Source organism: Butyricimonas sp. RTP31003st1_G1_RTP31003_210430 (assembly GCF_040920905.1).
Taxonomy (GTDB): Bacteria; Bacteroidota; Bacteroidia; order Bacteroidales; family Marinifilaceae; genus Butyricimonas; species Butyricimonas paravirosa.
The window spans coordinates 1-48,480 of record NZ_JBCOSQ010000036.1 but is presented as its reverse complement, the minus strand read 5'-3'; the positions used below and the strand labels follow the sequence as shown (position 1 = coordinate 48,480).

Annotated in this window: 33 protein-coding genes and 3 tRNA genes; 15 read left to right on the top strand and 21 right to left on the bottom strand. The window is 44.5% G+C overall.

The window, feature by feature from the left end:
* The coding region (locus tag AB5542_RS12300) for a DEAD/DEAH box helicase (protein ID WP_368243096.1) at positions 1–614 on the bottom strand (614 nt) is incomplete at its 3' end.
* 235 nt (positions 615–849) lie between these two features.
* Here AB5542_RS12300 and AB5542_RS12295 point away from each other — a divergent pair.
* Both AB5542_RS12295 and AB5542_RS12290 read left to right on the top strand, forming a co-directional pair.
* Positions 850–1,098 (top strand): DNA-binding protein, encoded by a 249-nt coding sequence (locus AB5542_RS12295; RefSeq protein ID WP_087422692.1) that lies wholly within the window; start codon positions 850–852, stop codon positions 1,096–1,098.
* Between the two features lie 149 nt (positions 1,099–1,247).
* On the top strand, positions 1,248–2,426 hold the full coding sequence (locus tag AB5542_RS12290) for a class I SAM-dependent rRNA methyltransferase (protein WP_087422693.1): 1,179 nt from the start codon (positions 1,248–1,250) through the stop codon (positions 2,424–2,426).
* Between the two features lie 34 nt (positions 2,427–2,460).
* On the opposite strand, the gene AB5542_RS12285 is transcribed toward AB5542_RS12290, so the two are convergent.
* Genes AB5542_RS12285 through AB5542_RS12275 form a run of 3 tightly spaced genes read right to left on the bottom strand, consistent with a single transcriptional unit; the run spans position 2,461 to position 6,348 of the window.
* Entirely contained in the window at positions 2,461–3,855 is a 1,395-nt protein-coding gene (locus tag AB5542_RS12285; protein ID WP_279040705.1) for a TlpA family protein disulfide reductase, read from the bottom strand.
* A gap of 19 nt (positions 3,856–3,874) precedes the next feature.
* On the bottom strand, positions 3,875–4,954 hold the full coding sequence (locus AB5542_RS12280) for a TlpA family protein disulfide reductase (protein ID WP_279040707.1): 1,080 nt from the start codon (positions 4,952–4,954) through the stop codon (positions 3,875–3,877).
* A gap of 29 nt (positions 4,955–4,983) precedes the next feature.
* Positions 4,984–6,348 carry a TlpA family protein disulfide reductase gene (locus AB5542_RS12275; RefSeq protein ID WP_279040709.1) on the bottom strand — a complete coding sequence of 455 codons (1,365 nt, stop codon included), beginning with the start codon at positions 6,346–6,348 and terminating at the stop codon, positions 4,984–4,986.
* A gap of 168 nt (positions 6,349–6,516) precedes the next feature.
* Here AB5542_RS12275 and AB5542_RS12270 point away from each other — a divergent pair, with 168 nt between their 5' ends.
* The 7 genes from AB5542_RS12270 to AB5542_RS12240 all read left to right on the top strand — a co-directional run bounded on the left by AB5542_RS12270 (position 6,517) and on the right by AB5542_RS12240 (position 19,404).
* Positions 6,517–7,092, top strand: coding sequence for an RNA polymerase sigma factor (locus AB5542_RS12270; RefSeq protein ID WP_087422697.1), 576 nt, complete (start codon positions 6,517–6,519; stop codon positions 7,090–7,092).
* A gap of 379 nt (positions 7,093–7,471) precedes the next feature.
* Positions 7,472–8,605, top strand: coding sequence for a FecR family protein (locus AB5542_RS12265; RefSeq protein ID WP_087422698.1), 1,134 nt, complete (start codon positions 7,472–7,474; stop codon positions 8,603–8,605).
* A gap of 120 nt (positions 8,606–8,725) precedes the next feature.
* Positions 8,726–12,370: a SusC/RagA family TonB-linked outer membrane protein gene (locus AB5542_RS12260; protein WP_279040712.1), complete on the top strand. Its 3,645-nt coding sequence runs from the start codon at positions 8,726–8,728 to the stop codon at positions 12,368–12,370.
* 75 nt (positions 12,371–12,445) lie between these two features.
* On the top strand, positions 12,446–13,477 hold the full coding sequence (locus AB5542_RS12255; RefSeq protein WP_279040714.1) for a hypothetical protein: 1,032 nt from the start codon (positions 12,446–12,448) through the stop codon (positions 13,475–13,477).
* Positions 13,478–13,494: 17 nt separating this feature from the next.
* On the top strand, positions 13,495–16,929 hold the full coding sequence (locus AB5542_RS12250) for a SusC/RagA family TonB-linked outer membrane protein (protein WP_279040715.1): 3,435 nt from the start codon (positions 13,495–13,497) through the stop codon (positions 16,927–16,929).
* A gap of 19 nt (positions 16,930–16,948) precedes the next feature.
* Positions 16,949–18,448 carry a RagB/SusD family nutrient uptake outer membrane protein gene (locus AB5542_RS12245; protein WP_118302031.1) on the top strand — a complete coding sequence of 500 codons (1,500 nt, stop codon included), beginning with the start codon at positions 16,949–16,951 and terminating at the stop codon, positions 18,446–18,448.
* Positions 18,449–18,459: 11 nt separating this feature from the next.
* Positions 18,460–19,404 carry a hypothetical protein gene (locus AB5542_RS12240; protein ID WP_118302030.1) on the top strand — a complete coding sequence of 315 codons (945 nt, stop codon included), beginning with the start codon at positions 18,460–18,462 and terminating at the stop codon, positions 19,402–19,404.
* 58 nt (positions 19,405–19,462) lie between these two features.
* Here the strand turns inward: AB5542_RS12240 and glmM are convergent, their stop codons facing one another.
* A complete protein-coding gene (gene glmM, locus AB5542_RS12235; protein WP_118302029.1) occupies positions 19,463–20,845 on the bottom strand; it encodes a phosphoglucosamine mutase in 1,383 nt (460 codons plus the stop codon).
* A gap of 131 nt (positions 20,846–20,976) precedes the next feature.
* Complete coding sequence (gene gcvH / locus AB5542_RS12230) at positions 20,977–21,351, bottom strand: glycine cleavage system protein GcvH (protein ID WP_087422705.1); 375 nt, start codon at positions 21,349–21,351, stop codon at positions 20,977–20,979.
* 299 nt (positions 21,352–21,650) lie between these two features.
* On the opposite strand from gcvH, the gene AB5542_RS12225 reads away from it, so the two are divergent.
* Both AB5542_RS12225 and AB5542_RS12220 read left to right on the top strand, forming a co-directional pair.
* A tRNA-Asp gene (locus tag AB5542_RS12225) sits at positions 21,651–21,724 on the top strand.
* 19 nt (positions 21,725–21,743) lie between these two features.
* Positions 21,744–21,820 (top strand) — tRNA-Asp (locus tag AB5542_RS12220).
* 168 nt (positions 21,821–21,988) lie between these two features.
* On the opposite strand, the gene AB5542_RS12215 is transcribed toward AB5542_RS12220, so the two are convergent.
* Positions 21,989–22,062, bottom strand: a tRNA-Asp gene (locus tag AB5542_RS12215).
* A gap of 167 nt (positions 22,063–22,229) precedes the next feature.
* On the opposite strand from AB5542_RS12215, the gene AB5542_RS12210 reads away from it, so the two are divergent.
* Both AB5542_RS12210 and AB5542_RS12205 read left to right on the top strand, forming a co-directional pair.
* A complete protein-coding gene (locus AB5542_RS12210) occupies positions 22,230–24,014 on the top strand; it encodes a MutS-related protein (RefSeq protein WP_279039194.1) in 1,785 nt (594 codons plus the stop codon).
* Between the two features lie 61 nt (positions 24,015–24,075).
* On the top strand, positions 24,076–24,774 hold the full coding sequence (locus tag AB5542_RS12205) for a hypothetical protein (RefSeq protein WP_270543636.1): 699 nt from the start codon (positions 24,076–24,078) through the stop codon (positions 24,772–24,774).
* 111 nt (positions 24,775–24,885) lie between these two features.
* Here AB5542_RS12205 and AB5542_RS12200 read toward each other — a convergent pair whose 3' ends face one another.
* The 4 genes from AB5542_RS12200 to AB5542_RS12185 all read right to left on the bottom strand — a co-directional run bounded on the left by AB5542_RS12200 (position 24,886) and on the right by AB5542_RS12185 (position 29,960).
* Positions 24,886–25,467, bottom strand: a complete 582-nt coding sequence (locus AB5542_RS12200) for a hypothetical protein (protein ID WP_279039191.1) — start codon at positions 25,465–25,467, stop codon at positions 24,886–24,888.
* A 494-nt stretch (positions 25,468–25,961) separates the two neighbouring features.
* Complete coding sequence (locus AB5542_RS12195) at positions 25,962–27,467, bottom strand: glutamine synthetase family protein (RefSeq protein ID WP_279039189.1); 1,506 nt, start codon at positions 27,465–27,467, stop codon at positions 25,962–25,964.
* A 189-nt stretch (positions 27,468–27,656) separates the two neighbouring features.
* Positions 27,657–28,751, bottom strand: coding sequence for an ROK family protein (locus tag AB5542_RS12190; protein WP_189021511.1), 1,095 nt, complete (start codon positions 28,749–28,751; stop codon positions 27,657–27,659).
* Positions 28,752–28,802: 51 nt separating this feature from the next.
* Positions 28,803–29,960 carry an MFS transporter gene (locus tag AB5542_RS12185; RefSeq protein ID WP_279039185.1) on the bottom strand — a complete coding sequence of 386 codons (1,158 nt, stop codon included), beginning with the start codon at positions 29,958–29,960 and terminating at the stop codon, positions 28,803–28,805.
* A gap of 404 nt (positions 29,961–30,364) precedes the next feature.
* Here AB5542_RS12185 and AB5542_RS12180 point away from each other — a divergent pair, with 404 nt between their 5' ends.
* The gene (locus tag AB5542_RS12180) at positions 30,365–31,690 is read left to right on the top strand and encodes an MATE family efflux transporter (RefSeq protein ID WP_087422219.1); all 1,326 of its coding nucleotides are present in this window, start codon (positions 30,365–30,367) and stop codon (positions 31,688–31,690) included.
* A gap of 2 nt (positions 31,691–31,692) precedes the next feature.
* Here AB5542_RS12180 and AB5542_RS12175 read toward each other — a convergent pair whose 3' ends face one another.
* From AB5542_RS12175 to AB5542_RS12165, 3 genes are read right to left on the bottom strand one after another with little or no spacing between them, the layout of a single operon-like run.
* Positions 31,693–33,906 (bottom strand): beta-N-acetylglucosaminidase, encoded by a 2,214-nt coding sequence (locus tag AB5542_RS12175; protein WP_279039183.1) that lies wholly within the window; start codon positions 33,904–33,906, stop codon positions 31,693–31,695.
* 19 nt (positions 33,907–33,925) lie between these two features.
* Positions 33,926–34,381 carry a GNAT family N-acetyltransferase gene (locus AB5542_RS12170; RefSeq protein ID WP_279039180.1) on the bottom strand — a complete coding sequence of 152 codons (456 nt, stop codon included), beginning with the start codon at positions 34,379–34,381 and terminating at the stop codon, positions 33,926–33,928.
* Entirely contained in the window at positions 34,378–37,011 is a 2,634-nt protein-coding gene (locus AB5542_RS12165; RefSeq protein ID WP_279039177.1) for a transglutaminase-like domain-containing protein, read from the bottom strand. Before AB5542_RS12165 ends, AB5542_RS12170 begins: the two co-directional genes overlap by 4 nt.
* Before the next feature lie 54 nt (positions 37,012–37,065).
* Between AB5542_RS12165 and AB5542_RS12160 the strand changes: the two genes are divergently transcribed.
* A complete protein-coding gene (locus AB5542_RS12160) occupies positions 37,066–37,644 on the top strand; it encodes a Crp/Fnr family transcriptional regulator (protein WP_270543645.1) in 579 nt (192 codons plus the stop codon).
* On the opposite strand, the gene AB5542_RS12155 is transcribed toward AB5542_RS12160, so the two are convergent.
* The 7 genes from AB5542_RS12155 to AB5542_RS12125 all read right to left on the bottom strand — a co-directional run.
* Complete coding sequence (locus tag AB5542_RS12155) at positions 37,615–39,003, bottom strand: MATE family efflux transporter (protein ID WP_279039174.1); 1,389 nt, start codon at positions 39,001–39,003, stop codon at positions 37,615–37,617. The genes AB5542_RS12160 and AB5542_RS12155 overlap by 30 nt on opposite strands.
* A 599-nt stretch (positions 39,004–39,602) precedes the next feature.
* Entirely contained in the window at positions 39,603–41,036 is a 1,434-nt protein-coding gene (locus tag AB5542_RS12150; RefSeq protein ID WP_279039171.1) for a hypothetical protein, read from the bottom strand.
* Positions 41,037–41,197: 161 nt separating this feature from the next.
* The gene (locus tag AB5542_RS12145; RefSeq protein WP_279039169.1) at positions 41,198–43,342 is read right to left on the bottom strand and encodes an endo-beta-N-acetylglucosaminidase; all 2,145 of its coding nucleotides are present in this window, start codon (positions 43,340–43,342) and stop codon (positions 41,198–41,200) included.
* A 305-nt stretch (positions 43,343–43,647) separates the two neighbouring features.
* The gene (locus AB5542_RS12140; RefSeq protein WP_288215235.1) at positions 43,648–44,745 is read right to left on the bottom strand and encodes a TlpA disulfide reductase family protein; all 1,098 of its coding nucleotides are present in this window, start codon (positions 44,743–44,745) and stop codon (positions 43,648–43,650) included.
* On the bottom strand, positions 44,742–46,328 hold the full coding sequence (locus tag AB5542_RS12135; RefSeq protein ID WP_279039165.1) for a PKD-like family lipoprotein: 1,587 nt from the start codon (positions 46,326–46,328) through the stop codon (positions 44,742–44,744). The genes AB5542_RS12140 and AB5542_RS12135 overlap by 4 nt, the downstream gene beginning before the upstream one ends.
* 33 nt (positions 46,329–46,361) lie before the next feature.
* Positions 46,362–47,123 carry a DUF4843 domain-containing protein gene (locus AB5542_RS12130; protein ID WP_270543650.1) on the bottom strand — a complete coding sequence of 254 codons (762 nt, stop codon included), beginning with the start codon at positions 47,121–47,123 and terminating at the stop codon, positions 46,362–46,364.
* A 14-nt stretch (positions 47,124–47,137) separates the two neighbouring features.
* The coding region (locus AB5542_RS12125) for a RagB/SusD family nutrient uptake outer membrane protein (RefSeq protein WP_368243094.1) at positions 47,138–48,480 on the bottom strand (1,343 nt) is incomplete at its 5' end.

Genomic DNA, 48,480 nt, shown 5'->3' with positions numbered 1-48,480 from the left:
ACTTCCACCCGTACCGGATCATTCAGGAAATCATGCGACAGACTCTCCACGGCCTCCGAGAAAGTAGCGGAAAACAACATCGTCTGATGTTTCTCCGGTAACACCTCGAAAATTCCTTTCAATTGCGGAAGGAAACCCAAATCCATCAACCGATCGGCCTCGTCGACCACGACCGTCTTGATCATTTTCGTACGGATGATACCGTTATAATATATATCCATGAAACGCCCCGGCGTAGCCACGAGCAAGTCCACTCCTTCGAACACCCGATCCTGTTGTGTCCGGATATTCGTTCCCCCGTACACACCCACGCAACGAATGTCCATGAACTCCGTCAACAATTCAACGCTCTCACACACCTGCACCACCAATTCCCGCGTGGGAACAATCACCAATGCCCGCGGAACCAATCCCTGCGCGTAATGCAGTTTCATCAACATCGGGATCAGGTAAGCCAGCGTCTTTCCCGTACCGGTCTGGGCGATACCGATCAAATCCTTCCCGGAACGACTGATTGAAAATACTTCTTCCTGAATAGGAGTCGGGTTCTCGAAACCAGCCTCTTCCAACGCCATCAAAATTTGCTTACTTACATTTAAATCCTGAAATCCCATACATGTTACGTTTTTAAACTATACGGTTACAAAGGTACAAAAAGTAGTGTCTCGCACGAAATAAATTTATTTATAAAATAAATTGCATCTAAATACCTAAAATAAACCTCTAACACTCAACATAATACCAAGAAACACTTTTATAACAAAAATGTAAACGATAAACTTTTCATTTGCTTTTGTCAAAATATATTTCTAAATTTATTGCACATAAAACCTCTAAAATTACTACGTTATGACTTATACTATTACTTTTAACGAGCTGAGAAAAATCAAAGACATGCTACCTCACGGAAGTATGCAGAGAATTGCAGAAGACTTGGGTATCAGTACAGACACCGTACGTAACTACTTCGGAGCCGATAATTATGACAACGGGGGATCGAGCGCCGGAATACATGTTGAACAAGGCCCTGACGGCGGACTTGTCGTTCTGGATGACACGGCCATTCTGGACAAGGCAAAGGAACTTTTGAACGTGTAGCAAAAAGATTTTAACACCGGGAAACAGCAAAATAGCATTCCCGGTATTTTTTTACCGCTTTTTTATCTACTTTTGCCCCGTCAAGTCACAGATAAACTTGTAACTTGTCAACCTGTAACCAGTAACGTTGCATCGCGACACGAATAATTATGAGCAAAATAGTTCTAAAAGCCGGTAAAGAAAGATCTTTATACAGACTGCACCCGTGGGTTTTCTCGGGAGCAATAGCCAAAATCAAAGGGGACGTACAGGAAGGTGACGTCGTTCAAGTGTATAACAGTGACGACGAATATCTCGCCACGGGCCACTACCAGATCGGGAGTATCGCCGTGCGTGTACTCACGTTCAAGGAAGAAGAAATTGACTATAATTTCTGGGTGGAGCGCATCCGACAGGCCTATCTGACACGTGTAGCCATCGGTTTGGCGACCAACCCGAACAACAACGTGTACCGCCTCGTTCACGGGGAAGGTGACGATCTTTCCGGACTTGTTATTGACTATTACGCGGGGGTTGCCGTCGTGCAATTCCATTCCGTGGGAATGTATAAAGCTCGGGAAGAGATCACGAAAGCCCTGTTGGAAGTCATGGGGGATAAACTCATTGCCATATACGACAAGTCGGAAGGAACCCTTCCTTTTAAGGCAGGACTTAACCCTAAGAATGACTACCTGTACGGTCACACCGACAACTTCACGGCCATCGAAAACGGGTTAAAATTCAACGTGGACTGGCTGGAAGGTCAAAAGACCGGATTCTTTGTCGATCAACGGGAAAACCGACGTTTACTGGAACAATATGCCCACGACAAGAACGTTCTCAATATGTTCTGTTACACGGGTGGTTTTTCATTCTACGCCATGCGAGGTGGGGCAAAACTCGTGCATTCGGTGGATGCCTCCGCCAGAGCAATCGAGTTAACCAACCAGAATGTGGAGCTCAACTTCCCCGGTGATACCCGTCACGAGGCTTTCGTGGAAGATGCTTTCAAATTCCTTGATAAATCACACAACAAATATGACTTGATCATCCTTGATCCCCCTGCATTCGCTAAACACCAGAACGTACTGGACAATGCCATTCAAGGATACAAAAAACTGAACCGTAAGGGAATCGAGGTTGTAAAACCCGGTGGATTAATCTTCACCTTCTCCTGTTCACAGGTTATGACGAAGGACCTCTTCCGCCAAACGGTCTTCACCGCGGCAGCCAACACGGGTAGGAAAGTCAAAATCCTGCACCAACTCACGCAGCCAGCCGATCACCCGATCAGCATCTATCACCCGGAAGGAGAATATTTAAAAGGATTAGTATTGTACGTGGAATAAATAACGGAGTGCCTTCACAGGCACTCCGTTATTTCTACTTCCCTAACACACTTTCCAACGTTTTGATCACCCGGTCTATATTATTTGCTCCACTAACACTCAACACAATATTTCCCTCCGGATCTACCACCACCATCTGCGGTAATCCTGTCACAGACTCAAATTGAGACGGGTCTTCCAAACTAGCCTCTTTTGCCAAGATATTATTCCACGCCATTCCTTCCTCTTCCAACGCTTTCAACCATTTTGCCCGATCCGCATCTTTGGAAACCCCCAAAATATCAAACTTCCCGGTAGCATGATACTTTTCGTACAACTTCTTTATTGTCGGCAACAATCCCCTACAAGGCCCACACCACGAAGCCCAAAAATCAAGTAACACGTACTTTCCCCGGTAATCTGCCAAACTCACCTTCCTACCTTCCGATGTTTTCGAAGAAAAATTCCCCATCACCTTTCCCGCTCTCGTCATGTACATTCTTTCCATACGCTCAGAAAACTTATTCAATGCGGTATCCCGCTTCATTTGCTCGTCCAGTTCCATATGCAACCCAATGCAATAATCGAAGTCAGAGACACTTCCCGCATAATCAATCAACTTCTCCCGGGTCATGCCCTCTCCCAACCGATTACATACCGTGTTATAAAACTCCTGGTTCATAATCCGGTACACCTCGTTCATCAATCGTCCTCCTTTCTCTTCACCCGAATCTAACGAGTTAATCTGTTCCCGCCACACGTACGGGTAATAATAAAAATAATACACGTAATCCGGGGTATACATTTTCGTGTACAAATCCAACTCTTCCATCAACCTGCCTGAAAATTTCCCTTCCTTTTCCAAGTTCTGCACGATCATTCTCTTCAGCATCAACGGCATATTTGCTTTCACCAACACTTCCTCCAAACGCCCTTTTTCCATCATACGGTTCACCACGTCCATGTATGCAGAATCCCGGTTCATCTTTAATCGCTCCAACTGTTGATTCACCTCCCTCATCAAAGTAGCATCCTTATCCAACCATGCCTTCATGTAATCACTTGTCATCTCCAATTTACCCCTCGTGTATTCCCGGCTGACATTCTCCAGTTCATAAAAATACGTACCAGCAATATCACCTTCTACCTTAATATTCAAAGGATCTGTATTCAACACGGTCACCGTAACATGATCTTTATCCCCGACAAAAAACCACGACGAATACCCCAACTCGGTTGCCAAGCGAAACACTTTCGGAGCATGATGTACCTCGTACACGGCTTTCCCCGCTTTAAAATGTAAAGGAATCACCTTATCCCAGACAAACTGATGCTGTTCCGACAACCATACCGGTTCTTCTCCCTCATGGAGAATTTCAATTTTTTGTCCTCTCGCCGCCATCGTACAGATCAGTAACCCCCACAGCAGACTATATTTCAATATATTCATAGCACTCATCGTTAATCAATTACTTATTTATACTTTCGATCGCCACCTTGTAAATATCCTCTCCCCGCAACTCTTTCGCCACGATCCGACCTTGCGGATCGAGTAACAGGATGAAAGGAATCGCATCCCGACTAAATATCTCGTGCAGCACCCCTTTCGTATCCCGTAAATTCACGAAATGTTCCATCTGTTTCTCCTTCACGGCATTTCGCCAGTCGGACTCCTTCCTGTCCGTGGAAACCGAGACAACCTCCAATCCCTTATCATGCAACAAATCATAAGCTTTATGCACGTTTGGCATCTCCCCGATACAAGGGCCACACCATGATGCCCAAAAATCCAACAACACATATTTTCCCCGGAAAGAACTAATCGCTACTTCTTCCCCGTTCAAAGAAGGTAGTGAGAAATCAGGAATCACCTGCCCCTCGGCCGTTTTTATCACCGACTCCCGGTAGGCCACCAAATCCTTGTACAAGGGATGTCCCACCAGTTCCGGAGCATCAAACAAATGTAAAGCCTCTCCCAGCTGATCCATCGAAAAACGTTTTCTCGCACTATTCAAAATCATCAACATCACTTTCGAATTCGGGAACTTTACCAGCATATCCATAATCACGTCATTTTTAAACGTATCATTATTCACGTACCGCAAAGGAATCAACGTCAACCGTTCCATCCCCTGATAATAATCCAGAATAGCCGATTCACGTCCCCCCTCCACGATCATATACTTCTTTGTAAGTTTATACCCGGAAGGATTAAAGAAATTAGGCTCCTCGTGTAATAAAACATTATAGGCAAACACTTCCGTGGAATCCAGCATGAAAAACTTCGACACCGCCTTCTCCTTAACACCCACACCCACGTACTCCGGTCCCGTGTATTTCCCGGTAAAACAAACCTGCTGACGGTCATCCAATATAGCGGAATCCCCTTTTTCAAATTCCAATGCCTGCTCATTAAAGCGATACAGGTAAACCGTGTCTCCCGGTAAACTTCCGTTTCCATAGATAGAAACAGTTAAACGATAGGTAGGATCGGAACATCCCGTAAACAGACATCCCAAACACCCTAATAAAAATATAATAAGTTTCATGAAAAATCAATTAAAAATATATTTACACTTTATCTCACCGGAACCTCTTTCAAAATCCGGTATATCAACCCATAAGAAACGCCGGGTAAACCGTTCCACACCAGTTCTCCGGCAGGATTTATAATAGCAAAATGCGGTATTCCACTGATACACAACATCTCGTTCAACTCGCTTTTCTTACCTGTCAGTCGCAACTGTACCCCCTTCATCTCTTTCTCCCGCACCATTTTTACCCATTTTTCCCGATCGGCCAACTTATCCACGGACAAGGACACGAATTCTATATTTCGCCCTTGCAAGCGTTTTTCCATCTCTGCCAAAAAAGGTATTTCATTACAACACGGCCCGCACCAGGTGGCCCACACATCCAGTAAAATCCACGCCCCCTTGAAAGAAGACAAATCCACCCGCACCCCGTTCACGGTCTCTCCCGACAACGAGGGATACAAATTCTCCGGCACCAATTTCCGATCCTTCCGGTCAGCATCCTGCTTAATCAATTTTTCCCGTAACACACCGGCATAACGAGGAGCCAATCGTTCCACGCATTTATCAAAATCACCCCGACCATCCGGCCGCACCCAATAAAGAATATTATCCAAATTCGTGTAAGCTATTTTATCCCTCACCGCTCCTTTCGGAAAATACTTTGCCAACTTCACCTCGTTCTCGTATATCCGGTCCCCCTTTCCCTGTAATTTACCGGGATCCTCGATCCGTAAATAATCCACGTACACTTCAACCATCCGCCAGTAGGAAGGAGAATAAACCACCCGGTCATCTTTCGCATCCGGGATCACTTCGGCAAACCGGGCCAGAACCTCTCCGGGAAACTCTTGGAAAGTTGTCTTTGAAGACTTAATACCATTTTCTTCCAACAAACGGTAGTATTTAAACTCCGTCCGCATCACCTTCTCGAAATTCTTCCGATCGGCCGGATATTCTTTCAAATAAGTAGCCAACCAAACATTCATAGAATCACAAACTCTTTCCAAATTCAACCCTTCGTACTCCTTGGGTAACATTTGCGGGATTAACCGGGCATACTTCAATCGCTGTTTCAACAAATCCGCTTTCCGTAACCAGTTATTCCGGGCCGCACACACACTTCCGTCATCCTTCAATTCCAGCTCGTTGTTTTCATGTAAAACGACTTCCAATGAATCCCCGGCCTCAAGAAATAAGAAACACTCCTCGTTAGACCATAACCTTTTTCCATACATATTCTCACCCTCCAAGGTAATCCAACGGGTTTCACCTTTTTTCAAATCATAACGCTCGTCCCCGAACAAAACAAAAGCCTCCCGCTCCGCCACCAGTTTTATTTTCACCGGTTGCCCGAAACACAGCAAGGCCATGTTCAAACATACAATACAAAACAATACTTTCTTCATAAAAAAATCAATTTGGTTTTAAGGTTGATTTATTCAATCATATCGTAAAAACAATTTACCCAGTGAAAGTGTCTAAAACAATCAAAAAATAATAAATCTACCCCTAACCACATTTTTTCAATAACAATTCATACAAGATCGACTAAAAATCTATAAGTTTGCAGTGGTATGAAATCATCTGAAACAGACATAACATTCTTAAACAAACTGAACGCCCGTGATCACGAGGCATTCAAACAACTATTCCGGGAATATTTTCAGGATATTGCCTACTATTCCAGCAAAATTCTGAAAGACACGGATGTTGCCGAAGATGTCGCCCAAGACGTGTTCATCCGGTTATGGGAAAAAGAGAATTATTTCGAGAATTATCTTGCACTAAAATCCTACCTTTACCTCTCTGCCCGTAACGGTTGCCTGAACTACATCAAGCATCATAACATCGTACTCGAACACGCTCAAAATCTCGTCCAAGAAGAAACCGACGAGCAGACATGGGACACGATTGTCGAGAGTGAAATTATCAGTTTATTATCAGACTACATCCGCCACCTTCCGGGCGAGTGTGCCAAAATCATGGAACTCGTGATGCAAGGTTACAACAGCACCGAGATTTCCACCCTGACCGGAGCCTCTTCCAGTACGGTCAGATCACAAAAACAACGGGGTATATCGCTATTGAAAAAAATGGTTTCCCCGGAACTATATACGCTACTCGTACTTTTCCTACAACAAAATAATTAACCCCAATTCAACACGTATCCCTTGTACTAGGGAACATTTGGAGATAAACTAACCTATTTAATTTCAATTACAAACCCGTAGAAATAGGATTACCCAAACTACCGTACCATAGTTGTATGTTACATTTGCTTAAACTCTCTTAAAATGGCGGCGATATGCGGGCGACAAGGCGGCAATAAGGCGGCGACAGCGCCTAACAACCACCCAACAGTCACTCAACAAGCACCCCACACGCCAGTGTATCCCAAACATTGCCTCTATTTATCCCAAACCTCCGACACACGTCCGGATGAAACAAAAACACGAAAAAATAAAAAAATATCATTTTTCTTTAGACACTTTCCCGACATGAGTTGTTTTAATAACAAAATCAACAGAGATGAAAAAAGTCGAAGATAAAATAAAAAAAGCCCGAAGGATCGCCCGACAAATAGAACAGGCGCTATCGGATGGGAACTGGGAACAAGTGGCTCCCGATTCTCCCCGGCTCCGAGAGGAAGTGGGGATACCCGCACGGCTACATGAAAATATAAAACGACACGATAGTTTCGACACGGAAAAAGCATTGAACAAATTCATCACCGCCACCCGTCCCACACGACGGTTACCGGTGTTCTACAAATACGCGGCAGCTGTGGCTTGCCTCATGATACTGGGTGTAGGTTACTATTTTTACCAAAATGCCGGAACAAGAGACACTCCATCCCGATTGCTGGCACAAAGCGCCTATCTCGTACTCGATGACGGCAAACAGGTTGAATTAAATCAGCAAATACAAATGGACTATAACGGTCTGAGAATCATCAACACAGATGAAGGAAAAGTTTCATTTCAACATGAGAAAGAATTCCTTTCCTCAACTCCCAACAAACTGGTCGTTCCGGAAGGCACAGAGTACTCGCTCCAGCTAAGTGACGGAACAAATGTCCATCTGAACGCAGGTAGCACGCTGGTCTTCCCGTCCGTATTCGAGAAAAACGCCCGAGTCGTTGAACTCTCCGGGGAAGGTTATTTTGATGTGACACATTCCGACATCCCCTTTATTGTAAAAAGTAAATCAATGGATGTCAGAGTACTTGGAACCACATTTAACATGACAGCTTATCCCGAAGATCCCGTGGTGTCTACCACCTTGTTGACCGGGAAAGTTGCCGTCACCTGTCATTCACAAACAGACACAACCACACACACAACCGTGCTGACACCCGGACTACAAGCCCGTTTCCAACCACGGGAAGGTGTGTTACAAATAGATTCCGTTGACGTGGAAGAGCAAACAGCTTGGCGAAGAGGTGAATTTACATTCGAGGATGTCAATCTAGGCAGCATCATGACCATTATCGGGAGAAGTTTCGCCCTAAACGTTACCTTCGATGACCCGGAATTACAAGATATAAAATGCTTTATCTCTATTCAACGCGACAAAGGATATGAAGACATTTTGAAAATTATTCACATGGCCACGGGTGTTAAGTTCAAAAAGGACGGAAACGAAATCCGGGTATATAAATAAATTGAGGAATGTTGACACCATCCCTCAATTATAACAGATTAAAATATTAACCAATAAATTAACCTTAAAACCATTACAAAGCTATGAAATAATTTAGTGTTTTCCTAATAAACGATGGTGATGGGTGCTAGAAAATTCATTCTCTTGACAATTTTTGTGGTCCTGTTAGGGACTTCAAGGGAAGCATGGGCTCAAAAAATCAGCATTCACATGAATAACGCCACGCTGGAAGAGGTGTTGAAAAAGATCAAGAAAAAGACCAAATATGACATGATGTACCAGATGAAAGATGTAAAAGAAATCGACAGCCGCCAATCCGTTCATTTTGACGAAACGGAATTGCAGGAAGTCCTGGCCTTCTGCCTGCAAGGACTCCCGTTAGATTTCCACATCTATAATCAAACCATCATTATCACGAAAAAAAACACGGTTCCCCTTCCCGCGATGCGCACCATAAAAGGAGTCATCCGAGACGAAGACGGAATCATACTCCCCTCGGCCACCATTCTAGTAAAAGGAAGTAGCCGAGGTACCATTTCAGACAAAAACGGACAATTCTCAATCCGGATTCCGGAAGGAGAAAACACGATACTCATCACGAGTTACGTGGGAAAAAAGACCTGCTACACCCCGATCACACAAGATAATTCATACACAATTACCCTACTGACGGATGTTTCAGAGGTAGAAGATGTCATCGTGAACGGTTACCAAGTCATCGCCAAAAACGAAATGACCGGGGCGACTTCCACGGTCAACGCCAAAGACATTCGCACTCCGGGAGCAACCTCCTTGGAGGCCGCCTTCCAAGGAGCATTGAACGGATTGGAAATCATGATCCCTTCCGGAAACATCGGGTCCACGGGACGCATGAAAGTGAGGGGAACCTCAACGATTATCGGTAACCCGGAACCACTGATCGTAGTGGACGGAATCATCCGGGAAAACATCTGGCCTTTTGACCGGAATACACTTTACGACCTGTTAAATGAGAACGATCTCAGCAACTCGGCACGTTCCAGCATCATGGGCAACAACTTGTCGGGAATAAACGTGGATGACATTGCCAGCATCACACTGTTAAAGGATGTTTCTGCCACGGCCATCTACGGGATCCGGGCCTCCAACGGGGTGATTGTCATCACCACGAAACAAGGCCATTCCACTCGACCGGGCGTGAGATTCCGAAGTGACATCACGTTTAGCCCGGTACCCACATATCACAATGCCAAGGTAATGAACTCGGCACAACGGGTCGAATTGTCAAAAGAAATGATCGAGGCAGGCATCCCCATACCCAGTTTCCCGGAAGAAATCGGGTACGAGGCCGCCTACTTGAAAATGATCAATAAAGAGATTTCTTACACTAAATTTAACGAGGAAGTTACCCGACTGGAGCAAACAAACACCGACTGGTTTAAAGCACTAGGCAGAACTGCCATCAGCCAGAATTACCACGTCAGTTTCAACTCGGGGAAGGACGGGATGGCTTACTACTCATCTTTCGGGTACCGGAAGGAAAACAGCGCGTACGTCGGGAATGACCGGGAAACCTTTACCGGGATGTTGAATTTTAATTACAACTCGTCCCCGAAATTTAAAATCGCAGTAAACCTCTCCGGGTATCACATCACAACTTCCGGCTATTACACGGGAATTAACCCGGAACAATATGCCCTGACAACCAGTCGCACGATTACCAGCGATCAGTTTTACGCGAAAGGTAAGGCTACTTTACTATCATATCGAAAAAACGGAACATATCAATCCGTCAGAAATCGTGTTCACTTCAACATGCTACATGAATTACGACACACGGGAAACGATAATAAAACTTCAGAAGTTAATCTAAATGCACAATTCACATGGAATCTATTGCCTTATCTGAATATATCGGTTACACCTGCGTATTCGCAAGGGACGAACGACAGCCAGTTGTGGGCAGACGCACAATCTTGGAATGTCGCCCAACTCCGGGGATGCGACTATAACGCCACCCTTTCCGAAGAGATACAGAATCTCATGGAATACATCAGCCCACTCCCAACAGGCGGTATATTGGATTATACACGAAACACCCGCCGTTCTCTTACCGTGAAGGGGCAAATCAATTTTCGGAAAACATGGGGAGAAGAAACATTCCATTCGGTAACCGCCACACTCGGTGTAGAAACCCGGAAAAATAAATACGACGGGAAACAAGGGATTGAATGGGGTTACGTGCGAGGGAAAAGGAATACATTATTACACGATTACCGTTCCACGTCAGATAAGTTTCAACAAGTACAGGAGCAATTCCCCGGAATTGGACTTGTCGAATCATCCGATATATCCCAAACCGAGCATGATATGAAGCTCGTTGACCGGGTGGAAAACACGTTCTCCGAGTATGGCACGATTGGTTACACGTACGACAGTCGTTACACGATCTGTATCAATGTCAGAAACGACGCATCCAACCGTTTCGGAGAACACACGAACAATCGTTTCTATCCCGTCTGGTCCACCGGTGTTCGCTGGGATATGCACCAAGAAAAGTGGTACCCGGCCAAACCGTGGTTGAACGCAAGCACGTTACGGGTTTCTTATGGAAAACAGGGAAACGTGGTAGCCAACGTGTCACCGAAAACACTTGTCAGTCACGTGCCAAGTGACCCGATCACAAACGAGAGTTACCTGCAATTGGAACAACTTCCCAATCCAAATTTGAAATGGGAAAAGACATTATCTTGGAATGTCGGGATTGATTTATCGCTATTTCAGAATAACATGGAGATTTCATTCGATTATTACAAGAAAGAGACCTCTGACATCGTGGTGGAAAAAGAGATCCCGATTGAGAACGGGTTCCGCAAAATGTACATTAACAGCGGTGCCATCGATAGCGAGGGATATGAATTACAGGTCAAGTTATCGCCACTCTCCACACGTGCTTGGAGTTGGACAGTCAATTTCACGGCTGCCTATATGAAAGACATTTTAAAAAGGAGCTACACGGATGAGCCTGCCTTAGAGCGTTTCACGAACGGGAACGCCGCACTGGACGGGTTTCCGGTATCAGGTTTCTGGTCGATTCCCTTCATCGGGCTATCGCCTAAAAACGGGGCCCCGCTATTTGCCGTCATGGATCAAGTCGGGGGCGAAATGCAGAAGGTGTCCGGTTCTTTGCTCGATTACCTCGTGTACAGCGGGGATAGTGAACCCCGTGTTTCAGGTGGTATCAGTACAACCGTACGTTATAAACGTTTCACGCTGAACGCCATGTTCAATTATCAACTGGGACACTACAAGCGTCTTAACCCGTTTATCACAAGTTCCAATAATGGAATGTTGTCCATTCCGGGAGCCGACATGAACGCCTCCACGGAACTATTGACCCGCTGGCAACAGCCGGGAGACGAAACACACACTCGTATTCCCGCACTATCCACTCGGGATGAAGATGTATCCCAGTATTTACCGGACAATTCGTTGAGTCTTGGAAATTATGGCGCCGTGTATCGTTATTCACTATATAACCGGAGTACGGAGCGGGTGGTGTCCGCCAGTCATTTACGCTGCAACCGGATCTCGTTAAATTATCAAACGAGAATTCCTCGTATCACAGAAATAAACTTGGGTATAACGGTAACTAACCCGTTTATCATCAAGAATCGTCGTTTGGGAGATCAAGATCCCGAAGTGATGAGCATGAATGCAGATTCGTACACCCCGACGATGAAACGACAACAGAATTATTCAATCAGTGCAGAATTTATTTTTTAAACAATAATATAAACCAAAATCAATTTAATGACAGAAAAATTATCAGACCAATCATTAAACCTTAAAACCAATTTTATGAGAACAAGAAACTATCTGTTAATCATTTGCCTCTTCTTGACATTCTGCCAAGGATGCGTCAAAGAACTCCACGAGCTACCCCCTCGCCCGAGTCTCGTTGTGAAATTAAACGGGGCGGAAAAAGATTCAATTGTTATCGCCCCCGGAGAAGAGATCAAAATTGACATCGACTTTATCGCGAATCAAGGATTCATCCAAGAAGTGTACGTCAAGGATAATGCCGGAACATATTTAAAAGGTTTCCCGCTGACGATGGATTCGACCGAGTTACACAACAAGAGCCAGTATTCTTATTCGTTTCGGGCAAATGATTACCTGCCGGAAGAGGGATCACATTACCAAACGTACAATTTTCAAGTGGTGTGTAAAGACAATAACCAACCGAAACAGTTGATTAATAAAACCATTACTATCTTGGTTGCCGATGAATTAAAATCCTATACAGTCACCTTAGGGGCGCAAGGCAACACGGAACATGGCCATTTTCTTAAATTTTGTACCGGAGAGGTTTTCACCCTAGAACAAGTTCAACAAATGAGCATGGAAGAACTTATGGAGATCGAATTGTGCTATTTCTATGGAGAAGAAGATGAAGTGGAAACGTACTATCGTGAGCAACGCTTATATCCCTTACTCGGGACGTACAATTCTTCCACCAGTTGGGCCTTCATCATGAATAGATATGACCTTATGGCTCCTTATAGAATCCCGACCTTAAATGATGCCATTACAGAAGGAGGTTACGCACAAAACAAATTTGGATTTATTCAATCTACAATCTCAGCATCTGAAACTTACATCGATGTATATAAATACACGACGGACATTACGCGTGGAGTCAGCATAGTAGAAAGTACACACCCGACATGGGAAGGTATTTATGTCATTAACTTACAAAGATTTAGTCAATGGCCTGACAGAGACCTCTATGATACGAACAAAGCTGTTTTCCGTGTCAAAGAATTAGTACCCGGTAAGGACGGATACATTACTTTGGAAGTTAAGGCTTCACCCAAATACCTTTATTAATTTAAACGAAAGTTCAAATGAAACTCACATATATAAAACCATCCGTAACCCGGATATTATTTATCCTGTTGTTCGCCTTGTCGAACAACGTGTTCGCACAGAATAAAGAAATAAAAGTAACGGGAACAATATATGACGAAACCGGAATCACGCTCCCCTCTGTTACCGTTACCGTGAAAGGACAAAAAGGCGTGGGAGTTCTTTCCGACAATGACGGAAAATTTACCATCACGGTATCGGAAGGTAGCACGCTTATCTTCTCGTTCGTGGGCATGAAATCACAGGAAGTAGTTGTAAATGCCAAACAGGTTCCTTACAAAATCACCTTGAAAGAAGATACCAAAGCCTTGGAAGAAGTAGTCGTTACCGGGTATCAAACGTTAAAAAAACATGAAGTTGTCGGCTCGACATTCACGGTGAAAGGCGATGATATACGTGTTGCCGGAGTAACCAGTATTGATGCTGCCCTTCAAGGAGTTGTCCCCGGAGTGAGCATCACGATTCCCTCGGGAATGATCGGAACGTCCCCTCAAGTGAGAGTGCGCGGAACTTCCACGGTGATCGGAAATGCCTCCCCGGTATGGGTTATTGACGGTATCATTCAAGAAGACCCTCTCCCCTTTGCCGGAGCACAGTTAAATGACATTCTTAGTTCTGGAGACCTCAGTAGCTCGATGGCAAGTATTTCCGGGAGTAGTATTTCCGGCCTTAACCCGGACGACATTGAAAGTATCACGTTCCTGAAGGATGCGTCGGCCACGGCTATTTACGGGGTAAAGGCTGCCAACGGGGTGATCGTGATCACGACCAAAAGAGGCTCCAACACGAACGGAAGAATTAACGTTAACTTCAGAACGGATATTTCCCTAACGCCCAGAAGAACGTATGGACAGACAGACCGGATGAATTCTGCTGACCGTATTGCTTTATCTAAAGAAATTGTAGAATCCGGAGTCCCTTTTAGCCAATTCCCTCAAAATGTAGGCTACGAAGGAGCTTATCTTCAATTGATAAACAAAGAGATTTCCATGGAAGAATTCAACGAGAAAGTAACCCGTATGGAAAAACAAAACACAGACTGGTTTAAACTTCTCGCTCGTAATGCCGTCAGTCAGAATTATTCATTAAGTCTAAGCGGTGGAAATGATAAACTCAATTTCTATGGTTCCGTGGGTTTCAATAAATCATTGAGCAGCTATAAAGGTAATGACCAAAGTAATAAAACGATAAATTTCAGCGTGGATGCAAAACTACGGGATAATTTACGTACTAAATTCCAATTCTCTGCCAGTCAATCCGAGACGAACGCTTACTACACGGGAGTTAACCCGGAAGATTATGCACTGAATACCAGTAGAATTTTAGGACCGGACGAATGGTACTCCATTAATGAAGCAAAAGCCTATTTTCAATTAGATGATGGCTCCGCGATCCAAAGAGATATTCGCTATAATTTCTTAAATGAACTCGAACATACCGGAAACGAGAATAAGAATACTAAATTCCAAATCACAGGTAATTTGATCTGGAATATTACACCAGAAATCAAATATGAATTAACTACCGCATTTACAAGAAATAGTTCAGAAGCTAATGTTTGGGCAGATGACCATTCTTATGCAGTTTCAAAAATCCGAGGAGCCAATTATGGAGAGCTTGTAACCGGAGAATCCGATTCATGGTTAACCTTGGCATCCGTGTTACCTTATGGCGGGATTTTAAACTACAATTCAACTAACCAACAAAGCTACACGGTTCGTAATCAACTTAACTATGGAAAACTTCTTGATAGAGAAGGTGACCATGCTCTTAATGTAGCATTAGGTCATGAGGTCAGGGGAAATAGCTACATCGGCCAAAGTGGAGTTGAATATGGATATATGCCCAATCGAGGCAAAAGCGTGGATTATAATTATAGTCAACAAGCAAACAAATATTACGTTCTAAGTATTTATAAAGACTGTAATTACAGGGAAACCGCTAACGTTCCGGCATATAATGATCGTCATTCGACTACACTTACAGACCAAATTGAAAATTATATGTCTTTTTACGCCACATTAGGCTATTCTTATGCAAGCAAGTACACGTTATCTTTTAGTTTTAGACAAGACGCATCCAATAAATTCGGACAAAACACCAATAATCGTTTTAACCCCGTGCTATCAGCCGGAGTCAGATGGAATGTAAGCGAAGAAAATTTCATGCGTCAGTTCGGTTGGTTATCCAACTTGACCTTGAAAGCATCCTACGGTTCTCAAGGGAAAGCTCCGGATATTAGTCCTTACTTAATTACAAATTTCAATATTGCACCGGACATATTAACCGGAGATCAATTTCTATCTATTAAAAATCTCCCGAATAAAGATTTAAAATGGGAAAAAACCAAAAGCTTTAACGGAGGGATTGAACTTTCCATACTAAACGACCGGATATACGGAAGTATTGATTTTTATTACAAAAAAACAGTAGATGCAATCACATACGTAAACATTCCGATAGAAAACGGAACTCCCAACATGGCAATCAACAACGGCTCTATCATTAATAAGGGTTACGATGTTTCATTGACTGTTATCCCCATACAAACGAAGGATATGAGATGGAGTATCAACGCAACTTCCGGCTTTAACCGTAACGAGGTAAAAGATAACGAAGACAATGCAACCCTCGAAAAAATTACAAATGGAAGTGTCATTATTGATGGTTTTGCTTTGAATAGTTTCTGGTCATTCCCGTATATTGGCTTGTCTGATCAAGGTGTACCTAAATTCGCCATTATAGACCAAACTCCCGGAACTAAAACAAGGGTTGAATCGGGAACACTACTCGACTACATGATATACAGTGGTGTCAAAGATCCTGTATTTAGCGGAGGGTTATCCACGTCTTTCAGATACAAACAATTCACGTTATCAGCATCCTTCAATTTCCAATTAGGACATCACAAACGCCTGAACCCTTTCATGAGAAGCCAAGCAACAAGTGGAGGTATCGGACAATTACGTATTCCCGACCCAGAGAAAAATGCAAGTAAAGAACTCAATAAACGGTGGAGACAACCGGGTGATGAAAAATACACGAATATACCGGCAATATTATCTTCTGACGAGAATCTGGCAAATTATCTTCCGGACAATTCACTTAGTTTAAGTAATAACGGGGAAATCTACCGTTACCAGATGTATAATTTATCAGATCTACGAGTTGTCAAAGCTAATCACTTGAGGTGTAACAACATTTGTCTAACATATGCCTTACCCCGAGATATTCTGGATCAGATAAGACTTTCCAACTTGACATTTGCATTAACTGTTACAGACCCCTTTGTCATCAAGAGTAAAGGACTTGGCAAACAAGACCCTGAGACCTTGAGTACAGATGCAACAACAATCATTCCGGTCGTTGATCGCCAACGCAAATTCTCGTTAAGTATAAGTCTTGGTTTCTAAATTTTAAAATTCAATTACCATGAAAAATATTATACAGAAAAGCATTATACTCTTAGCTACAATCAGTCTATGCTCTTGTAGTGACTTTCTTAAAGAGTCATCACAAGACGAAGTTATTCCCTCAACAATAGAAGATTTGGATCAATTATTGGCATACGAAGGATATCCCCGACGAGATCTCTCCTTAATGCCATATCTGGATTTACTAGATGATGACGTAACCCAATACATCACATCCAGTAACGCAAATCCTATTGTTACGAAATACAGCCCTTTATATTTATGGGGTGGACGTTCTGCCGAAAGCAATGAAAAGATGTTTGAAGATTTCAACAATCTCCCCAACCCAACTAGCGGCATTACATCCATTGAAGTAGATTCATACGCAACCTTTTACAAAATGATTGCCGGTTGTAATGTCGTTATTGACATGATTAATGAGGTTGATGGAGAGGAGAACATGAAAAAAAGGGTCGAGGGGGAAGCTCTTGTATTACGTTCATTTTATTATTTTAACCTCATAAATCTTTACGCTTACCCATATAATACTCCTAATGCACCTCAAGGACAATCTGCCGGAATTCCGTTAAAATTAAGTAGTGCTATTAACCAAAATTCAGTTTCACGTAGTACGGTTGCTGAAGTATACAATAGCATTATTAATGATATTGAAAAGGGTATTAACCTATTGACAGAAGTTAGTTCCGTTGGAACCAAATTTCGTGTCGGAACCCGAACAGCACATTTATTAGCAAGCCGTTACTACCTTTTCATGGAAAATTGGGAAAAAGCTGCTGAACATGCTAACGCGATATTTTCCATTCCGGGAGGAAATCTTTACCTTTTTGATATTACAACAGTAACTTATCCGGCAAATACAGATGGTCTAGATTTTCCTCATCCATTTACCCTGGATAATCCGGAAATCTTATTCTTTTATGCAGAAGATTCAGAACATTGTATGGTACAATCAATTTACAGCTCTGATTGTTTTATGGCATCAGACGAATTATTAAATAGCTACGCTAATGACGATCAACGCTTAAAAAGCTATCTTAGTCCTCGTAATGGGCGAGAAAAATCATCTAAATTCGCTACCGATCTCGAATTCGGAGCATGTTTACGTCTAAGTGAAGCTTATTTAAACAGAGCGGAAGCCTACGCACATATGGCTAAAGAAGGACAGAGCGAATATTTGGACAAGGCAATCTCCGACTTGAATACATTAAGAGAAAAACGTATCAAGAACTATTCGTCACAAACCTGGACAAGCAGTACGTTCAATCACAATGCTGACAAACTTATCGAAGAGTGTAAGGCAGAACGTCGACGGGAATTATGCTTTGAAGGAAATCGCTGGTTCGATTTACGACGTTACGGAATGCAATCCTTTTCTCACGATATTGACGAATCTCCAAATACCGGAGATGAATACACGGTAGAAATTGGAACAGCTACCCCCAAATGGGTATTACCCATCATGCAGGTACATAAAGAAAGTAATCCAGCTCTAAATTAAAATAGATAGTTATGAAAAAAATAAATCTATACATATTAGCACTGTGTGCATTGTTTCTCTTTTCTTGTAATGACGAAGACGATGTAGTAATCTCCGAGAAAAAAGAAAATCGATTCGATCTTCCCCAAGGAAATCATGATTTTGATGATCAAATTGTAGAATGGAATAATAAATATGGAACTTACGTATTATATAAGTTTTCCAATCCAGATATAAATTACCAATTCACGTCTAACGCAAAATATGATGTTCGTGAAGAAGCAGATGAAGAAGGAATTCGTGCTGCTGTACAATTCTTAAAAGAGGATTTTTTTGATTTATATACGGATGAAGTTAAGAAACATCTATTCCCATCTAAAATCCTGATGGCAGGTATGCTATACACGCAAGACAACTACGTCCCACTTTGGGATACAATCAGTGATGGAGGGTTGGATTTTCAAAGAGGATACATGGTAAGAGGTGTTGACCATATCACTCTCCCCCACGTGGATAAAGATTTTGCCCAACGAATAAAAAATCCTCAATACAGGAAAAGATTGAAACTTGCAATAAATCGAACATTCATTCAATTTTTGATGAACCCTCTAGATGATGTTATCGCTAAAATAGATCATGAAAATATCATCAATACATTCGGAGCCTATTCTCTTATATCAGAACAATCTGCACAAGAAGGTGTTACAGATCCTTATTCCAGCAAGAATAGATGGTATCAAGAAAAAGACTTGTACCAATTAGGTTTCTTAGAATACGGCACATACTGGTATTTCTGGGAACCATTTTATTGGACAGCACCAGACAAAGACGATGATTTTTATTCTTTCTTAGAATTTATATTTACACAAACAAGAGAGGAATTATATACAAACCCGCTTTACACAAATTATCCACCGATTAAGAAGAAGTGTGATCATTTATTAGAAACATTTGCAAAACATGGTATCACACTATAATTCAAGAGAAAAGAATAGAACGAAAAAGGAGCCTTTTGCGAGGCTCCTTTTTTATCCATCAATACAAGCTCTTCGCTACTTTTATAACATCTTCCGCCAATTGATTGGCAGCAGACTCGTCTTTTGATTCAGAATAAATCCGGATAATCGGTTCGGTGTTGGATTTTCGCAGGTGTACCCACCCGTCCTTGAAATCAATTTTCACACCATCAATATCGGTAATTTCTTCCGAGGCATATTTCTTTTTCAATCCCTCCAATATCTTATCGACATCCATATCGGGAGAAAGTGTTAACTTATTCTTCGAGATAAAATATTGCGGGTAAGTTGCCTTTAAAGCGGTCATACTCTTTCCTTCTGCCACGAAATGAGAAAGGAACAAACCGACACCTACCAAGGCATCACGCCCGTAATGGCTTTCCGGATAGATGACTCCACCGTTTCCTTCACCGCCAATCACCGTATTGGTCTCTTTCATCTTGGTCACCACGTTCACCTCTCCCACGGCCGCAGCATTATATTGTTGTCCGTGAGCCAACGTTACGTCCCGCAAAGCACGAGAAGAAGAAAGATTAGAAACGGTATTTCCCGGTGTATGTTTCAACACGTAGTCGGCAACCGCTACCAGCGTGTACTCTTCCACGAACATCTCCCCGTTCTCGCAAACTAATGCCAGACGGTCAACATCCGGGTCAACCACGATACCCAAGTCTGCCCCACACTCCTTGATCTTCTCTGAAATCTGGGTCAGGTTCTCCGGAATGGGTTCCGGGTTATGAGCAAAGCGTCCCGTGGGCTCGCAATTCAACTCGACAACCTCTCTTACACCTAAAGCTTTCAGCAAAGCGGGAATCACGGTTCCTCCCACGGAATTCACCGCATCCACGACAACTTTCAAATTTGCCTTGGCAATAGCCTCCCGGTTCACGAGTTTTAGATCCAACACGTGCTGAATATGGTAATCCGTGTAATCCTTGTGGGTAATCGAACCCAATTCATCCACTTCTGCATATTCAAACGACTCCTGTTCTGCCATCTGAAGTACTTTTGCCCCGTCCTCTGCAGAAAGGAATTCTCCCCGGTTATTTAATAATTTTAGAGCATTCCACTGTTTCGGGTTATGGCTGGCCGTTAGGATAATTCCTCCGTCAGCCTGTTCTGCGGTAACGGCAATCTCCGTGGTTGGGGTAGTTGCCAAACCGATATTCACCACGTCATGCCCCAGACCGGACAAAGTAGCCTCCACTAATTTAGCATACATCTCCCCGGAAATACGGGCATCCCGACCTAACACGATTTTAGCTCTTGTTTTCCCGGCCCCGGTCTTCAACCAAGTAGCGTAAGCCGAAACAAATTTAACAATATCCAAGGGAGTTAGGTTATCACCCGGACGTCCACCGACAGTTCCCCGGATACCGGATATAGATTTTATTAATGTCATAACAATTGAGAATTGAAAATTGAAAATTGAAAATGACGATCATTCAATTTTGCAACCATGAAATAAAATAAAGGGACTGTATCCGTTACCCCTTATCGAGATAACACGTACAGTCCCCTTTATCAATAAAATTAGATAGATGCCTTGTAAGCGTCAGCGCTTAACAATCCGTCTAATTGTGCTTCGTCTTCAACTTTTACCTTGATAATCCAACCTTTTCCATAAGGATCTTTGTTTACCAAGTCAGGTTGATCTTCCAGTTCTGAGTTGAATTCCAATACCTCTCCGGAAATCGGCATATACAAATCAGAAACAGTCTTTACAGCCTCGATACTACCGAAAGTATCTCCAGCCTCCAGGTTGTCACCTTCGGTCTCAACCTCAACAAACACGATGTCACCTAATTGACTTTGTGCATAGTCAGTGATACCAACATATGCTTCCTCACCCTCAACACGAATCCATTCGTGTTCTTTAGTGTACTTTAATTCTGCAGGTACGTTCATTATCTTATAAGTTAAATTAAATTTGACAACTATTATGTGGCACAAATATAAGGAAAAATTTAAACTCCAAAACTGTTAATTGAAATTTTAGCCTACACTTTATTACTTTTATTAATAACCCGTTCATCCTCAATACAAATCATCCGCATCCCTTTGTTTTCGGGCGCTCAAGAATATTTTTCTTCGTAAGAAAAACGCAATTTTTTCCATTTTTTCGATCTAGAAATATTGCATAATAAGAAAAACTATCTATCTTTGCACCGCAATTGAGAACAACAGCGGTTGTTCGATGCAAAAAAGGTTCGGTAGTTCAGCTGGTTAGAATACATGCCTGTCACGCATGGGGTCGCGGGTTCGAGTCCCGTCCGAACCGCCTTTTTTGAAAACACTTTGGTCTGGTAGTTCAGCTGGTTAGAATACATGCCTGTCACGCATGGGGTCGCGGGTTCGAGTCCCGTCCAGACCGCCAAGAAAAAGAGTTTCGAGTAAATATTCGGAACTCTTTTTTTATTTCCATTCTTTTTAAAGCACATATCGGGCAGATACACTATCCACAATCGACCAAATGAGTATATTGAAGAGGCAACACAATAAAAAGAGAGATGCCTGTTAATCGATCGACTAACAGGCATCTCTGCGGTTCGGACGGGACTCGAACCCGCGACCCCATGCGTGACAGGCATGTATTCTAACCAGCTGAACTACCGAACCAGATTTAAAAACAACCTCTATTGTTTCTGATTGCGGGTGCAAATATAGCCTTTGTTTTTAATTCTACAATGATTTTTATACAAAAAATTCACGATAAACCATTTTTCTCCCGTCACTTTAATATATCAAGGTTAAAAACTATATTTGCAATAAATAACATTCATACTATGCAGCAGCCAAAAGAATACTATCAAGCACAAATATCACGCCTTACGATCCTCTTAAAAAAACACAGACAACGGCGTAACGGTATCACCCTCACAAAAGTCTTCTTATTCCTGTTAGCCATATATTTCATATATACCTTCGCCAACACAGGGTACACGCCTTATCTAATCGCTTTTATTGCTGCCATAGCACTATTTATCATCACGAATATATTCGAAACCAAATTATTAAAAGAAATACAATTCCTGCACAAACTTGAAGAATGTTCCCATGTGGAACTGGAATATCTTGCCGGAAACTTTATAAATCTCCCGACAGGCGAGGAGTACAAAGACCAGACTCACCCTTACGCTCATGATCTTGACATATTCGGGGAGGATTCCCTTTTCCAATCCGTCAACCGTACGGTTACGCCCCACGGGAGGGAGAAATTGCGGGAATGGTTGCTCTACCCGTTAAAATCCGGGCAACCCATCATCGAGCGCCAACAAGCCATCGAAGAATTTGCCCGCGAGCCGGAATGGTGTCACGTTTTCCGAGCCAAGGGCAACAGCCAACGCATTACCCACATGGCCATGCAACAAATCGAACAATGGCAGCGGGAACAAGTCGGGCTACCACGCTGGACTCGTCCTTTCCTGTATATCCTTCCGATACTGACGGTCTCTACCTGGATATTGTATATTGCCTCCATACTCACGTTAAATATTCCATTATTCCTTTCCTGCGTATCCCTTTTTTGTAGCTATTTACCGGCTCAAAAAACATTGCGAACTCACATGCGTCTGGATGAATTCACCCGTTCGTTCAGTAACCTTCACGAACTGATCGGACATTTTTCTACATTTACCTGTTCTTCCGTCAAATTAAAAGCATTGCGTCAACAACTATTCAACGAAACATACAACGCGGACGAGGCTCTGCGTTCCCTGCATAAAATACAGGAAAGTTTCGACCAGCGCTCTAACGCGGTGGTTGCCATGTTCATGAACGGGCTTTTCATGCGGGAATTACACCTTATCCAGCGCCTTGTTGCCTGGAAACGCCGTTATGCCGCGGCCATCCCGACTTGGGTAGAAATCACGGGAGAACTTGACGTTCTGGTTAGTCTGGCCAACTACAAGTACAACCACCCCGATTTTATCCATCCTACTCCCGGAGACAATCAACTTTTACGGGGTACAGCCATCGGTCACCCTCTCCTACCCGCCAATGAATGTGTAACCAATGATTTCGAAGTAGCCCGGTTACACGAATTCTATATCATCACGGGAGCGAACATGGCCGGGAAATCCACCTTCCTACGTGCGATAGGGGTGAATCTTGTACTTGCTTGTTGCGGAGCTGTCGTTCGGGCTGAAAGTTTTGAATTCCAGCCTATGGCCCTCTTTACCAGTATGCGCACCGTTGATAACCTGGCGAAAGGAACCTCTTATTTTCATGCCGAATTACTCCGTTTACAACAACTTGTCAACATGGCACAACACGAAGAACGTTTGTTTATCATTTTGGATGAAATTCTAAAAGGAACTAACTCCCGGGACAAGTTGAACGGTTCCCGTCGTTTCCTTCAAAAATTACTCACGTTACCTGTTGCCGGACTTGTTGCCACGCATGACCTCGAACTCGGAGAACTTGCCAACACGATACCGGACAACTTCTTTAACCGGTGTTTCGAGATCACGCACACGGATGATGACATTGCCTATGATTATAAACTGAAACCCGGTATCAGTCAAAACATGAATGCATCCATCTTACTTGAAAAAATGAAACTCGTGTAAGAATCATCCAATCCGAACATTCCTCTGTCGTTTCCGTTTAACACGGTAAAAACAGGAGAATATGAAAACAATGATTTTGATCACGCTACTTTTACCCATGGTACTTCTCAATGGATGTAAGGACAAAACTCAAGGTAAAGTTTCCAACATACCGGACAGCACGTTTGCCGCAACACCTGCCATTACCAATAATTATTACTTCGCCGGAGAATACCAGTATCAAACAGATAAAGCAACCTTAAAAGATCAAGCCACAGGTTCCACGTTCACCATCAATAACGGGGAAATAGCAACCCAATTGGCAGAACAATATTTAGCGCTAAAGCTTCCTAGCGAGAAGGGTGTCAGCGTTCAATTACTCGGACACCTCTCCCCGGCGAACGATGTTGAACACACTTCCATGAACGGCCTTACCGTTACTCAAATCATCGGCTTACACCCCGGAACAAATCCACGTGGCACACACCTCACGGGAGACTACATAACCTATGTACCCAACAATATCAAGCCTACAGAACGGTTCACGTTCTCATTACATCCCGACTACACCTACACGTTCAGTATTTATAATCTAAGTGCAAACTCCTCCCGTAATGCTACCGGAAAGTGGTTTCTTTTAAACAAGAACGAAATTCAATTCACCAATAATCCCCTCACGAGTTTCACGAACGAGGCCTTCATCCATGATGACGGGAAGCAATTAACCTTCAAGCTCAGTAAAAGGGTTTATTATAAACAAGAATCAGAAATTTCCCTGTAACATATTGCTTGTGCATCACCATGACTCACGCCATAACAATATAATAAGCAATACCTTACCGGGAAATCATCAAAATACAACCAGAAACTCGAATTCTACCGGACAAATAGTCTACAGTTTCACAACAGGTAATACTTCCGCCGAGGCTAAAGGCAACATGACAACATCATTCTCCGACAAAACAGATGAATTCTCTTGATCACGAACTTTAGTCTTTTTAGGATCTTGAACCTCGGATAAAGCAACATTCTTTCCTTGCTTTTCTCCTACTTTTACCAGTAAACGCACGGTCACGACCTCACGTGTATTTTCCAATAACGTGGGGTGTGTATGCACCACAAAACAACGATCTGTTAACCTTCTACGCCAAGCAATAGCTTTTTTCACTTCGTTAGCACGAAGTAACGCTAAATTCAGATTTTCCTCATCAGTTGAAAGAGATGTACTGTAACTATCCAACTGCAACATGATACGCCCTGCCTCAATATCTTCCTGATAGCTTTTTGCCATAGAAAGAATACTATCCAACTCTACATTATTGGATCCAAAATGCACGTAAAACGTTGCTCTACAAGGAACAAAACGAAATACACGTACACTATCCGATACTTCTTCGACGGGAACACATCTCGTCGCTCCTACTCCCGGGATAGACAGGAGAGAAAAGAACAATAAAAATACCTTTACACTCATTTAATTCCTAGTTATACACGTTCGTTCCTCTTATCCCCCTGCATCCTCTTTAGGAATAGCAAAGAACGATCATTTAATAATATGCAAAAATAAATAATAATAATGATAAATACAAATAATTATTTGTTAATAACAATACTGATTAACAATTAATTATAGTTATAGCACCAAAAACAATTAAACTCATTTGAACGTATATCAATAAATGATCGTTTAATGAATGCCTAAAGGATAATTGCCTTCTTCTTACATTTTATCAGACAAATCGTTATCCTGACATAAAAATACTTAGAATCAGCTTATTACACAATTAAACATTCGATTTATAAAAAAGAAGGCGAAAAAAGGATTCCTCTACAAAAGCTCCCAGCCCCTCAAAAAGGAATGAAAGGATAAAAATATCCTCCTAAGAATAGAAAAAACTATCAGATTAAATAAAAATGAGCTATTCGACATCATAAAATCAAATAGCCCATTTTCCATTACCTTTCTTTTTATCCGCAATAGAAATATTTTTGCACGAGTTCCATTATTTTTACCTCGTCGTTTCCTAAATCCTGACGCAACGTTTTGTCATCAAACTTTTTCAAACCGGCCACTAAACCATCAATCAGACCGGGAGCAAACACCCCGTACTTTTCGAAATCAGCACGTTGTTTTTCCAGACACAACGCGGAATCATAACAGGATGCCGGCAACTGACTTAACCGATCAGCAACCCCCTTGTTCGCATCATCAAATATATTAACATCCACGTAACGTTCCTTCGCGTATTGCAACGCATCCTTCATTTCAAATCCATGACGCACGGCAACTGCCAACCCCGCAATCAACAGGTACACATCGGCCGAACCATCCGGACAACGGAATTCCACGGTTTGTTTACCACTGAAATCCTGATCTTCCACTTTTTCCAACGGGTTCGCATCACGCAACATATCTCCCGCACCACTCGTCCATCCCAACGGTACACGTACCAAAACCGAACGATTACGATCTCCCCAACAAATATTCGTGGGAGCCTCTTGGTGGGGAACCAAGCGGAAATATGACATCGGATTTATGTTCCCGAAAGCCGTCAACGAGGGTGCCAGATCCAGATACCCGGCAATAGCTTTCAGCGCACTATCCGTTAATTTGCCATTCTCGATCATCATATTCTTATCCCCTTTTTTCAAACGGGTATGAATATGCAACCCGCTCCCGGCCTTGCCTACCGTGATCTTCGGGGCAAATGTCAAATCTACACCAAACTGGTAAGCCAGCGTCCTCAGAATCCACTTGGCAATAATCAATTGATCAGCAGCATCTTCCATTTTCGTGGGCAGAAATTCGATCTCGTTCTGTTCGTACATCAAATCTCCCTTCGTGAAATTACCCACCTCGGAATGTCCGTATTTAATCAATCCTCCGGTTCCGGCAATATACTTCATGGCCAACGCACGTAAATCCCGCCCCTTGTTAAAAGGAGTAGACTCGTGATACCCTTTTTGATCGGAAGCCAAGAATAAATCGTCCTTTTCACTCACCACGTAATACTCTAACTCCCCCATCACCTCGTATTCCATTCCCGTCACTTGCTTTAATACCTCGTGCGCCTTTCGCATCGTGTACTCCGGTGACATTTCCAATGGTTTCCCGTCCTTCGTGTAAAAACTACAAAGAATATCAACTGCGGGAATCTCGCTGAACGGGTTCAGGAAAGCCGTACGATAACGGGGTAACACGTACAAGTCACTTGATCCGGCCTCTATATATGGGAACAGGCTGGAACCATCCACTCGTTCACCACACGTCAGTATATTATCCAGATGATCAAGACTATTGATAATAAAATTTAACGTCTTTAATCGTCCATCCGCACCGGGATACCTGAAATTGATCATCTCAATTTCATTTTCCGTCACATAACGAATAATATCATCTTTGGTAAAATCTTTAGCATCTTTTTCTAAAAAACGGACCAAAGCATGAGGATTTAGTGCATATTTTGAACTCATATTTCTTTATTTATTAGATCTATTAATTTTTAGCTTCTAAAAATAAAAAAAATGAGTTATAATCCCTAGTTAATTTTAGATTCTAGATTTTAAATTTTGAATCTGATTAATTATTTTAGATTCCAGCCACACAAGCCGACGCTTTTAGCTCTCAACTTTTATCTTTTAGTTTTTAACTTTTATCTTTTCCTATTTGTCCAGCTCATTCAAAGCAAAAGCGTAAGCTCCGAAAGCGATAGCCCTACTTGTTCCCAACTTTGTCGTGATTACCCCCATTCTTTTCACGGGATCATATTCTACCGTTTCAGTCGTTCCAGGCACGACAATTCGTCTGGACGTGGGAGCCAAGAAAGCCGCACAATCTCCCGGATCATCCAGGAAAAAAGCCTTCATTTCCATCCGGTCCGCCGGGGCCCCTTCGTACATTTCCAAAGTTCCGTTCAATTCCCGCATCACGGCCGGCATCAAATATTTGTGGGCAGCAATAATCCCTCCACCAATCACCACAATTCCATCCACCACGGCATTCATCGAGGCAATAGCCTCTCCCAACACTTCTCCCGCATGATCAAAAGCTTCCCGGGCAGCCGCTGGATTCCCTTCGAGATTTCCCTCGGCAATCTCGAAAATCTCTTTCGGGGTCAACCGCCGTGTATCCCCAGACAATCGGGCATATTCCCTCTTAATCGCCCGGATCGAAATTCCCTCCTCGACCCCGTAAATCGGCTGGCGTTTATCCCGCAACACCCATACTTCGGCAGCCGCACCGTTATCACCCAGAAAAAGCTCCCCATCACGAACTACCCCACCACCGAATCCGGTCCCCAACGTAATGCCAATCAAATTTTTATACATTTTATTTTTCCCCGCATCCCGTAGCATACGATTCACTTCCGGCAACGCTCCAGCCAATGCCTCCCCGTAAGCGAACAGGTCCCCGTCATTATTGATAAATACCGGAATCCCAAACTTATTTCTCAAAAAGGCACCTAATGCCACTCCCCCTTGAAAAGCCGGTAAGTTCTTCAAGTCACCGATAATCCCGTTCACGTAATCTGCCGGCCCGGGAAATGCAAAACTGATCGCCACGGGGTCTTCCGGCAACTTCAATTTGATGGCAGAAAAACCCGTAACCATCGTCTCCAAGCACTTCTCCAAATTATCGCCATTTGAAGGTAAAACAATCGGTTCAACGATCTCTTCATTAGAGCGGATAGCCGAGAATACAAAATTCGTTCCCCCGGCATCCAACGTCATCACTATTCTTTTATCAAACTGATACATAATAAGCTAAAAGTTAAAAGATAAAAACTAAAAGTTTAAGAGAATGTAGAATCACTTCCGGGTTTTAATCCCCACCGAGCAATACAACAAGTAACACATACAACCGAGAATCACGATAAGTGAACCGGCCTGTGTGCCGATCAAATCCGTACAATATCCCATCAATGGCGGGATTACCGCACCTCCGAAAATACCTGTCACCATCAGACCGGAAATCTCGTTAGCTTTCTCCGGACGGGCTTGAATGGCCATGGAGAAGATCAGGGAGAATATGCTGGAACACGTGAAACCGATCAACGCGATCAACACCAAAATCGAGTATTGCCCAGGCATGAAGAACAACACGATCATGGCAGTAATAGCTACCAGAATGTTCACCCGGAAATACTTGCTACCGGAAACCCGTGCTAACAGGAAAGTTCCCACGAAAGCCCCGATCGTGCGGAAAGCAAAATAAACACTCGATCCGACACCCGCTCCCGTAACATCAAACCCACAACGCTCGATCAATAACTTCGGAGCCACCGTGTTAATCCCGACATCAACGCCCACGACAAACACGATACCCAAGAAAAGCAACAGGATCGTCCTATCCTTCAACAACCCGAACGTCGCTCCCCACGAAGAGGTCGACTGTTCCGGCGATTCCTCACGAATATGCACGAGCATCAACCAACCCATGGAAATCAAGGTCAACAAGGCAAAAATCGGGAAAAGGTATTGCCAATTTCCCAACATGGTTGCCGCGAATGCCGCGATAAACGGACCACAAAAAGAAGAAACGGCCTTCAGCACCTGCCCCGCGGTCAACGAACTCGCCAGCACGTTTCCCTTCACCACGTTCGTCAGCAAAGGGTTCAATGACACCTGCAAGATGGTATTACCGATTCCCAGCAAGGCGAAAGCAATCAGACACGTGTACAAGTTATAATCAATAAAAGGGATAATCATTCCCACGATAGTCACCAGCATACTCACCAACACCGTTTTCTTCCGACCGATACGGTTCATAAAAATAGCCGCCGGGACCGCCAGTAACAAAAACCATAGAAATACCATAGAAGGCAGGAATCCGGCAATAGTTTCACTTAACCCGAAATCGGCTTTTACGTAACTGGTTGCAATCCCCACCACGTCACAGAATCCCATGATAAAAAAACCAAACAACACAGGCAGTAAAGCCTTAATACTTGTAGAACTTTCTTTCATAATATATAAATTTAACACAAACAAGAACATTAAAAGAGCGACTAATGTAAACAATTTCATTTAATATTTCTAACAATTAATCACCTCATTTCAACTTTGAAACGTTAAAATACACGCCCAATAAAATACTCGGAACGGCTACCATACGGACTTTCCGGAATAACACTCACAATCCCGCCCGACTTGATGGCGAGATCGATGGGAGAACCATCCGCAGAGACCAGTTACAGACGTTCCCCGTCCGAATTAAAGCCGATCAATGAAACGTGTTTGCAACCAACAATCCACACCTCTGACATCTTTATGTAGCCCGTTCTCCACCTTATCTGCCATCGAACAGCCACAAAACAATAAAAATACGTATCTTTGCGGCCCGAAAAAACAAACCGATAAACAAAACGAATATGAGATTTACACACAAACAAATATGGGTGATCACTTTCCCGATCCTGGTCAGTTTGTTGATGGAACACTTGATTAACATGACCGATACCGCATTTCTCGGCAGAGTGGGAGAAGTCGAACTAGGTGCATCAGCCTTAGCCGGCGTGTACTACATGGCAATCTACATGCTCGCTTTCGGTTTCAGCATCGGGGCTCAAATCCTCATCGGCCGACGCAATGGAGAAGGCAACTACAAGGATATCGGCCCCATTTTTATACAAGGGGTACTTTTCCTCGTGGGACTTGCCACGCTCATGTTCACGGTTTCCCGCATATACACGCCTTCGGTTCTCCGTTCGGTCATTGACTCGGAACAAGTCTACGTGGCCACGAACGACTACATGAAATGGCGAATATTCGGTTTCTTCTTCTCGTTTGTCGCCGTCATGTTCCGGGCCTTCTTCGTGGGAATCACCACGACACGCATACTCACGATCAATTCGCTTGTCATGGTCGGCACCAATGTCGTGCTGAATTACCTGTTAATTTTCGGTAAATTCGGGTTCCCAGCCTTGGGTATAAGCGGGGCTGCCATCGGCTCGTCCGTGGCAGAACTCGTTTCCATGATATTCTATATCCTATATACTTGGAAAAAAGTTGATTGGAAAAAATACGCCCTTTTCAACCTGTCAAGTTTCAACCCGAAATTATTGTCGGGCATACTCAACATCTCCATTTGGACCATGATCCAGTCCTTTCTGGCCATGGCCACTTGGTTTCTGTTCTTTATTGCCGTGGAACACCTCGGTGAACGCCCACTGGCAGTGTCCAACATCGTGCGCAGTGCCGCCATGTTCTTCTTCATGCCAGTTTCCGCCTTCGCTGCCACGACCAGCTCGCTTGTGAGTAACCTGATCGGCGCGCAGGCCACCTCCCAGGTCTGGAGTACTTGTCTCAAAACAATCAAGATGTGCTATCTCTTTGTCATCCCGATCGGCATCATCATACTACTGGCTCCCGCCACATTTTTAAGAATATACACCGATGATCCCCAACTCATTCGAGCCACGATCCCTTCCCTTTTCGTGATGATGAGTGCGGTTCTTCTTTCCACCCCCGGCAGTATTCTTTTCAACGCCGTGTCGGGAACAGGAAACACACGTATGGCTCTATTTATGGAGTTCGGTACGCTCACGTTCTACGTTCTCTACATCATCTACATCGTGTTCTATCTCCAAGCGGATGTCGCCATCTGTTGGACCACGGAACACGCCTACTGGAGCATCCTGCTCATTCTCGGTTTCATGTACATGAAAAGCGGAAAATGGGCAGGCAAGAAAATATAGCATCACAAACTGAACACCACGTAGAACTCCCGTAAATACACCTGTTGTTCTCCCTCTCCCGTGTTCGTGAAACGGACGAACTTCACGGGAGTATCCTCCCATTTGCCGTTCAGACGGCCGCGAGCGTCACGGGTCAACGTCACGGTCTGCCACGTCTCACCATCAGCAGAAACTTCCATGACACCCCAGGAAAGATCACCTTTCACGTCAAAATTCAAACGGGTACCGGGAATCCGGTAGGCATCATCAAGTTCCAATTGCAGGTACCCCCCGGCCGGCCATTTCACGACTTCCAGCAAAGGGGTCAAATGAACCCGACTGGGATATACTTGTAAAGGCAGATGTTCCAGTTGAGGCACGTTCGTGGTCAACTTACAAGGTGAATAATCGGCTAACAAAGGCAAATCCGTCCCGTTCTGACGATTAAACCGTTCCGTGGCCTCCGTGAAAACATCCAGCACCAACGGTTGAAGTACTGTCGTCCCGGTCTTCACGCCCGGCTGGTAAGGATTCTGATTAAATTGTCTTTCCAGCTCGTAACTTCTCTTGCGCAAGGCTTTAACGTGATTATACTTCCGCAGGAAAAGTTCACGATCACCACGTTCCCCGGCTTTAATCATGGACAAAGCCTCCTGCCCGGCATCTCCCAATATCTTGAACTGATACAACCACGGGGTAATTTCTTCAATCAACGCCTCGTTTTCCCGGTCAATCAACAACAAATCGGCAGCCTCTGCCACACGCTCGAACTCGTCCTGCAAAGCAAGAAAATCCCGCTCATCATAATGTCCTTCCCGATACCCCTTTATGAAACGCTCGGCCACGGGTTGAATTTCCACAGATTCTTCCCGACGGAAACGATGCACGTTCTCTCCCAGATCGGAATTATGACGGGCGAAAACGGTAAAGGCCTCCACGTTCTCCGGCATGATGGCCCGAATAGCCCGGTACCATGACCGGGAACGATCATACGATTGCATATTCCACGTGTAGTCTGCCACGCAATATATTGCCAGTTTTGATGCCTCCGCCCATTCCATGGGATTAGCCACGAAACCGGAAATACTCCCGGCAATATCTTTCCCGTTACCATACACCTCGCCCAGTAACAGGTGATCCCTCACGTAATCCGACACGGGGAAATTCCACCAGATATAAGAGGGACGTTTGATTTGTTCCCGAATCCACTCCACGCCTTCTTTAGTAATCTCGGAAATCACCCGATCTCCCGTCCACATCACCTCCACGGACGGGTTCAACTTCTCACCTATCGTGGCAAGATACCCGCTTTCCGGTCGTGCCCATCCTTTATTGTACTCGGTTGGACACACGATCAAAGGCGTCACGTCGGGCTTTACCTGCACGAAATGGTCATCAATATAATTCAACAATTCCACCTGTCGGTCGGCTTTCGCCCCCTCACCGGAAATATCGTCAAAAAAGACAGCAAAAGAACGTACGCCCAAATCGTACATATGCTCGAACTTGGCCATCAATGAATCACGGTCGGAAGTCTCCCAGCGAATGTCTAACCCCGGATGAATCGCCCACACAAAATCCACCTCGTTCTCGTTTGCTACCTTCACCAGCTCGGCAAGACGAGCTGCCTCCTTGGCAGGATAAGGTTTCCGCCAGTTGGGCGAACTATGGAAAGGATCGTCTTTCGGCCCGTAAATATACGTGTTTAATTTATTCTCCCCGTAAAAACGCAGTTGCCTCAAACGGGCCTCGTGGCTCCAAGGCGTACCGTAAAATCCCTCGACCACGCCCCGGAAACGTACGTCCGGGTAATCCTGAATCCTAACAAACGGTAAATGCCCCTCGTGGAACAACTGCATGAAAGTACGCACGGCATAATACGTTCCCCGCTCGTCATTCCCGGCCAGCATGATGGCCTTATCGGTAATCGACAGGTAGTATCCTTCCGGATGATCGGGTATCAGCCGTTTTGCCCCCCGCACGGCCCGGTCACCTTTCTCGCCCACGTACAAGGGAAACCCTTCCGTCCCGAGACGGTCACCCAAAAATTGTTTCAACAAAGCTATTGCATGAGGATTAGCCTCCTGTTCACCCACGAGCCGGAAAGCAACCGGAATCGTCATACTCTTCCCTGTAACATTGACCTGCCGGGGAGAAGGTTGCACTTGAATATCCTGAGCCATAACTCTCACCTGTATCAACAACAAGCAAACGAAGAAAACCAACACCTTTTTCATGTGGAAATATTTTATAAGATTACAATAATTTAGTCATAATATAAGCAGGACCGAAAAGCTCGGATTCCTCTTTCTCTTGGGAGCGATACCCCATTTTTTCATAAAAACCGACTGCCGTGAGGCTGGCCGACAAATGCAACAAATGGACATGACGACTCAAGGCAAAATCCTCGATGCGTTGTAACAAACGTTCCCCAACCCGCCGGCCATGTACATCCGGGTCCACGTACAAGGCGCAGACCTCATCCCCTTCCAGCCCAACCGTCCCGACCACCTTCCCGTTTTCCTCCGCCACGAACATCGTCCGGGTAGCCGATATTCCACACAGATAATCAGGCGTGAACAAACGACACATATAGTCTATCACCGCAGGTTCATAATCCCGGCTATTCACGAAGGTCAAGTTATTCCTAATCAGACGTGACACGGTTTCCGCATCACGTTCATCAAATTCTCTTATTATAATGTCTATCACTTTCTACTTATTATATTCATGATCTGCGTACCCAACCCGACACGATACCCTTGGGAAACAAAAACGACCTCCCCCTTCGCATTCAACAGGACGATCAAAGGCAGGCTTTCCGTGTTCGTCAAGCGTAATCCTTCTGCCAAACCTTTCAGCAAACGACCGTCCAAGTCCGTTCCCCACCGCATCACGGAAGGGAAAGCCCGAAAATCCGCACGATTAAACTTAGCCTGATGATCCGCATCCTTAAACACGAAATACAAGGGAACACCCAAGTTCTCGAAATCATCTTTCATCCCGCTCATATCCCGCAACAAATGATTTGTCGGTTCCTTATTCGCCTCGATCAAGGCTATCGCCGTGTAACCCTTCTCCGGCAAACGGATTGCCTCCGGTTTTGTCTTGCCCTCCGGGACAATGGATAGCGCCGTCGGGACCACTCCCAGAATCTCCATTTTCTCCACGCAAGGACGGATAAGCATATCTATATTTGTCAATTTACCAGCCTCCACTTGGAATGATACCAAATCTGCCAAAACAGCCCCATCACTCCGTCTATTTCCCGTTGAAAGAAGATAATCCCCCTCTTCCAGCGTGACCGGTTTCGTGAAGATCGTTTTATATGACGCACCAACACCCATATCCACCGCCGCATTACTTCCCAAGTCAATCGTCCGTACCCGACCATCTTCCAACTTTCCGATCGTGAAATTTAGGAAATATTTGGGGTCACTCACCGTCTTTTGAGCATAATGTAACATCAACTCCCCTTTCGGTACTACCTTTTCAGTCATGAAATTAACCGTATGCCATGTTCCGTTCTGATAATACTCCGGTTTACCCGAAATCGGGCTTAACCGAGCCGGAATTCCCATTGTACGACAGGCTGCCACGAAGAAAACATTCCGGGAAAGTGCATCCGTCACCCCTGCCCGGATCACTCCTACCGGCGGAGTTACCACCTTCGCGGGGTACAGAGAATCAACAACCTTGATTTTTCCGGTTTCTTGGATCAGACCGATAACATCTGTTATTCCATGCCTCTTCAAAAATTCCCGAACGGGTTCCCGATAAGCCGTAAGTAACTCGTTCTGCACTCTCGGGTTCAGTATGTATTCCGTGAAATAGGGATTCGACACATCACGGCCATCCCCTTCCACGTGAGACAACAACACGTCTGCCGGAGTGTCCTGCAAATCCTTCTCCGCGATCACACCCAACAAATTCATGGCTAATGTCCGACGTTCAGGCAACACTTCACGCATAAAACGCAGCAATTCGGAATAATTTCCCCGTGACGCAACCATATATGCGGCAAAACGTGCCGTATCCACACCCAACTCCATCGCTACATCCCCGCCTTGCGTCCTCGACATGAAAGTTGCCACGTAAACATTCCGTAACGAATCTTCCCGGGCAAAACGACGGTCATTCACGGCCCGTTCCTCATCGGTTGACAAAGCTGTAATATCATGTTGCCTTGGCGGTACCAAATCCCACTCCCCTGAAAACAAATCCCCGACAGTTTTATCCAACACGACGGTCAGTGTATCCTGCCGCTCCACGGACAATTCCCCAAAACCCAACTTCTTTCCCTTACTTGCCCAAACGAAAATATCTCCTTGCCCCAACGTCAGGGAAGTCTCACCCTTCACATCGGAATACAATGTCACCACGGGGTAAAACTCCCCGTAATTAAATATCTTATATTCCACCTTCGCATTCTCAACAGGCTGCCCGTTCTCGTCAATAACTTGAACTACTGTCGGAACGGTCCGTGTATAATGGGAAGTCACGTTCACGCCTGAACCACTTTTATTCACGTAAACAATCTCTTCCTGACCATTGTATTTCCCGAACACCTCCGACTCCACGTACATCGCCCTTTGCACGGGCAACGTGAACCATGCGATATTCAACCGAGGTTCCGGTTCACAAGCCCCCAAGTACTTCCACTCGCCATCCACCCAGACCTCAATCCACGCGTGATTATCATCACAATGCGCCCAGCGAGGCGTGTATATCTGACGTGCCGGAATCCCCACAGCCCGCAAAGCTGCCAGCGTGAATATGGACTCTTCACCACAACGACCGTAAGCCGTGAGCATCGTGGCTAGCGGTGAACGAGTCCGGGCATTGGTCGGTTTATAGATCACGTGTTCATGACACCAGTGATTCACTTCCAACGCCGCCTTTTCCATGGACTCACAGGTCGCAACCCGTTCCTTCAGTTCCTTGTAGAAAACGATACGGGCCGTGTCCAGATTCTCTTTCCCACCCCTCACGGGAAGTACAAAATGACGGAATATATCTTCCGGAATATCTTTCCCCCAAGGCATCGCCTCTCTCACTTGAAATGCCCAACGCACGTTCTTCAACAGAAAATCTCCCCCCGAAAAAGATAGATCAATCAACGGAGAATAAGCGTAGAGAAACACCAGCGCCTCTCGTTCCTCCACGCTCATCGGGGAATCGAACACGGCAAACAAATTACCCGGGTTACCTTCCAACACCTTCTTCTTTTTCTGAAAATCCTGTTCCACCATCTTCCGGTAGCCCGGATCTGTCATAAAATGCTTTTCCTCACATGCACATAACAGCACGAAAGCAAGCAGTATCCATAAAACTTGTTTCATGATCATGATATTTTATGTCACAAATATAACAGATTTTTTCACTATTTTTGCCTCATGGACACGAAGGAAGAAATCATTAGGCAATTCGAGGCTCAAACCGCCCCGCTCAGCCCGGAAACTCACGAGAAATTGGCCAACATTCTCGTCCGTTTCGAACTGGCCAAAGGAGACCTTTTTCTCCGGGAAGGTGAGATATGTAAATATTACAGCATGGTTGCCCGGGGCATGATTCGCCTGTTCTACAATAAAGACGGGCGGGACCTCACGGAACATTTCTCGTATGAAAAAGGGATATTCGTTTCGCTGGAAAGCTATTTCCGGCAAACCCCGAGTTACTTGATGATCGAGGCTCTCGAACCTTCTGTTATCTATTCTTTCCCGCACGATCAACTACAAGATCTTATGCGGACGAATCACGAGGTGGAACACATGTATTGCAAAATGCTGGAAAACTCCCTGATCGAATCACAGCAAAAAGCCGATGCCTGTCGTTTCGAGACCGCCCGGGAACGTTACCACCGACTCGCCACGGAACACCCGGAAGTAGTCAAACGGGCTCCCCTCATCCACATTGCCTCCCGGCTCGGCATGACCCCCGAAACGTTAAGCCGAGTGAGAGCTGGTTTGCTTTAACAATTTCTCCACCCGGGTAAAAGACTTACCCACCCATTTCCGGCTATTCCAACGGCGCACGAAAATAATCGCCCGGATATTCTCGTCCAACGTGAAAGCCACCCACATTCCCGCAAGCCCCCAACCGAAAGAGATCCCGAACACGTAACTCAACGCTGTCGCCACTCCCCACATGACAATCAACCCGGTGATAAAGGGATAAGTCACATCCCCCACGGCATTCAGCACGTTTACCGACAGGATATTCACCGCACGTCCCACCTCCAGCAAAATGTCAATACAAAGAATCATCACCCCCATGTACACGATCTCCGGGTTGGAAGTCAACATCCCGAAAATAAACTTACTGCAAGCCGCCGTGACCACCGCCACGCAAATGGAAACCACGATCGAAAGTCGCAGACAATATTTCTGTAATATAAAAGCCGCATCGGTACGTTCGCCCCCGACCAGATGCCCGATCAGGATCGCAGCCCCTTGCCCGAGGGCCATGGAAAACACGTATGAAAACAGGATAATATTCATCGCGTAAGTACGTGCCGTCAGTGCCGCCGTACCCAACATAACCGTGAAATAAGTAATAACCACTTGCGACAAACTATATGACACCTGTTCCCCTGCCGCCGGAAGACCTATATGCAACAAGTTTTTCAACTTATCCCACGGGAACGGTCTCAGACACGAGAACGAGAAGCGAGGAACCACCTTGCCAAACGTGATATACAATAATAACGCTAACGCCACCGCCCGGCAGGAAGAAGTCGAAATTGCTGCCCCCACGACACCCATTTGCGGTAACCCGAATTTACCGAAAATCAAGGCATAGTTTCCAATGATGTTCAACACGTTCATCAACAAGGTCACCCGCATGGGATAATATGCCTTGTTGTGACTTCGCAACACGGCCGACATGGTTAGGGCAATAGCTTGCAAAAAGGCAAAACCGCCCACGATCTGCATGTAGGCCAACCCCTCATCGATCAGCTCCGGGGCCAAATCCATCATCTTTAACAAAGCCTCTGCCCGAAAATACAGGAAAGCGCTCGTGGTCACCCCGATCAGGGTATTAAAAAACAACGATACACCAATCACCTGCCGCACGTTTGCCTGTTGCGATGCCCCCAAATACTGGGAACAAAGCACGGAAGTCCCGACTGTCGATACCCCGAACACGAGAAATACCAGACTCAATAATTGATTCACCACCCCGACGGCCGCCACCGTATCATCCGAATAATGACTCAGCATAAACGTATCCATTGCCCCCAGCAACATGATCAATAACGTCTCCACGAATATCGGTCCCGTCAGTCTAAATAGCTGTCCGCGTAGTGTTTTAGTCGGTTTCATACATCCCATCTTAAAAAATCGTGCAAAGATAACATCACCACGCGTTGGATGACTTGATCTACATCAATTTTTCTTATTCATACAGGGCTTGTACCGGTAACACTTCTTCTTGATTGACGATCTTTTCCCGCAACATGATAATATCTCCCGCCGTACCCTCACTCATAACATCACTGAACCTCACCTGCAAATCAGGAACAAGTTAACGGGTCCGCGTCGGTAACTTATCGGTAACTTATCGGCAACTTATCGATAAGTTACGCCTTAGAGTACGGCGAGACTCACCAGATAATCTACTGAAATACGGGCAAATAAACAATGACGATCGGAATCAAAATGACTTCCACATTGTATAAAAGTAAACAATAATTAACAATAAATTTACATACATTAAAAAATGGGCTGTCCCAAAAGGTATTTTTCAAACTCCCTCCCGGCTTCGCCGTACTCCCTCTATAAACAGAGGGAGAGTTGAAATACTCCCTGTCTTCGGGAATAGTCACCAGCTCCTCCTCTGTTCATAGAGGAGGTGGCACGAAGTGACGGAGGAGTTTTTTGAAATAAAATGCCTTTGGGGACAGCCTATTTTTCTATATACCAAACAAATACTATTTGTCTATATCCAGTACAACTTCATACGTCATATTGGGTTTGAAATCCGGATCATAAATAATCAGAAAGTTCTCGTCCACGGCAGCCTTCCAGTCTTGTCCGGCAACCAAACGAGGATTATTCAAACGTTCCGGGAAGAAGTAACTGAAAGGCAAATCCAGCACGTGTTCCTGTTTGAACTTATCCCCTTTCATACGTTCCAAGCTGAAGTTCTCTTTCGTCTTGATCGTGATGATGCATTTCTTACCTTTTACCTTGGAAGTCACCGTAAAATCAGTCTCTTCCGGAATCTCCTGCAAACGCACATTCCATTTCGGATCACCATAATAAGCCAACACATCGCGGTCATGCCAGAAACCGATCTGGTCTTGGGTAGGTTGTTGAGTATTCATCGCTTTAGCAACTTTCTGGGCTGCAATTTGGAATTCGTTTCCATCAAAATTATAGTTTTCCTTGATCAAAGAAGGATACCATTGATTTTGCTGGTACAAGAAATCCTGTTGGTTCATGTAAACAGCCTCTGCCAAAGAATAACGTCCCGGATTGGTCAACCAGTATTTCAAACCACCCCAACCGTTACGCCCGTGCCAAGTGGTCACGACGTAACCGATCATCGTGGCAGCATTACTACCATTCATCCAAGCGATAGCCATACTTTCTTTCGTGTTGTTCACGTTACCGATCAAACAATTACCCACGGCAAAAAACACTTTCCGTTTTCCACTTTCCGGCACATCCCAAGTCTCCTTCGTTTTATGATCATTGAAATACAACTTCCCGTCTTTCGCCCGGATGTCTCCCGTGGAATAACGCACCTGCAAATCCTTTTCCGTGGCGTGCCATGCCGTTACCACCAAGTCAGGATCACATGCAGCATACATATCCGAGAGTTTCTTCAACCGTCCATCCACGGAGACATTACCCGTTTTCACGGCCTCCCCTTTGCCTGTCTTCTCGCCCCACAATCCCAGTGTCTGATCATCCACCCAAGCGTAACGGTCAAACCATTTGGCACTCTTTAATTCCGTAATCGTAGCCACGGCATTCTTAATCACCAAAGGTTCCGTGCTGTTGTCCAACATCTTCATCGCCCCATTTGCATCATAACCGGTAATAATCCCCCAAAGGAAATCGGCAAAAATGTCCTCATCCACCTCACGGCTCACGTGATGCATATCAATCACGTAATCCCGGTTCAAATTCTCCGGTTTCTCCACGATAGCCACGTAACGCGGTTTCACCCGTTGAAGATCCGCCAGATTCTCACGAGGCGCTTTCTCGTAAAAAAAGACCTCCGCACCATGCTTTTCTTTTAACGCATTAACTACTTGCATCCACGCTGCATCCTGTTGTACAGCCTTGGATGCCAACACTACATACTCACCTCCGGCACGTCCATTTGCTTTCTTCTTTTGAGCAAATGAAGACATCACCGAGATCATTAAACACAATAAAATTGATAATCGGTAAACTTGTTCCATTTCGCAATAAATAATATATAAAAACACAAACTTAATTAGTTTTCAAATATAAGCATCAATCAATTCTAATACCCGACATTTTAGGTTAAATTTACGTTAAAATATACCATTTACCTCTTTACTTCCTGCCACACGATCTTGGATGATCGTTTCCCATCCGGGGCAACAGCCCGAACACCCAACCACAATACCTCGCTCATAGCTTTCACGTTAACCCCACAAGCATAAGCTGCCCAAGAAGTAGTTGTCGTAATTAAACGAGGTCTCGCCTTTGACGAATCTTTCAGGTATACCTCAAAATACCATGTATCGATAGCCTCATTCATCACGGGCATATCCTTTTCACGATTCACCCACGGAATCACGTTCCATACCAACTTGAAATCCAAAGAATCTGCGTACGTCCGAATAATTTCCGCTTTCGTGATCTCCGGTTTCACGGGTTTAAATTTCATCCGGGCATCCGTCAACGCCAGCTCCCCGACAAACATCTCGAAAGCATCCGACGTATTCTCCACGACCAAACCAATACAAGCAACATGATCATTCTCGTTCCAACCGAAATTCCCCAATTTACAAGTCACCGTCTGCCATTCCCGTGAAATATTTTTCCCTTCCACCGGAATTTCAATAAACTGATCTTCTGCACCGACCTTGGACAATACAAGTTTCAATTTACCGTACTCGCCCATTTTCATTTTATACGTAAACGATAATTTCACCTTTTCGTGAACCGGAATATTCGTCTTAAACAAACGCACCTTGGAATATGTCGTTCTCCCGTGTAGTTTCAAGCATGATCCACCGAACCAAGCATCTTCAAACACGAAATCACATTGAATCGCATCAGCAGGCACCCGCCCGTCATGCCCCGTAACCCACCAACGCCAAGAAGGCATCCAATCCTGTACCCCCACGTTATACCACGGGTAACCGTTCTCCGTCTTCCCTTCCCGATTGAAGAAAAGCCCGTTCCCGAGATTAAACCGGGTCACGAAAGGTAACTCCTGCATTGTACTTCTTGCCGGGAAAAAGGTCGAGATCCCATGAAAACGCCGCATATCCTCTTCATTCACGGTGGTAATCGTATTCGTCACGACAGGAGCATTCACCGGATTGCGTGTGCCACTCGTGAAAAAATATTCCAGTTTTCTCAAGTAAGTTTGTTGCACAGCGAGCGGCTCCTTACCATGTTCGTAAGACGCATTATGAATGTTATTCCGGTCATGTTCTCCCCAAAGGCAAACGGACACGGGTTTATCCTTCAACACCTCCCAGCCCTTCCCCGCACGAGGTTCAGAATCGTAACTGGAAAGCCCCCGGCCCCGCAGATAAAAACCGGCATACACGTCATACGAACTCCGCCCGAACTTCACCGCATTCCTAGCCGATTCACCCATCGGATCGTTATTTCCTCCCCACACATCAATATTATAATTCAACATAAACATATCCGTTACCCTCCGGTTCCCTTTTTGGAACCAATTCCGGTTACGCTCCTGTAATGCATTCTGCCCGAAACTTAAACGTCCCCGGCTATCATTACTGTCATACCAGTCGATATGGAAGCCTTGCAAACCCAGTTTCTCGGCCTGCACATGTAACTCCACGAAAAAATCCTGTACCTCAGAGGCCACATCCGTATCCCATTCCCCCTCCGGGTTCACCCCGATTCCATCAATCCCGTAATACCGCAAAAAACGGATCAACTTCTCCGCGTACTTGAAACGTCCGTATTCATCTTTTGTCATGAGTTTTGAAAAGAGATCGTACACCCGGTCACCTGCCTTTTTCACCGGTTCCGCCCAGTTGATAAACAACACGCATCCCGTTCGCACCCCATTTTTATGAGCCACGTCGTTAAACACTCCCGGCACACGAAACCATCCGTCTCCCCAATTCCCGTGTATATCCACGTATTGCCACATGTTAAAATTATCCGCCTCAAACTGATTCCGGGGAAACGATTTCCATTCTTTTTTCCCGTCACCCATCGGCGTCCACCAGCATAATTGCCGGGCAGTGGTAAGTTCCGGATGTACTTGGGTATTTTTATTTTCAAAACGCTCTTTCAATTTCACCCGGGAAATAAAGAAGTTATCATCCTCACTCACCGGGATTCCCGGTTCCCAAACCTCCAGAAACTCCACGAAATTCATCCCGTTCGAGGGATTCCACTGAATATCTTTTGACCGCTGGGCATAGATATTCGAAAATAACAAAACAAATAGGAAACAATAAGATACTTTTCTCATACAAATAATATTTACACAAACACAACGTGATAAAAGTAATAAATTATCACAGAAAAGTATCAACAAGATCCTAAAGAATGCATTTTTCGAAAAAACGAGGGTGTGTCAAAAGTCATTTATCAAACTCCCTCCCCCCTTCGGGGTACTCCCTCTATAAACAGAGGGAGAGTTGAAATACTCCCTGTCTTCGACAAGAGTCACCAGCACCTCCTCTGTTTATAGAGGAGGTGGCACGAAGTGACGGAGGAGTTTCTTCAAATAAAATGACTTTTGACACCCCCCTGTTCACACTCATGCCACGAAACTTATCGTATCGTTTCCATTACACACCGGTCCAGTTGCTCTCCTCGCAATCTAGTCCCGACAATCCGATTATCCTTATCCAAAACAATCAAATAAGGGATTCCCTGTATTCCCAACATCTTCACCAACGGATTTCCCCACGCCTGTAAATCAGACACGTGAATCCAAGGTAAACCGTCCTGTTCGATAGCCTTCAACCATTTATCTTTTTTATCATCCAACGACACGCTGATAACTTCTAATCCTTTGTCGTGATACTTCTCGTACAACTCCTTCACGTGAGGATTCTCTGCCCGGCACGGACCACACCACGAAGCCCAAAAATCAATAATTTTCACCTTAGCTTTCACGGAATACAAAGATACTGGCTTGCCTTGCGGTGTCTGCAAGGTGAAGTCCGGGAATAAAGCTCCCTTCCTCAAATCGACCCCATTTTCGACGTATTTCGTAAGAATATTCCCAAGGATCGTGTTTCGAGCAGAATCACCTAGTAATTCGTATTTTTCTCTCAACATTTTATTCTTGTTCAAAGCAAACAAACGCGCATAAATCAAACTCGCAGCCACGATGTTATTATTATTTTGAATAAACTCGTTCTCCTTGCTTTCATAAATGGAATCTAACTCTTCGGCAAGAGCCCGAATATGATACTCCCCGAATAGATTCTTCTCCTGAACACATTTTTGATACACCTTCTCCAAAGAATCCCGTTTCTCTTTTATCACATTTTCCACTTCATTTTTAAAAAGCACACGCGTTTGCTGGAGATCACCCCCGGACACGCTCCAAACAGCAGGTTGCCCTTTCACGTTCACATCAAAAGAAGTATTCTCCAAGAATAAAGGTATTCTCAATTTCACATCCTTGGTCATCAACCAAGCAAATGTCGGTTCCTTCACGTTTCCCGTCATTTGAAAAACGCCATCACGTACATCCGCCCGGGCCAACGTGTCCAGTTTATCCGTTGTATCCGGGGAAAGTAAAAATACTTCCCCCGAGTAACCGGCAATATGACCATTCACTATATATTGAGACCTCGTCTGACACCCGCAAAGAATCACCATCATCATGCATAGGCATCCACTCATCATTTTTATCATAGGAGAACCTCCTTGTAAGCAATATCAATAATGTTACCTAAATTCTTGTGTTCCTTTTTCTTAACAGGAGCCTTATCCCATTGTGGCTCAAATTCGTAAGTACGCATAACCCCGCACGTTCCTTCATCGGCACCGTCCATCGTTGTTCCCACTACTAAATGCTCGCTACGCAAGTCTTCCCAAGCCTGATATTGACGCATCGCCGTGAAAGGATTAAATTTCAACACTTTGATTGTCTCTCCCGGGAAATGGCAAACCTCCTTCACGGGTTGACTAGGGTTCTTCATATCAAATTTGTAAATCCGGTCCTTCGTCGCATAGAAAAGTACCCCGAGAATCGGGTGACAGGCAAATCGAGTCGCCTTATCCAGATCCGTGCCGGACAATTTCCCGTAATACTTTTGAGTATTAGTCCCTTCAGTGCCTAATATAATTCCGTAATAATAATAATCTCCCGCTCCATCCTTCAGCACGGCATAAGTCAACCCGTTATTCACCGTGGATTGCAGCAAAACCATTTCTTTACCCTCCTGTTCCGCAGGGAAAAGAATATCACCCTTAAACTTCATCACGGTAGGTCTTCCCGCCCCCGTTCTTATCTCGACAAAACGTCCCGCTTTATCATACAGCATGATCGACGTTCCTCCCAAGTTTCCCTGACCCTGGTAACGATAAGCATTCCCGAGAAAAGGAGCGGCCTCGAATTTGACCCCATCAATTTCATTAATCGGAAAATCGAATAATCCCCCGTTCGTGGATACAGTATTGGAATACACATCACCTTTTTCATCCACGACAATCCAATACAAAGGAGGATATATCCATTTACCGGATTCAGATTTATAGGAAAAATATAGCATAGCTTCAGATGCCCGAACATACACGTGTTCCGGTTGGGCTCCAAAGTTCCACCTAATATTATTGTCTTCTCCCGCATGCATATCTACCGGGTCCAATCTATACGTCCCCTTCTCGCAAGCGAACAAATTAATAACGTCTCCATTCCCCCTAGCTAAAAAATTATACATCATTCTTATAGGCTTTCCCGTTACCAAATCACTTTCAGACCAAATATCCCGTGAAATAATATCGGTACTGGCATCCACGTTCACGACCATATCCATACGTGACTGGCCGTCCTTCTCGCAAAGTATCATCCATCCCTCGCTAGTCAAACTGGTTACCTGCAAGTAAAATTTCTGTGACCAGCATATCTCCGTTTCTTTATCCTTCACGTTATAGAAACAAGTGTATGACCCGGCTTTCAAGGTTACAGGTAGATTCAAATCCTTCGTCGTGGCAACCACGTAATTAACTGAATCCGCCCCTTTATCCTTATCCGCATTCGACGGGATAAACTTCCATTCGTAAGTGTAATCCCCTTCGGTACCGACCAAGTTTTTCACCTCGGGAGAAATTTTCAAAGTATCCACGTAAGCGATTTTACGATATGCGATACCTGTTTCTATCCCAGTAATATCAAGTTCATTAATCACCTGATAATCATAATTACCTTTATCGTCCGCGCACGAACTGACAAAGCCTAGTAAGGTTACAAGTAACCCGTATATTACATATTTCATAATTCTCGTTTTAACTTCATGACACACAATAAACTAATTCTGAGAATCCGGCCCCATGACCATCAATTTGCCATCTTCGTCTTTCGTGGGATTCTCCTGCAACCAACGGTGCATGTATTTCCCGACATAAGAAAGGTATCCTTGCGTGAAAGTCCCCTCTCCTAAAATGCCGAGCCAAACTTCCCGGTCGATTCCCATCTCGTCGCAAATCAAAGCCGCTTTCGTCTGGCTCCAATCGCCGAACCGGCTTTGTCCTTCGCTAGACCACCAACCCGGTCGGGGAAATCGTTCGTTCATGTAGATCACGCGCTGATAATCCACGTCTCGCCACGTGACAGAATCTTTTGCCGCACGACGGCTATACATGAAACTCAATTCCGGGGTCTCGTTTAGCCGCACGGTAAAACGACGACTATGAAGTTTCAAGCCTTCTCTTCGTTTCAACATGATATTAATATCCGCGTAAGCCCCGTTAGCCGGGATTACATATTCCTTGTCAAACGACTCAAAATCCACACCTTCCTCCGCGGCTATCGTGTCGGTCTTATCCGATACCACATCCACGGTAAATTTCCTGTCATAACTAGCGACGTTACCTACAAGCATGACACGTAATGCTATTTCCTGTGTTTTCACGTCACCGGCTTTCATTCCCCAGGACACAACAACCGTATCACCCAACAACCCTTTCGTGTCAAAATATATACCACTTTCCCCCTCGAATGTATCCAGATCCTTCTCGCAAGCACAAAGGAATGCCGTGAAGAATAACAATATAAAAAATACCTGTTTCATAATCCCTCATTTTTTTAGTTATATTTCGTTTCTCCATTCGGTAACGGCAAAACATAATTACTTAATTTCATCGGTGTCGGGTTATATATGCTTGTAGCAGACAACATTTCTTCGGCCATCTGCCGTTTATAATAATAGAATAATTGTCCCTCTCCTATAAACTCTTTCCACCATGCACCCTCTAAATAATAAGGATACCATTCCCCCTGGCCGGAAAGCCCCCGGTTTTCACGTAATTCGTCAAAATAAATTTCGCCTTGATCGATCTGGTCTTTTTCATTATATATTTCTGCCACGATCAAGTACAATTCGCTGATCCGAATCATCGGCATCATTTGAGAATGAAGGGAATCCGATTGGGTCGATTCAAATTTATTAAACAACTTGTAGTCCACGCCCCCGATGGTCATCTTGTTTTTCAGGAAACTCAATATCCTGACATCCCCTTCCCCTTGATATTCAAACCTGTCGTTGATAACATTATCACGAATGGCCAATAAAGAAGAAATTTTCAACGATTCCCCGTTAAAAAGTGAATTATAAAGACTACCCACGTTCTTATTCTGGAGTCCGAATAAAACTTCCGTCGAGAATATTTTATCCGGTTCCGAACCCATCACCGCGTTATTCCGACTTACCCAAGGGAAAACACGCTTGTGAATATCAATCACGTTCAATGCGTAAACCAAAGCACTATCCAGTTCGCCCGTGTACATGTAAGCACGGGACAATAGCCCTTGCACGGCATAGTAATTCAGCCGTAAATTCCTATCTTTTTTGAACTTATCCGACGGGTCACCCGTCACACCGTTCGTGATAATCGGGTCATCGGACAACAACTCTTTCGCCTCCTTCAAGTCCGAAATCACATTCTTCATGAAATCCGTTCCCGTCAGGGAAGGATTCACGCTCAATGCGAACTCTTTATAATAGGGAATAGATTCCACGGCAGAATCCTTGGCATACACGGGACCGAACAACCGGAATAAATCAAAATGCAGAAATCCCCTCAAGGCCAGTGCCTCTCCCTTGATCATCCGGTAGTAATCATCCGGCAACACCTCTCGTCGTTCATCACAATTTTTCAGGATTAAATTCGTGTTGGCAATCAGACTATAAGCCCTACCCCAGATCTGTTCCACCCGGCCATACACGTAGGAACCGGCATAATCGTACGTCATCAAGGCCGTCCAGTCCTTATTTTCCTGGTTTATATCATAACGCTGTGCCAAAATCTCGAGCATCTCGCAAGTAAGCGCCTGCCCGTACAATTCGGTTCTATTCATATCCACGTACACACCATTCAAGGCCTTCTTGAAACCGGCAACAGTGGAAAAAGCAGTCTCTTCTGAAACCC

Bases quoted from the DNA above. Each gene is read 5' to 3' on its own strand.
- AB5542_RS12185 (WP_279039185.1), bottom strand. From the start codon at position 29,960: ATGAAAGAAAGTTCTACAAGTATTAAGGCTTTACTGCCTGTGTTGTTT.
- AB5542_RS12285 (WP_279040705.1), bottom strand. From the start codon at position 3,855: ATGAATATATTGAAATATAGTCTGCTGTGGGGGTTACTGATCTGTACG.
- AB5542_RS12280 (WP_279040707.1), bottom strand. From the start codon at position 4,954: ATGAAACTTATTATATTTTTATTAGGGTGTTTGGGATGTCTGTTTACG.
- AB5542_RS12165 (WP_279039177.1), bottom strand. From the start codon at position 37,011: ATGAAACAAGTTTTATGGATACTGCTTGCTTTCGTGCTGTTATGTGCA.
- AB5542_RS12275 (WP_279040709.1), bottom strand. From the start codon at position 6,348: ATGAAGAAAGTATTGTTTTGTATTGTATGTTTGAACATGGCCTTGCTG.
- AB5542_RS12200 (WP_279039191.1), bottom strand. From the start codon at position 25,467: ATGAGTGTAAAGGTATTTTTATTGTTCTTTTCTCTCCTGTCTATCCCG.
- AB5542_RS12205 (WP_270543636.1), top strand. From the start codon at position 24,076: ATGAAAACAATGATTTTGATCACGCTACTTTTACCCATGGTACTTCTC.
- AB5542_RS12290 (WP_087422693.1), top strand. From the start codon at position 1,248: ATGAGCAAAATAGTTCTAAAAGCCGGTAAAGAAAGATCTTTATACAGA.
- AB5542_RS12295 (WP_087422692.1), top strand. From the start codon at position 850: ATGACTTATACTATTACTTTTAACGAGCTGAGAAAAATCAAAGACATG.
- AB5542_RS12265 (WP_087422698.1), top strand. From the start codon at position 7,472: ATGAAAAAAGTCGAAGATAAAATAAAAAAAGCCCGAAGGATCGCCCGA.
- AB5542_RS12250 (WP_279040715.1), top strand. From the start codon at position 13,495: ATGAAACTCACATATATAAAACCATCCGTAACCCGGATATTATTTATC.
- AB5542_RS12210 (WP_279039194.1), top strand. From the start codon at position 22,230: ATGCAGCAGCCAAAAGAATACTATCAAGCACAAATATCACGCCTTACG.
- AB5542_RS12245 (WP_118302031.1), top strand. From the start codon at position 16,949: ATGAAAAATATTATACAGAAAAGCATTATACTCTTAGCTACAATCAGT.
- AB5542_RS12155 (WP_279039174.1), bottom strand. From the start codon at position 39,003: ATGGGATGTATGAAACCGACTAAAACACTACGCGGACAGCTATTTAGA.
- AB5542_RS12175 (WP_279039183.1), bottom strand. From the start codon at position 33,906: ATGAAAAAGGTGTTGGTTTTCTTCGTTTGCTTGTTGTTGATACAGGTG.
- AB5542_RS12260 (WP_279040712.1), top strand. From the start codon at position 8,726: ATGGGTGCTAGAAAATTCATTCTCTTGACAATTTTTGTGGTCCTGTTA.
- AB5542_RS12195 (WP_279039189.1), bottom strand. From the start codon at position 27,467: ATGAGTTCAAAATATGCACTAAATCCTCATGCTTTGGTCCGTTTTTTA.
- AB5542_RS12130 (WP_270543650.1), bottom strand. From the start codon at position 47,123: ATGAAACAGGTATTTTTTATATTGTTATTCTTCACGGCATTCCTTTGT.
- glmM (WP_118302029.1), bottom strand. From the start codon at position 20,845: ATGACATTAATAAAATCTATATCCGGTATCCGGGGAACTGTCGGTGGA.
- AB5542_RS12140 (WP_288215235.1), bottom strand. From the start codon at position 44,745: ATGATAAAAATGATGAGTGGATGCCTATGCATGATGATGGTGATTCTT.
- AB5542_RS12240 (WP_118302030.1), top strand. From the start codon at position 18,460: ATGAAAAAAATAAATCTATACATATTAGCACTGTGTGCATTGTTTCTC.
- AB5542_RS12150 (WP_279039171.1), bottom strand. From the start codon at position 41,036: ATGTCTTCATTTGCTCAAAAGAAGAAAGCAAATGGACGTGCCGGAGGT.
- AB5542_RS12135 (WP_279039165.1), bottom strand. From the start codon at position 46,328: ATGAAATATGTAATATACGGGTTACTTGTAACCTTACTAGGCTTTGTC.
- AB5542_RS12145 (WP_279039169.1), bottom strand. From the start codon at position 43,342: ATGAGAAAAGTATCTTATTGTTTCCTATTTGTTTTGTTATTTTCGAAT.
- AB5542_RS12255 (WP_279040714.1), top strand. From the start codon at position 12,446: ATGAGAACAAGAAACTATCTGTTAATCATTTGCCTCTTCTTGACATTC.
- AB5542_RS12190 (WP_189021511.1), bottom strand. From the start codon at position 28,751: ATGTATCAGTTTGATAAAAGAATAGTGATGACGTTGGATGCCGGGGGA.
- AB5542_RS12180 (WP_087422219.1), top strand. From the start codon at position 30,365: ATGAGATTTACACACAAACAAATATGGGTGATCACTTTCCCGATCCTG.
- gcvH (WP_087422705.1), bottom strand. From the start codon at position 21,351: ATGAACGTACCTGCAGAATTAAAGTACACTAAAGAACACGAATGGATT.
- AB5542_RS12270 (WP_087422697.1), top strand. From the start codon at position 6,517: ATGAAATCATCTGAAACAGACATAACATTCTTAAACAAACTGAACGCC.
- AB5542_RS12160 (WP_270543645.1), top strand. From the start codon at position 37,066: ATGGACACGAAGGAAGAAATCATTAGGCAATTCGAGGCTCAAACCGCC.